General features: G+C 55.8%; 52 protein-coding genes (2 of these 52 cut by a window edge). 31 read left to right on the top strand and 21 right to left on the bottom strand.

Annotation, left to right across the window (positions count from 1 at the left end; translation table 11 throughout):
- Positions 1 to 2,267 carry the 3' portion of a hypothetical protein gene (locus LA756_RS18380; protein ID WP_224436186.1) on the top strand. Its footprint begins 232 nt before the window's first position, so the window shows 2,267 of its 2,499 coding nt (coding positions 233-2,499); its start codon lies off the left edge, out of view; it ends in the stop codon at positions 2,265 to 2,267.
- A 641-nt stretch (positions 2,268 to 2,908) separates the two neighbouring features.
- Here the strand turns inward: LA756_RS18380 and LA756_RS18375 are convergent.
- Together LA756_RS18375 and LA756_RS18370 are read right to left on the bottom strand one after the other, a co-directional pair.
- The gene (locus LA756_RS18375) at positions 2,909 to 3,535 is read right to left on the bottom strand and encodes a hypothetical protein (RefSeq protein ID WP_224436185.1); all 627 of its coding nucleotides are present in this window, start codon (positions 3,533 to 3,535) and stop codon (positions 2,909 to 2,911) included.
- 56 nt (positions 3,536 to 3,591) lie between these two features.
- On the bottom strand, positions 3,592 to 3,957 hold the full coding sequence (locus tag LA756_RS18370) for a hypothetical protein (RefSeq protein ID WP_224436184.1): 366 nt from the start codon (positions 3,955 to 3,957) through the stop codon (positions 3,592 to 3,594).
- Between the two features lie 526 nt (positions 3,958 to 4,483).
- Between LA756_RS18370 and LA756_RS18365 the strand changes: the two genes are divergently transcribed.
- The 5 genes from LA756_RS18365 (at position 4,484) to LA756_RS18345 (ending at position 10,135) form a co-directional block, all read left to right on the top strand.
- Positions 4,484 to 6,532, top strand: coding sequence for an ATP-binding protein (locus tag LA756_RS18365; RefSeq protein ID WP_224436183.1), 2,049 nt, complete (start codon positions 4,484 to 4,486; stop codon positions 6,530 to 6,532).
- Between the two features lie 375 nt (positions 6,533 to 6,907).
- On the top strand, positions 6,908 to 7,906 hold the full coding sequence (locus tag LA756_RS18360) for a DUF1559 domain-containing protein (protein WP_224436182.1): 999 nt from the start codon (positions 6,908 to 6,910) through the stop codon (positions 7,904 to 7,906).
- Between the two features lie 18 nt (positions 7,907 to 7,924).
- Entirely contained in the window at positions 7,925 to 8,368 is a 444-nt protein-coding gene (locus LA756_RS18355; RefSeq protein ID WP_224436181.1) for an Ig-like domain-containing protein, read from the top strand.
- A gap of 357 nt (positions 8,369 to 8,725) precedes the next feature.
- The gene (locus LA756_RS18350; protein WP_224436180.1) at positions 8,726 to 9,649 is read left to right on the top strand and encodes a DUF1559 domain-containing protein; all 924 of its coding nucleotides are present in this window, start codon (positions 8,726 to 8,728) and stop codon (positions 9,647 to 9,649) included.
- Between the two features lie 81 nt (positions 9,650 to 9,730).
- Entirely contained in the window at positions 9,731 to 10,135 is a 405-nt protein-coding gene (locus LA756_RS18345) for a hypothetical protein (protein WP_224436179.1), read from the top strand.
- A gap of 127 nt (positions 10,136 to 10,262) precedes the next feature.
- Here LA756_RS18345 and LA756_RS18340 read toward each other — a convergent pair whose 3' ends face one another.
- The 6 genes from LA756_RS18340 to LA756_RS18315 all read right to left on the bottom strand — a co-directional run bounded on the left by LA756_RS18340 (position 10,263) and on the right by LA756_RS18315 (position 16,503).
- On the bottom strand, positions 10,263 to 11,621 hold the full coding sequence (locus LA756_RS18340; RefSeq protein WP_224436178.1) for a Gfo/Idh/MocA family protein: 1,359 nt from the start codon (positions 11,619 to 11,621) through the stop codon (positions 10,263 to 10,265).
- 101 nt (positions 11,622 to 11,722) lie between these two features.
- A complete protein-coding gene (locus tag LA756_RS18335) occupies positions 11,723 to 12,883 on the bottom strand; it encodes a WG repeat-containing protein (protein ID WP_224436177.1) in 1,161 nt (386 codons plus the stop codon).
- Between the two features lie 166 nt (positions 12,884 to 13,049).
- A complete protein-coding gene (locus LA756_RS18330; RefSeq protein WP_224436176.1) occupies positions 13,050 to 13,865 on the bottom strand; it encodes a hypothetical protein in 816 nt (271 codons plus the stop codon).
- Entirely contained in the window at positions 13,862 to 14,386 is a 525-nt protein-coding gene (locus LA756_RS18325; protein ID WP_224436175.1) for a hypothetical protein, read from the bottom strand. The genes LA756_RS18330 and LA756_RS18325 overlap by 4 nt, the downstream gene beginning before the upstream one ends.
- A gap of 376 nt (positions 14,387 to 14,762) precedes the next feature.
- Entirely contained in the window at positions 14,763 to 15,386 is a 624-nt protein-coding gene (locus LA756_RS18320; RefSeq protein ID WP_224436174.1) for a hypothetical protein, read from the bottom strand.
- Positions 15,387 to 16,182: 796 nt separating this feature from the next.
- Positions 16,183 to 16,503, bottom strand: a complete 321-nt coding sequence (locus tag LA756_RS18315; RefSeq protein WP_224436173.1) for a hypothetical protein — start codon at positions 16,501 to 16,503, stop codon at positions 16,183 to 16,185.
- A 406-nt stretch (positions 16,504 to 16,909) separates the two neighbouring features.
- Here LA756_RS18315 and LA756_RS18310 point away from each other — a divergent pair, with 406 nt between their 5' ends.
- Positions 16,910 to 17,671 (top strand): hypothetical protein, encoded by a 762-nt coding sequence (locus LA756_RS18310; RefSeq protein ID WP_224436172.1) that lies wholly within the window; start codon positions 16,910 to 16,912, stop codon positions 17,669 to 17,671.
- A gap of 479 nt (positions 17,672 to 18,150) precedes the next feature.
- Here LA756_RS18310 and LA756_RS18305 read toward each other — a convergent pair whose 3' ends face one another.
- Positions 18,151 to 19,116, bottom strand: a complete 966-nt coding sequence (locus tag LA756_RS18305) for a C-terminal binding protein (RefSeq protein WP_224436171.1) — start codon at positions 19,114 to 19,116, stop codon at positions 18,151 to 18,153.
- A gap of 265 nt (positions 19,117 to 19,381) precedes the next feature.
- Between LA756_RS18305 and uvrA the strand changes: the two genes are divergently transcribed.
- The gene (gene uvrA / locus LA756_RS18300) at positions 19,382 to 26,401 is read left to right on the top strand and encodes an excinuclease ABC subunit UvrA (protein ID WP_224436170.1); all 7,020 of its coding nucleotides are present in this window, start codon (positions 19,382 to 19,384) and stop codon (positions 26,399 to 26,401) included.
- Positions 26,402 to 26,738: 337 nt separating this feature from the next.
- A complete protein-coding gene (locus LA756_RS18295; RefSeq protein ID WP_224436169.1) occupies positions 26,739 to 27,122 on the top strand; it encodes a CoA-binding protein in 384 nt (127 codons plus the stop codon).
- Positions 27,123 to 27,191: 69 nt separating this feature from the next.
- Here the strand turns inward: LA756_RS18295 and LA756_RS18290 are convergent, their stop codons facing one another.
- Positions 27,192 to 28,691 carry a hypothetical protein gene (locus LA756_RS18290; protein WP_224436168.1) on the bottom strand — a complete coding sequence of 500 codons (1,500 nt, stop codon included), beginning with the start codon at positions 28,689 to 28,691 and terminating at the stop codon, positions 27,192 to 27,194.
- A 485-nt stretch (positions 28,692 to 29,176) separates the two neighbouring features.
- On the opposite strand from LA756_RS18290, the gene LA756_RS18285 reads away from it, so the two are divergent.
- The 4 genes from LA756_RS18285 to LA756_RS18270 all read left to right on the top strand — a co-directional run bounded on the left by LA756_RS18285 (position 29,177) and on the right by LA756_RS18270 (position 32,252).
- Positions 29,177 to 29,731 (top strand): hypothetical protein, encoded by a 555-nt coding sequence (locus LA756_RS18285; RefSeq protein WP_224436167.1) that lies wholly within the window; start codon positions 29,177 to 29,179, stop codon positions 29,729 to 29,731.
- Positions 29,732 to 29,954: 223 nt separating this feature from the next.
- A complete protein-coding gene (gene thiS / locus LA756_RS18280; protein WP_224436166.1) occupies positions 29,955 to 30,155 on the top strand; it encodes a sulfur carrier protein ThiS in 201 nt (66 codons plus the stop codon).
- The gene (locus LA756_RS18275; protein ID WP_224436165.1) at positions 30,155 to 30,997 is read left to right on the top strand and encodes a thiazole synthase; all 843 of its coding nucleotides are present in this window, start codon (positions 30,155 to 30,157) and stop codon (positions 30,995 to 30,997) included. The genes thiS and LA756_RS18275 overlap by 1 nt, the downstream gene beginning before the upstream one ends.
- A gap of 55 nt (positions 30,998 to 31,052) precedes the next feature.
- Positions 31,053 to 32,252, top strand: coding sequence for an FIST N-terminal domain-containing protein (locus tag LA756_RS18270; RefSeq protein WP_224436164.1), 1,200 nt, complete (start codon positions 31,053 to 31,055; stop codon positions 32,250 to 32,252).
- Here LA756_RS18270 and LA756_RS18265 read toward each other — a convergent pair.
- On the bottom strand, positions 32,249 to 32,686 hold the full coding sequence (locus LA756_RS18265) for a hypothetical protein (RefSeq protein ID WP_224436163.1): 438 nt from the start codon (positions 32,684 to 32,686) through the stop codon (positions 32,249 to 32,251). The two genes, LA756_RS18270 and LA756_RS18265, sit on opposite strands and share 4 nt — an antisense overlap.
- Before the next feature lie 171 nt (positions 32,687 to 32,857).
- Here LA756_RS18265 and LA756_RS18260 point away from each other — a divergent pair, with 171 nt between their 5' ends.
- The 3 genes from LA756_RS18260 (at position 32,858) to LA756_RS18250 (ending at position 35,986) form a co-directional block, all read left to right on the top strand.
- Entirely contained in the window at positions 32,858 to 33,292 is a 435-nt protein-coding gene (locus LA756_RS18260; protein ID WP_224436162.1) for a response regulator, read from the top strand.
- Between the two features lie 286 nt (positions 33,293 to 33,578).
- Entirely contained in the window at positions 33,579 to 35,534 is a 1,956-nt protein-coding gene (locus LA756_RS18255; protein WP_224436161.1) for a lipopolysaccharide assembly protein LapB, read from the top strand.
- Positions 35,531 to 35,986 carry a DUF2752 domain-containing protein gene (locus LA756_RS18250; RefSeq protein ID WP_224436160.1) on the top strand — a complete coding sequence of 152 codons (456 nt, stop codon included), beginning with the start codon at positions 35,531 to 35,533 and terminating at the stop codon, positions 35,984 to 35,986. Before LA756_RS18255 ends, LA756_RS18250 begins: the two co-directional genes overlap by 4 nt.
- A gap of 63 nt (positions 35,987 to 36,049) precedes the next feature.
- Here the strand turns inward: LA756_RS18250 and LA756_RS18245 are convergent, their stop codons facing one another.
- Positions 36,050 to 36,667 (bottom strand): hypothetical protein, encoded by a 618-nt coding sequence (locus LA756_RS18245; RefSeq protein WP_224436159.1) that lies wholly within the window; start codon positions 36,665 to 36,667, stop codon positions 36,050 to 36,052.
- A gap of 299 nt (positions 36,668 to 36,966) precedes the next feature.
- Here LA756_RS18245 and LA756_RS18240 point away from each other — a divergent pair, with 299 nt between their 5' ends.
- Entirely contained in the window at positions 36,967 to 37,767 is an 801-nt protein-coding gene (locus LA756_RS18240; protein WP_224436158.1) for an alpha/beta fold hydrolase, read from the top strand.
- Between the two features lie 81 nt (positions 37,768 to 37,848).
- On the opposite strand, the gene glnE is transcribed toward LA756_RS18240, so the two are convergent.
- On the bottom strand, positions 37,849 to 41,061 hold the full coding sequence (gene glnE, locus LA756_RS18235) for a bifunctional [glutamate--ammonia ligase]-adenylyl-L-tyrosine phosphorylase/[glutamate--ammonia-ligase] adenylyltransferase (protein ID WP_224436157.1): 3,213 nt from the start codon (positions 41,059 to 41,061) through the stop codon (positions 37,849 to 37,851).
- 741 nt (positions 41,062 to 41,802) lie between these two features.
- On the opposite strand from glnE, the gene LA756_RS18230 reads away from it, so the two are divergent.
- The gene (locus LA756_RS18230) at positions 41,803 to 42,222 is read left to right on the top strand and encodes a DUF2617 family protein (protein WP_261362047.1); all 420 of its coding nucleotides are present in this window, start codon (positions 41,803 to 41,805) and stop codon (positions 42,220 to 42,222) included.
- A 42-nt stretch (positions 42,223 to 42,264) separates the two neighbouring features.
- Here LA756_RS18230 and LA756_RS18225 read toward each other — a convergent pair whose 3' ends face one another.
- Both LA756_RS18225 and LA756_RS18220 read right to left on the bottom strand, forming a co-directional pair.
- Entirely contained in the window at positions 42,265 to 42,774 is a 510-nt protein-coding gene (locus LA756_RS18225) for a hypothetical protein (RefSeq protein ID WP_224436155.1), read from the bottom strand.
- Between the two features lie 119 nt (positions 42,775 to 42,893).
- Positions 42,894 to 43,319, bottom strand: coding sequence for a P-II family nitrogen regulator (locus LA756_RS18220; RefSeq protein ID WP_224436154.1), 426 nt, complete (start codon positions 43,317 to 43,319; stop codon positions 42,894 to 42,896).
- A gap of 215 nt (positions 43,320 to 43,534) precedes the next feature.
- On the opposite strand from LA756_RS18220, the gene LA756_RS18215 reads away from it, so the two are divergent.
- The 4 genes from LA756_RS18215 (at position 43,535) to LA756_RS18200 (ending at position 47,243) form a co-directional block, all read left to right on the top strand.
- The gene (locus LA756_RS18215) at positions 43,535 to 44,179 is read left to right on the top strand and encodes a hypothetical protein (RefSeq protein ID WP_224436153.1); all 645 of its coding nucleotides are present in this window, start codon (positions 43,535 to 43,537) and stop codon (positions 44,177 to 44,179) included.
- A 192-nt stretch (positions 44,180 to 44,371) separates the two neighbouring features.
- A complete protein-coding gene (locus tag LA756_RS18210; protein ID WP_224436152.1) occupies positions 44,372 to 45,325 on the top strand; it encodes a DUF1559 domain-containing protein in 954 nt (317 codons plus the stop codon).
- Between the two features lie 80 nt (positions 45,326 to 45,405).
- The gene (locus LA756_RS18205; RefSeq protein ID WP_224436151.1) at positions 45,406 to 46,410 is read left to right on the top strand and encodes a DUF1559 domain-containing protein; all 1,005 of its coding nucleotides are present in this window, start codon (positions 45,406 to 45,408) and stop codon (positions 46,408 to 46,410) included.
- Between the two features lie 35 nt (positions 46,411 to 46,445).
- Positions 46,446 to 47,243, top strand: coding sequence for a DUF4198 domain-containing protein (locus LA756_RS18200; RefSeq protein WP_224436150.1), 798 nt, complete (start codon positions 46,446 to 46,448; stop codon positions 47,241 to 47,243).
- Positions 47,244 to 47,400: 157 nt separating this feature from the next.
- On the opposite strand, the gene LA756_RS18195 is transcribed toward LA756_RS18200, so the two are convergent.
- A complete protein-coding gene (locus tag LA756_RS18195; RefSeq protein ID WP_224436149.1) occupies positions 47,401 to 48,042 on the bottom strand; it encodes a tetratricopeptide repeat protein in 642 nt (213 codons plus the stop codon).
- 258 nt (positions 48,043 to 48,300) lie between these two features.
- Between LA756_RS18195 and LA756_RS18190 the strand changes: the two genes are divergently transcribed.
- The 5 genes from LA756_RS18190 to LA756_RS18170 all read left to right on the top strand — a co-directional run bounded on the left by LA756_RS18190 (position 48,301) and on the right by LA756_RS18170 (position 52,327).
- Positions 48,301 to 48,567: a hypothetical protein gene (locus tag LA756_RS18190; protein ID WP_224436148.1), complete on the top strand. Its 267-nt coding sequence runs from the start codon at positions 48,301 to 48,303 to the stop codon at positions 48,565 to 48,567.
- A 113-nt stretch (positions 48,568 to 48,680) separates the two neighbouring features.
- The gene (locus tag LA756_RS18185) at positions 48,681 to 49,886 is read left to right on the top strand and encodes an iron-containing alcohol dehydrogenase (protein WP_224436147.1); all 1,206 of its coding nucleotides are present in this window, start codon (positions 48,681 to 48,683) and stop codon (positions 49,884 to 49,886) included.
- A gap of 151 nt (positions 49,887 to 50,037) precedes the next feature.
- The gene (locus tag LA756_RS18180; RefSeq protein WP_224436146.1) at positions 50,038 to 50,868 is read left to right on the top strand and encodes a sugar phosphate isomerase/epimerase; all 831 of its coding nucleotides are present in this window, start codon (positions 50,038 to 50,040) and stop codon (positions 50,866 to 50,868) included.
- A gap of 170 nt (positions 50,869 to 51,038) precedes the next feature.
- Positions 51,039 to 51,833 carry a thymidylate synthase gene (locus LA756_RS18175; RefSeq protein WP_224436145.1) on the top strand — a complete coding sequence of 265 codons (795 nt, stop codon included), beginning with the start codon at positions 51,039 to 51,041 and terminating at the stop codon, positions 51,831 to 51,833.
- Positions 51,834 to 51,841: 8 nt separating this feature from the next.
- A complete protein-coding gene (locus tag LA756_RS18170) occupies positions 51,842 to 52,327 on the top strand; it encodes a dihydrofolate reductase (RefSeq protein ID WP_261362046.1) in 486 nt (161 codons plus the stop codon).
- Between the two features lie 60 nt (positions 52,328 to 52,387).
- Here the strand turns inward: LA756_RS18170 and LA756_RS18165 are convergent, their stop codons facing one another.
- The gene (locus LA756_RS18165) at positions 52,388 to 53,278 is read right to left on the bottom strand and encodes a site-specific DNA-methyltransferase (protein WP_224436143.1); all 891 of its coding nucleotides are present in this window, start codon (positions 53,276 to 53,278) and stop codon (positions 52,388 to 52,390) included.
- Between the two features lie 344 nt (positions 53,279 to 53,622).
- Here LA756_RS18165 and LA756_RS18160 point away from each other — a divergent pair, with 344 nt between their 5' ends.
- The 4 genes from LA756_RS18160 to LA756_RS18145 all read left to right on the top strand — a co-directional run bounded on the left by LA756_RS18160 (position 53,623) and on the right by LA756_RS18145 (position 55,488).
- On the top strand, positions 53,623 to 54,003 hold the full coding sequence (locus LA756_RS18160) for an STAS domain-containing protein (protein WP_224436142.1): 381 nt from the start codon (positions 53,623 to 53,625) through the stop codon (positions 54,001 to 54,003).
- Positions 54,004 to 54,105: 102 nt separating this feature from the next.
- Complete coding sequence (locus tag LA756_RS18155) at positions 54,106 to 54,498, top strand: STAS domain-containing protein (protein ID WP_224436141.1); 393 nt, start codon at positions 54,106 to 54,108, stop codon at positions 54,496 to 54,498.
- 17 nt (positions 54,499 to 54,515) lie between these two features.
- Positions 54,516 to 54,893 (top strand): VOC family protein, encoded by a 378-nt coding sequence (locus tag LA756_RS18150; RefSeq protein ID WP_224436140.1) that lies wholly within the window; start codon positions 54,516 to 54,518, stop codon positions 54,891 to 54,893.
- 52 nt (positions 54,894 to 54,945) lie between these two features.
- On the top strand, positions 54,946 to 55,488 hold the full coding sequence (locus LA756_RS18145; protein WP_224436139.1) for a YbaN family protein: 543 nt from the start codon (positions 54,946 to 54,948) through the stop codon (positions 55,486 to 55,488).
- 18 nt (positions 55,489 to 55,506) lie between these two features.
- Here LA756_RS18145 and LA756_RS18140 read toward each other — a convergent pair whose 3' ends face one another.
- The 4 genes from LA756_RS18140 to arsC all read right to left on the bottom strand — a co-directional run.
- Positions 55,507 to 55,686 (bottom strand): hypothetical protein, encoded by a 180-nt coding sequence (locus tag LA756_RS18140; RefSeq protein ID WP_224436138.1) that lies wholly within the window; start codon positions 55,684 to 55,686, stop codon positions 55,507 to 55,509.
- 24 nt (positions 55,687 to 55,710) lie between these two features.
- Positions 55,711 to 56,211 (bottom strand): Minf_1886 family protein, encoded by a 501-nt coding sequence (locus LA756_RS18135; protein ID WP_224436137.1) that lies wholly within the window; start codon positions 56,209 to 56,211, stop codon positions 55,711 to 55,713.
- Between the two features lie 5 nt (positions 56,212 to 56,216).
- Complete coding sequence (locus LA756_RS18130; RefSeq protein WP_224436136.1) at positions 56,217 to 57,137, bottom strand: regulatory iron-sulfur-containing complex subunit RicT; 921 nt, start codon at positions 57,135 to 57,137, stop codon at positions 56,217 to 56,219.
- Between the two features lie 230 nt (positions 57,138 to 57,367).
- Positions 57,368 to 57,671: the 3' portion of an arsenate reductase (glutaredoxin) gene (gene arsC / locus LA756_RS18125; RefSeq protein WP_224436135.1), read on the bottom strand. It continues 38 nt past the right edge of the window; only the last 304 of its 342 coding nucleotides appear in the window; the start codon falls outside the window, past its right edge; the stop codon is at positions 57,368 to 57,370.

Genomic DNA, 57,671 nt, shown 5'->3' with positions numbered 1-57,671 from the left:
TGAACGCGCGACCGAGCGAACGTGACCGTTGGTGGAACTCGGCTGCTTCGGTCTTGCCACAGTTTGAACGTCAATTTCCTGGCTCGCCGGAGACGATCCTGATCGAAGTCCAATCCGCCAACAGCCGATTGGCCCAGCTTCGCTTGTTGCGTCAGGAAGGAGAAGTCTTTCGCGACGATGCCAAACTCGCTCAAGCCCAAACGTTAGCAGCCGAAGTCGTTCAGCAATACGAAACGCTGCAAGAGAAAGTCGATCAGTTGCTGCGGCAATCGCACATGGCCGGCAATGCGTTGCCATTTGCCCCCGACGAACTGCTTGCCCTTTCGCGAAAGATCACCCTGCAGTCGGCGGAAGCTGCCGAAGAACAGGGACTTAGCTACCCAGCTGATTCGCTCGACCGTACCAACGGCATGGTCCAAGCAATCCAGCGTGTCGAACCACTCACAAAGCTTCGACCAGACACGCAGGTGCTGTGGCCGGCACTGCTCCTCGAAATTCGAGCACTGCGGTGGCTCGGACGATTGGACGAAGCCGATGCCAAAGTGGCGCGACTGTTAGAGCGACAGCCACCTCCGCAAGTGGCACTTGCCGCCAAAGCGGAAGCAGTTCGCGTGGCCATCGCTCGAGGCAACTTGGATGTTGCGACCAGGCTCATCAATCAAGGACGCGAGATCGACGGCCAGCTTTCCCCGGAACTCGACTACGCATGCTTCGAGACCTACCTTGCGTTGTGGAAGCAAGCCGAAGAGAAACAAAACAAAGCGGACATCAAGCTTTGGCAAAGTCGCGCCGCCACGGTCATTCGCGAGATGGACCAACTGCATGGCTCGTACTGGGCACGTCGAGCCGAACAGCGCATGACCGGCAGTGCTTCGACCGGAGGTCCTCAGAACCTCGACATCATTCGTCGCACGGCCGAGAACTATGTGCGGCAGAAAGACTGGACCGAGGCGATCAAGAATTATGACCTCGGGGCAAAGACCGCTCGCGAAGCAACTCAGCCGGCCGAGGAATACGAGTTCCGTCTTGCCGCTGCGGCGGTCGCCATCGAATCAGGCAACATGGCCGAAGGCATCAAACGCCTGCGCGAAGCGGCGTTGGCATTTCCCGCGGCTCCCGACGCCGCGCTGCGTCACTTGACGGCGGCCTATTATCAATCGCAACTGGCCCGGCAAACCAACCCGCCGGAGTTGGAACCGTATATCGCGCTGCTGCAGGAAAACCTGAGTCGCTGGGACGATGGCGAACCTGCCGCCCAGGCCGCCATGTGGCTCGGGCAGATCGAGTTCTCTCGCGGCAATTGGCGGGAAGCGACCGAGGCGTACCTCTTAATACCGATGCAATCGACTCACTTCGCTTCTGCCGTCGAAGGGGTTCGCCAGGCGTCGCTCAAGTGGTTTCAGTCGGCGGAAGGAAAGGAAGAACTCGTTCCGCAAGATGTCCGCAAAGTGATCGACTACTTCGAGAAAGTCATCCTGCAGGGGCAATCACAAGGGGGCGAATGGACGGCGACAATGCGGCTTGCAGCCGAGTCGGCAGCCCAGCTTTGGCTGAACTATGTCGACAACGGATACGATAGTGCTCGCGCGGTGCTGGAAGTCGCACTACGGTCCAACCCCGATGCCCCGGCCGGCTGGCGAAGTCGCTTAGAGTCGCTGCAGGTCATCGCCCTTGCCGGGCTGGGCAAGCTCGATCAAGCGAAAGCGAAACTTCAACAAGCTGGCGATGATAGCCCCAACCAACTTGTTGAAATCTTGCAAGCACTGGGACAGATGGCCGGGTCGGCTTCTCCGATGGTTCGCCAGCAGATCGCTGAAATCGAACTAGCCACCATCGGCATGCTGCGGCCTAACTTGATGCAGCTCGACGAAGCGGCCCAGCTGATGATCGCGATGCGGGAAGCGGAAGCTCTCGCCGCGACCGACAACCTCAACAAAGCCTTGGTGCTGTATGATTCACTCGCGACGAAGTATCCCAACGATCCGGAAGTACAAGTCGGTCTCGCTCGAATGCTATCGCGCGGCACGACGCCGGTTCAGCAAGAGCTCGCGCTTTCGCAGTGGCGACAGATCAGCCGCAAAAGCCGGACAGAGTCGCCGACATGGTATGAATCGAAATTGGAAATCGCCCGGTGCCATGTGAAGCTCGGGAAGCCGGAAGAAGCGAAGCAAGTGGTTCGCTACCTGCAAACACTTTATCCCGACATGGGCGGACCTGAAATGAAGGCCCGATTCGTCCAATTGATGCAACAAGTGTCGCGTCCTTAAAGCTGTAGAAAAGATTTCCCCAACGACTGATCGGATCGATTAGGGGTGGTTCCGGTTTTCAAACCGGGATAGCCGCCGGCCATATGAAGCCACTAAATACGGCTTAAATTCTGTGGCGAAAATGTCTACGAGACCAACCGCTTGCCAGGGCTCGAATTAGCTACCAAATGGGTTCGACGCTTTCACGGGGCGAGAAACGTGCACGCCCAGCACGATAGCGATCGAGGCACCGAAGAAGATCAACATGGTTTGGAATTCGAGCATTGCTTGGTTCTCTGTCTGAAAGATTTCCTAAGGGGGTGATTGGCTGTCGAGAGACTTAAATTCACTTGCCGTGCCAAAGCGCAGTTCGGGGGCCATGAATTTCGAAAGGGGCCGCTTTTGCCCGGAGAAACCGGCATATTCGGCAGACTCGGAAAGAAACACCGGGAGGAGGTGAGGTTGTTGGTTATCGAGTCGACAACATCATTCGCGGACTGAGATTGTCCGGCAAGTGGCTAGCAGAAATTTTGTGGCCGGCTGCGGAAAACCGATAGCACTGCATTGCCGGCATCGCGAGAAAGTCTTCAGCAAGAACCTAAAAAAAGCTGAGCCCTCGAAAGGAGGGCTCAGCTTCGATGAATTCAACTATACCGGTCCGATTAGGTTTCCGGTGTGGCTGGCGTTGGAGCTGCGTCGACAGGGCCGACTGGCTGTTCGCTGTAGCTGCCTGGCACGTAGCCGTCTTCGGTGATAACCGACTGGCCACCTTCGGTGTAAGCGCCGCCACCGTAGACAGGAGCACCACCACAGTTGCCGTTCGGGCAGCTACCGGTTTTGTTGTTCCAGTGTGGGCGGTGGTGGAAACCGAGGTGCCATCCGTAGTTCAGATCGGCAGCGTTCCAAGTCCAAGGACCACGTACGTTGTACACGCCGAACTGCTGCGTGTCGCTTGGCCAGTAAGGCGTCACGCCCAAGCTGCTGGGGTGACCGGTAATGCCGCCGGCGTTGGCTCGGCCAAACTGGTGATAGACCGGAGTCATGCGGCTGCTCGGCACGCCCCACGAGTAGTTGGTCTGCATGTTCGCGTTGGGTGGAACGACCATCGCCACAGGCGTTTGGTAGTTCTGGTACGCGTAGCCATCGTGCCAAGGCAAGTTGGACGCGTGGTAGGCGTTGGAAGCATTGCTGTAGCCACGTCCCCATAGCCAGCCAGCTTCAGCCGTTTGCACACTGCCGCCCAGCGTCAGGCCGGCGAGGAGAGCGAGAATCAGTCGTGTCTGGGTCATCGTCTTTATTTCCTACGTGAAGCAAGCGAGCGCGGACCGGCTCGAGCAAGTTGCCATTAAAAGAACGGGTTATAAGAATTCAGCCAAGTGCGGCCGCCGTACCAATGCACCTTCGTGCGGTTCAAGCCCTGACCACCGTTGTAGTAGTGGTAATAAGTGCGATGGTGCTTGTACAAAAACTCGTGCGGATCGAGTGGTGGATAGGTGATGTACGTCTGCGGAACGTAGGGAGGCGTTGTAATCGGAGAAGTGTACATCTCGGCCGGATATCCGTAGTACGGATCGGCGACGTAGTACTGATTCATCATGTCCGGGTAAACCGGCGGACTAGGGTACTCGTTGGCTTGGGCCTCTGATCCCACAGTCATCCAGCCTGCGGTCAGGACCAGGGCGAACAAACAAGTTGTTGCAATGCGTTTCATCCGATTGATAGCTCCTGCCAATGCGGCAATTGGGCAACCACGAGAAAGGCCGTGGAAGGGTTTTTAGCTTCACCTATACATATTTCGGGAAACCGGTCCAAACCGCCGCCAATGGGTACTTCGGCAATCTGCGCGGTACAGATAAGTCCAGACCTTCCGTCGTAGGTTAAATCGGCTATTCGGATGGGTCGTCTGAGTCTTTCTGGGGCCATCATGCCAAAAGCCCCTATTCTTCCGAGTATAACAGTCGCCCCCAACTTCCAGATCCTGCCGCTATCCCCGTAATCGGCAAACTTTACTACAATCGGCGATTCGGTCTCGCTCTTGTCCTTGTAGGGTCCGCTATGCGGACTGACCCAAGATTTGACGCAGAACTTGCCGATATGCCCCATTTCGGTCCGCACAGCGGACCCTACGAAGAATTGAACTGTCCCGAGGAGTTCCCACGTTGTCGGAAGGCGCCACTACTACTGCGAACGGATCCGCAAAGAAGAAGTCAGCACCGCGTCGCGCAACGGCCGAATCGATGGCCAAGAAGCAACGCGAGATCTCGGTCAGCGAGTTCTTCGCCAAGAACCGCCACATGCTGGGCTTCGACAATCCTCGAAAGGCTTTGCTGACGACCATCAAGGAAGCGGTCGATAACTCGCTCGATGCGTGTGAAGAAGCCGGTATCCTTCCCGAGATCTGGGTCCATGTCGAACAGACCGGCGAAAGCCGCTATAAAGCGGCCGTTCAAGACAACGGCCCCGGCATTCTTAAAAAGCAAATCCCGCTGATCTTCGGCAAGCTGCTTTACGGCTCGAAGTTCCATCGCCTTCGCATGAGCCGTGGTCAGCAGGGGATCGGGATCAGTGCGGCCGGCATGTACGCCATTCTGACGACCGGCAAGCCGATCAAAATTGTCAGTAAGACCGGCAAGTCGAAGCCGGCCCACTATTACGAACTTCGCATCGACACCAAAGTCAACAAACCCGAAATCCTCAACGGTAAAGGGAACGGCGAAGATATCCCCCCTGGCGAGAAAGGGGAGAAGTACATCGAAGACCACGGCATCGAATGGGTCACTCATCACGATCCGGAAACCCCCGATGCCAAACCCAAGCCCATCGCCCACGGCACGCGCGTCACCCTCGACTTGGAAGCCAAGTATCAGCGAGGGAAGGGGAGCGTTGACGAATACCTCGAGCAAACGGCGATCGCCAATCCGCACGTCACGCTGCATTACATCGACCCTGCCGGCGTGCAAAAGACCTATCGACGTTCGTCCGAAGTGCTGCCTCCCGAAGCGGCCGAGATCAAGCCGCATCCGTACGGGGTAGAGCTGGGGCGGCTCGTTTCGATGTGCAAAGAAACGAGCGAAACCAGCTTGTCCGGTTTCTTGACCAATTCGTTCTCGCGCGTCAGCCCCGGGATCGCCAAGCAGATTTGCGATAAAGCAAAGCTCAGCACGCGGATGCGTGTTAAACGAATCGATCGCGATCATGCCGAGCATCTGTACGCCGCGATCCAAGACACCAAAATCAGCAACCCGACGACCGACTGTATCGTTCCGATCGGGGAAGAACAGCTTTTGAAGGGCCTGCATAGCGTTGTTCCGGCCGAGTTTTACGCGGCGGCCACACGTCCGCCGGCCGTTTATCGAGGCAATCCGTTTCAGATCGAAGTCGCCCTGGCCTACGGGGGCAACGTCGAAACCCAGAAGATCACCAAGGATCTGCTGAAAGAACTGCTTTACGAAACCGACGCCCGAACGGTCCGCCAGTTCCTGATTCTGACGTTCAACGGACTTGGCCCCGACGCCGCCGACAAGATTATCAAGCAGTCGAAAGTCGGTACCCGCAAGAGCCCCAATAAGCTCAAGCCGAAAGAGATCGACCATCTCTTTGAGGCCATGCAAAACATCAACGTCAACGAAGGCCAGTCGATGCAGGTCTATCGTTACGCCAACCGAGTGCCGCTGCAGTTCCAGCATGGCGACTGTGCGATCACCAAAACGATTGCTGGAACCAACTGGCGTTCGTATGGGCTTTCGCAGTCGCGCGGCAATCTGCCGAGTGGTCCTGTGACCATCATGGTTCACATTGCCAGCGTTTGGGTACCCTTCACCAACCAGGCGAAGGAAGCCGTGGCCAGCTATGACGAGATCCAGAAAGAGATGCGTCTCGCGCTGCAAACGGCCGGACGCAAGCTAGGCATGTTCCTGCGTCGCCGCATGAAAGTGAAGCAGCAAGCCGATCGCCGGACGATCTTCCGTCGTTACCTGGGTGAAGTGGCCCAAGCGGTCAGCGACATCAACGGCACCGACAAAGAAGACATCTACGAAAAGCTGTTGGCTGTCGCTAAAAAGAAGACTGCCGAAGCTGACATGGTGCTCGATGAAAGCGGCAAAGCAGTCGACCCGAACGAAGCCAATTATGGCGGCGGGGTATTGATCGTCGAGAAAGACGAGGAAGAGATGCTGGCCGACATGCTCAATCGCCCGACAGAAACCGACAACGGTTCCTCTGTGGAAGCGGCCGACGCCAAGCAATCGGAACTGTTCGACGAAGAGGAAGAAGACGAGGACGCCTAACGACCGCGTAACGTCTCACCTCCTGATCCATTTATCCCCGCTTCTTTTTTGGCAGCGGGGATTTTTCATGCGCGAGCATCCCCTCATTCTGGGCTATCGCAACGATTCTCAAGAACCGCGAATCCGGAGCATACATGGCCATTCTTTCGTGGGGGTTTAGCTCCTAAAACACCCCACTCTCTCATAGTCCGCACGATAGCTGGCATGGGGCCGCCCAACATCGATCCATCGTCGTGAATCTGTACAGATGGCAATATTTATCTTTTTGCCTTTAAATCCATTGACACCGACTGCCGACTTTAATATCACGGGATAGTCTTCTATTGCTTTTCCTTCTTCCCCAAATTCTCGCGTTCTCGTTGTTAGGAGCTTCTTATGAAAAAGCGCGGCTTTACGCTCGTCGAGCTCTTGGTGGTCATCGCCATTATTGGTGTCTTGATCGCACTATTGTTGCCTGCGGTTCAACAAGCCCGTGAAGCGGCTCGTCGGATGCAGTGCAACAACAATCTCAAGCAAATCGGCCTCGGCTTGCACAACTTTCACGATACCTATGGCGAATTCCCGGCCAGCTACGGCTTCAACGATCAAGCCAACGCCGCCAGCTGGCGAAAAGCCTGGGGCTGGGGCGCTCGTATTTTGCCATTCCTTGAACAGTCGGCACTGCACGACCAGCTTGGCGTCTCGACGCAAGAGTTCGACGACTTGTTGCCAGGTAATACGTCGACGAGTTGGCCGGCCGCTGGTGTCGCGCTGATGCGTACGCCGCTGGATGCATTTATCTGCCCCAGCGATCCTGGCGAAGAGATCAACACGTCGGTCGACTTCTGCCACACCGGTGGACCTGATTCGACCAAGCCAGCCAAGAGCAACTACGCCGGCGTCATGGGTCACTACACCACCAACTGGTACGCTTCCCCCACGGCCAGCATTCCGAACCAGCATGGTTTGATGAATGCCCAAAAGGGAACGCGCATGGCCGACATCACCGACGGCACGAGTAATACGTTTGCTGTTGGCGAACGTGACTCGATTCACCACGCCGCTTATTGGGTCGGCACCGGCAACGTCAACTCCGAGTCGTCCTGGTCTTCTCCGAAGGCAATCGGGCGAACGTTTGGCCAGAAAGTCAATCAACCGCTCGTGGGTCGTTTCTACCTGGCATTTTCCAGTCTGCATCCTGGCGGAGCCAACTTCCTTTACGGCGACGGTAGCGTTCACTTCATCAGCGAAACGATCGACTCGCGCGAAGGCTTGAAGCATGATGGCGGCGCCGCTGCATGGTACACGTCGTACAGCGAGCTCGACACGTCTACGGTCGGTGTCTATCAGCGACTCGGCTTGCGTGACGATGGCCAACCACTCGGCTCGTACTAAACAGGAGAGGTTCGCCCCATGAAACGTCCCATTCACTACGGTTTCTTCGCGGCAATGCTAATCGGGCTTGCCGCGTCGGTTGGCTGCGGCAGCGGAGCGTTGCCTTCGCTGTCAGGCACCGTCACCATCGACGGCAATCCAGCTCCTGCTGGCGTTGCGTTGCAGTTTTCGCCGACAAGCGAAGGAGGTTCCCCTTCGTACGCTCAGACCGATGCCAACGGAAACTACGAGGCTCAGTTCTCGTTCAACAAAACCGGCATCCAGCCAGGCGAGCATTCGGTCAAGCTGATCCCAGGCTCCGTCGAAACGCCCATGCCCGAGATCGGCCCCAACGGTCGCCCCGTCGGCCCAGCCCCGAAGAACCCACTGTCAGGCCTTCCCAAAACCTACTGGGAAGAAATCGAAGTCATCACCGTCCAACCCGGCCCCAACGCCCACGACATTGTGCTGAAGTCGGAGTAAGCCGACGGCGAAACACGTCAACGATCGCTCCGCATACCGATTGCGGAGCCTTATTCTCTGCGGAAGGATCTGGTGATAAATCGGCACTGATGCTCAGCCACCCAAAGAGGGTGCCAGAGATAACCACATAAAGTGGCAATGCGAAAAAGTGCCCCCTCCCTGCGATGGGATGATCCCCTTCGAAGTGAGTCTAAAATGCCCGGATATTTTGGGCATTGATTCAGTTAACCGCAATTCAACGAATTATTACCAGGAATCCATTGACAGTCTTCACAACCTTTAATATCACGGGATAGTAACTCCGTCATGCATTTTTTGACGCCCCCATATTCCGCGTCCTCATTCCAGGAGTTTCCTATGAAAAAGCGTGGCTTCACGCTCGTCGAGCTGCTCGTTGTTATCGCCATCATTGGTGTTTTAATTGCCCTTCTCCTTCCTGCTGTGCAACAGGCCCGAGAAGCAGCTCGCAAGATCCAGTGTCGTAACAATCTCAAACAAGTCGTGCTGGCGCTGCATAACCATCACGATACCTTTGGAAAGCTGCCTTCCTATCGAACCGACAATACGTTCTGGTGTTGGGCCGCGCAAATCTTGCCTTTTATGGAACAAGACAATTTGCACGAAGTGATGGGCGTCACGGATTACACTTTCCCTGAAGCCGTCAACGGTACCGTCAGTGTACAAGCTACCGACGCCCTGAAGACCGTCATCCCAGGCCTCCGTTGCCCATCGACGACGGGACCGGAAACGTTCACGCACGATTCGGTCGAGTATGGTGCGATCAGTTACGCTGCCAGCCGAGGGTACGGTCAAGCCGGATGGGACCAGGACAAAGCTGCTAATACCGGTGCCATCAACGTTGTGGGTTTGGAATTTTCGGCGATCACCGATGGTCTTTCCAACACGTTTGCCATTGGTGAAGTTTCCGCACATGCCAACAAGTGGGAAAGTGGTCCTCGCGGTTGGGCCTTCTGGGCCGGCACGCCAGGCAACAGCTACCTGGAACGCCAGAACACGCTGTCGCGTTGCGTTTCGTTCCCCATGAACAGCCCACACCACTGGGGCTTTACCAGTCAACACACCGGTGGCGCGTTCTTCTCCTTCTGCGACGGTTCGGTTCAGTTCATCTCGGAAGACATCGAATTCGAGAAGAACGGCACACCTAACGGCTGGTTCGGTGGCGATGGCGTTCGCGATCAGATCTACCAGAATGCAAGTGGTATGGGCGTCTATCAGTTGCTCGGCATTCGTGACGATGGCCAGACGGTTAGTCTGCCGTAGTTCTTATTCCAACTTGCTTCGCCAAGAATTCCCGGCGCCGGTAATGGCGCCGGGTCGTACAAGACTTTAGGAAACATCGTCATGTCATTTCCACGAACGCCAACACTCTTGCTGCTCTTACCACTGCTACTTGCGGCGGGCTGCTTCAACTCGAACCAGTCGAGCTTGGGAACCGTTTCCGGTACCGTGCTCGTCGATGGCAAGCCAGCTTCGGGAGTTCGACTCGAGTTCGATCCCCTTGAAAAAGGCGTGCGAGGCAGTACGGCTGTTACCAATTCGTCCGGCAACTACGAAGCCATCTATTCGCTTTCCCGCGACGGAGTCCGACTGGGGCCGTGCATTGTCAAACTGGAAGCACCCCTGACGATGCCTGGCGATAAGAGCAAACTTCCTTACCCGGAAGAGTACTACGAAGAAATCCGCCAGGTCGAAATCACCTCTGGCCACAACACCGTTGACCTCGATATCTCGAAGTCGAAGTCGTAAGGGACAGCTCAGGCGCCGTGCCTACGGGCCTCGTAGGCATGACCGCCTGATGCTTTTCTGAGAAATTTCCATCGGCCCATCGACGCCATACCGAACCGTACATCGGCATGGCATCCTTGCTGGTTGGTTAGACATTCTCCGGCGTTGGATGCACCCAATCGCCGCGGTACTTTCTCGCCAGCAGGTGGTTGGCTTGGTCGTCTCCTTCGACTTGGCCGGTTTCGGCGTTCCATGTCAGGCTGCGGCCGAGCTTTTGGGACATGTTGGCCAAGATGCAGCTGGCCGTTGAGATGTGGCCTTGTTCGATGTCGGCCACGGGGCGGCTGCGGTTCTCAATCGCTTTCAGGAAGTCACGCTGGTGGGCGCGATTCGCGGCGGCCACATGTTGCTCGAGATCTTTCTCGTGCTCATCTTCCGGGTACTTGTCCCACTCGGTCTTCGGCGATCCAGTCAGCGTCGGCTCTTTCTTTCCTTTCGGGAAGAACTCGTACTTGTTCACGCTTGCCTTCAACGTTCCCTTATCGCCATACAAAAAGAACGCCCACGGGTAATCGCGATCCGGCGCATCGCCATAGGTGCGGTGTGTCCACACGACATCGAGTTCGCCGAAGTCAAACGTGGCGACCTGGGTGTCAGGCACATTCCCTGTGGCATCGGTATGAACATACGTGCCGCCGCGGCTATTCACACTTTTCGGCCAGCCGAGGTCCAGCATCCAACGCACCGAATCGAGCATGTGAATGCACATGTCGCCCATGATGCCGTTGCCGAACTGCTCGAACATCCGCCAACTGCGTGGGTGCATGACCGGATTGAACGGAAGCTTCGGGGCAGGGCCGGTCCACATCTCGAAGTCGAGATACTCCGGCGGCGGGCAATTATCCGCTTTGCGGTTGCGGCCCATCCCGTAATAACAGCACACCTCGGCATGACCGATCGTACCGAGCAACCCTTCGTTCACCACTTTGTCGCGTGCTTCGATTAAGTGAGCCGTACTCCGCCGCTGCGTACCGACTTGCACTACGCGGTCGTACTTCCGAGCCGCGGCGAGCATTGCCTGACCTTCAACGACATCGACGCTGATCGGCTTCTGTACGTAGACATCGGCCCCCGACTTACACGCTTCGATCATTGCCAACGCATGCCAATGGTCTGGCGTCCCGACTAAACAGATATCGAGATCGTGCTCGGCCAACATCTTGCGATAGTCGCCAAACTGCCGCGGCTGCTTGCCATTGGACTGCCGCGCAGCAATCAGCTCGGCCGCCCCACTCCGCATCTGCGAATCGACATCACAGATCGAAACCACCTCGACAGGAGCCACTTGAATCAACCGCAGCAAGTCGCACTTGCCATACCAGCCGCAGCCAATGAGCCCGACCCGCTTCGGCTTGATGTCGAGCAAATCTTGAGCCCACGTCGCACGGGGCAAAGACGAAATAGCGGTAACAGCCGCAGCAGTCGAAAGAAACTGACGACGATCCATGATGAGGCTCCGTGGGGTAAGAGTGCGTCGAACGGAACCGCTATTCTAACCAGACGACGGACCGATTGCCTACGATTTGCGAGCGGCGTTTGCTTGTTCAATTAATCGGCCGAAGTCACTTGCCAGACCCATTCGCCGTTGCGATTGACATAGCCGACCGTATCATCGTCGAGCGTTACCCAGGCCAGCCCTGATTGAAAGTAGGTTGCATCAACAAGGCCTGGCAAGCTTAGGACAAGGTTTCCTTCCGTATCGATGAAACCAGATTCCTCTCGGTTTTCGCTCACGACAAATGCTCCCGATTCGTGAAAATCGCTGGCGGTGATATAGGCTGGCTCGATCGCCCAATCGCCGTCGATGTCGACAAAACCCACCTGGCCATCACTTAACCGGGACATATCATGGTGATAGGGCAGGGGAAGCTGTCTCGGTGTGAACGGCAACTTCTCTCCTTCTGCATCGAGGAAGAAGTACGTATGCTGCTTGGCGTCCGGTTCGTCCTGATGCACCAATGCTTTGCCGTCGTCAAACGCATAGACCGACGAGAACTGCGGCTCGACAACCGTTTCTCCCTGGGTGTTGATGTATCCCCACAGGCCATCAACCATGACGGCCGCTCGACCTTCGTAAAACATCCGGCCGGCTTGAAACATTGGCGGAATCTGGATTTCGCCATATCGATCGGCGTAGCCGTACTTACCATCCTGAGCGACGAGGATAAGCCCTTCCGAAAAGTAGCTGTGCGGCGTAACACCTTCCGCGGGATCCCACATGCCGTAAGGGTCGTAAACAAGATGGCAGTCGAGCGGCGCGTGGATCGACCAATGAATGTCCGAGATGGAACGGTCGCGCGGGTGCTCTCTACGGGTCACGCCAAACAGCGACTCACCAAAATTCACGACATGAACTACGTCGCTCGTCAGCGGTTTCGTGGTCAGCGATTCGCTCTTGTTGAAGTACTGCCATTCGCCCGACGAAATCAACAGTACGCCTGGCTGGCCGACCGTCGCGGCTTGTCGTTGCAAAGGATACTCGTTCTTCAAATATGACGACGCCAACGTATGCTTCGGCGGACATTGCTCCTGACCATCAGCCGAAATGCATCCCCATTTCACGTCACGCTGATCGATCTTTGCGTTGCTGGGTATTGGGAACAAAGGATCGAAACGCTTTTCCGGATCGGCAAGCGTTTTTGCCGGCGGCGGCTCGGCAGTCTGCGTTGGCGACAAGTCTCGCTGACAGCCAGTTTCCAACATCAACATAAAACATCCGCACAAGGACATTACCGCTGTGCGGATCACTCGAATCGCCTCTTTAACTTTGATAGAGCACCTCTTCGGCTCGCGTCGCATTTTTGACAAGACTACGTACAGATGATCCTATCCCATAGATCAAGCCCAGGTGCACATTCTCGGTGCACTCTCAGAATCATGGAGCCGCTGCTGTCGCTACGTTTCTGTTGCGGAGTTCTTCCAGCAGGATCATGTACGCGAAGAAATTGGGCGTCGAGGCGTTCAGCTTACCGACGGTTGTCCTGGTCTTTCGATCCTTGATGGTGATGCGATTGCCCATCAGACCCTTGGTTTGCTTGACTTCCAAGTCTTCGTACCGGGCAACCTGGGTGACATTGCTGCGGTTCTCATATTGCAGCCCTTCGTCGACGAACGAGATCCCATTGGCCCACGCCAGCTTGCCGTCGTTATTCAGCTGCTCAGATTGCCGCGCGGCCATATACTGAGAAATGCAATCCAGAAATCGTTCGACCCCAGTACGCGATTTGAAAAACGCCCCCCAGATCACCTTCAGCTTCGGTTTGTCCGAGCTTTCTTTGGGAATGAACTTCAGCGTTGTCGTCGAATAGGTATAGATATGATTCACATACTCTTCGACCGAGAAGTACGTGAAGTGATCGATCTCGTCGAACAACAACGAGTGGCTGCCGACTTTCACACCGCGCTCGAAAAGACGTTGCCGTTTCGTCGCCATCCAAGCATAGTACAGCCCAAAAACGATTGGCACCGGACAGGCAATCAGCACCACCACGGCGACATACACTTTCCCCAAGCTCAAGCCGAACAGCATGCCGCCAAGCGACACCAACGCGAATAAAATGCCCCAGCACAGGAAGACCCACTGAGGTCCATTGCTGCCGATTTGTTTTCCGAACTGCGGATCGCCCAACACGAAGCTCTTGCCGTCCTGATCACGAGGAAACGAAAGCTGACGCAGGCCATACCGTATCAATACTTCTGCATCGATTCAATCATCTTCGGCACTTCCTGAAGGCACGCCTTCACGGCTGGGTCGGACTTTTGTTTTTTGTCGATCTCAGCCGACATGACCACCAGCGAATCTCCGAAGGCGACTTGCCAGAACTTCATGTCGTAGTCGTGACCACCTTCGCTATGCGTGCCACTTTCCGAGAAGGTCGACTTGTCTCCGACCTGCGTCACCTTCAGCCCTTTCTCTTCGGCTTGAGCTTTCAGAAACTCAACCGCCATCGCTTCCGGCAACGCATGCAGATTAAATCGCAGCGTTATTCCCGCATCGCTGGCAGGCTTAATCATCACGGTATCTTCTGGCTCTAATCGCTGTACGTATTCTTCCGGCACCGAAAACTGCACCGCCGCGTTGGGAAACGTTACCGTCTTCTGCCCGGCCGGACTTGGCTTCGGAGGTCCCGCCGCCGGACCGCATCCCTCCACAACCATCAGTCCACAAAGAACCACCAACGAAAGAAACGAAAATCGATGCGAACCATTCATATAAAATCTCAACGTGCAAGTTCCGAGGCCCAAACCGTTCCCGCCTATCATCAACTGCCAGAGACGTGCTGCCAATACCGTAGATACGGACGCGATCATTCGTTCCCGCGAGGCGCGCACCTTTCGTGACATATGGGATAACTCAGGTTAATCTTACCGTGAGCAACGCATTGCCTGCCAATCAAACACACGAATCAAGTCGACTCCCGTAGGGTCCGCTGTGCGGACGCGGCTTGCGTGGTCACGACCGGAAACCGTGGCGTGCGGGACTCGGCCGGAATCTTTTTGGTTGCCGGGGAATAAACTTCTCACCGTAACCGACATGCCGACGAAGAAGACGGCATGGCACCCAGTGGGGACAGAGCCAGATCCGTGATCAGCTCGACTGAAGTAATTGGCTTGCAAGTTCTTCTTGGAGACGCTGTTGTTCACGCTGAGGGTCTAACGACGCTCGACAATGAAAGCGTGCTATCCAACCAATTATCTCAGGGAGTTTAAACGTCTCATCACTCTGGGTCACGACATGGATAGCAAGCACAAAATGTCCGATACTATCCGCAGCATGCATGGCCCGGCATCGTTCAGGGTCTACGTCCTCCGTAAGCTCGGGGTAATCTAACTCATGCGAAATGTCCGAAGCGAGTGTAGACAGTGACCGAAAATCAACCGGTTCTCGATCGTTCATCCACTTCGCACCAGCATCAAATACTTGCCCGATTCGCTCATCACCGGGACAAATTTCGCGCCAAATCTTCAGCGTGCGGCTTGCCATATTATGAGCAACTTGAAGACATTGCTGATCCGTAAGTAACTCAGACACTCGCTCAATTCGCGTACGAAAGTGAGAATCGAGAATCATTGGCTCTATTCCAGTCGAAAGTGCAGCGGCATGGCCAAGCGAAGCCGCGGCAGAAACATGGATTCGCCCTAATTCTCCTGAATTGACTTTGTCCAATATTGTCTTTTCTGAATTCATAACGTTTCTGATGGTCAGAACCATTCCCGTAGGGTCCGCTATGCGGACGCAGCCTGCGTGGTCACTACCGGAAACCGCGGCATTGCTGGACTTGGCCGGAATCGTCTTGGTTGCCGGGAAATAAACTTCCCACCGTAACCGATATGCCGACGAAGACGACGGCATGGCACCCTGAGCACACGGTTCATCTTCTAGGTTCAAACAGTTCGACGGCAACCATCCAGTCGGAATTTTTCTTCGGTCGAGAGCGATATAGGCAATCAGGATGCTTATTCTTGAGAGAACTTTGTTGCTTCTCGTGATGGACATGGCCCAGGCGAAGAATGACGGTTTTGGGAACGGCATCGCGACGGTGCTGAAAGTTCCATTCCGTCTCGAATGGAGCTAATTGGTGGGGAAAGAAGCCAACGCCAGAAATGGAAAAAGTGAGGCGATTCGTCTCACGGACATGCAGAAGCGGAATCCCGTCGCACCAAGTTCCCAGCCGGCGAGTTAACTCAATTTCAGAGAACGGAAACCAGAATTCGATTTGCGTGGCGAGATCGGAGCTCGAAATGATTGCATCCCTTTCTCCTAAGTCGGCAAATTTCCATTTCCAAAGTATCGCGGCGATACTCCGTTCAATGTTTTCAGAACACGACTGGTTTGAGTTAGCGAATGTCGCCTCCCTATCTTAAAAGTCCGTAGGGTCCGCTGTGCGGACGCGCCTTGCGTGATCACGACCGACAACCGTGGCGTGCGGGACTCGGCTCGAATCGTTTTGGTTGCCGGGGAATAAAGTTCCCACCGTAACCGACATGCCGACGGCTTGGCACCCTAGCTAACCCGTTACGTGAAATCGGCCTCCCATTGCAGTTGCCCACTCCTCCACAACTTCCAGGTTAGATGCCTCGATACTGAAATTAATTAATGGCACATCAGACATCGACCAATAGACTTTTCCGACCACAATGCCGTCAAATACTACTTCTGCGACGTCTTCAGGTGGCAACACCGTCATTGCTTCGCCGGTAAACGGATTTGTCGTTTCTTTGGGCGTTGGACGTTTGAATTCTGCTCGTGAAGTGATCAGTTTACACCATCTTTCGCGAGTGAATATGGCTGTATCTGCGGCTGGGAGGATCTCGCCGTTGATCTGCATATTTGCGTCTAACCTATTAATTAGTCAGAGCCCCGTCGGGTCCGCTGTGCGGACGCTGCTTGCGTGATCACGACCGAGAACTGTCACGTTGCTGGACTCGGCCGGAATCGTTTTGATTGCCGGGGAATAAACTTCTCACCGTAGCCCGGCGTCCGCACAGCGGACCCTACTTGTTTTCTTTCAGCGTTGCATGGAGGTCGGTTTTTGGGGATTGCGGTTTATTCTAGTGGCTGGGCGTGGAAAATTCCTGCTTCCGGCTCCGTTGGCATTAGGGTTGCAGCAGTTGGGATTGGTTCGCGACTGCCTGGCACGGTACGATAGAGGCAGGCGGCACGCGAATCGGCATGGTTTGCATCTTTTGACGAGACCTCTTCCCGGACTGCCGGGCAAGTTACGGAGCATTGGTATGGCCAAGGTGGTGGACGCCATCGATCGGTTTAACAACTCAGTTCGAACGCTGTTGATCTTGTTGCTTTTGATCGCGTTCTCGACCGTGTCGTACTATGCGTGGTCGGTTTACAACGAGAAAGAGTTGCAGATTGCCGCGAAGAACAAAGAGATCGAGCAGCATGTCGCCAAGATCGGCGAGCTGGAAAACGAGATCGACTTGCTCGCGCTACGGCTGAAGCTGTTGAAAGTCGATCGCCGCGTGGCTCGGCTTTCGGTCCTCAACCAAGAGCAGCCGGAAGATGCCGAGCGGGTTCAATCGATTATCGAGTTCGTCGAGCTCGATCAACAAGGTCGCGAACTAACCGACCCGCAGCAGTTCAAGATTGACGGCGACATGGTTTACGTCAACGGCAAAGTGGTCAAGTTCGAAGATGAACTGGTCGAAACAAACGACCCTCTGCGTTCCGCTTCCATCTTCATTCTGCAGAAGATCTACGGCGAGCACCAAAAACCGATCGACGGTTTCACGATCGACAAGGAAGGGGAGCGGCCGGAAGCGTATGGCCTACGCGACAAGCCAAACGCATTCGAGCAAAAGATCTGGGATAACTTCTGGGACATCGCCAACGACCCACAAAAAGCGGCCGAGTATGGCGTGCGTGCCGCCAACGAAGAATCCGAAGGGATGCGCGTCCGCCCAGGTAAGAAGTACGAAGTCGAAATCCGCAGCAGCGGCGGCCTCTCGATTAAACCGTTGCCCGAAGAAAAAGCGACCTAGTCGACCACCCCAAAAATTCGTTGGGTTCGACTTCTTCATCCGATCCCCTCGCCCCTTTGGGGAGAGGGTTAGGGTGAGGGGCCTACTGGGTACCCGCTTCATCAACCCTCACCCTAGCCCTCTCTCTTGGGAAGGGCGAGGGGACCGGATGAGAGACCAACGCCGAAACGGTTACCCTTATTTTTACCCTACCCGCTTAAGCGCCGCGCTGCGCGATACTTTAACGAAGTATTGTCCAAGTATCCAATAAGTTTGCGCGTTTCAAAGGCGTTTGAGTCGGTTTTCATCGATAGTTTGGTTCTTCTTTGCGCGTCCGAATGACCGAAAATAAGGGAACCATTTCCGACATGCCAAGTCCGCGCAAAGTAAGAAGTGCGTAACCCTCGGGAATTACGCACTTCTAAGCACTTTTTGACATCTTGCTTGAACAGTCTGTTAGAATGGATGTTGCGTCTCTCTCAAAGGACGCAAACCCCCATTTAACCAGCCGTCAGCCCATTGCGGACGTTCTCTGGCGTCTTCCCTTGAAGGCAGTCGACTACCTGGCGGGAGACGCGGCTACGCATGTTTTCGAGCGACTCGACACTGACGAAAGCGGCATGCGGCGTGACGATCACGCGGGGATCGTTGTACGGGGCGATGGTCAGGTCGCAAGGCTCCGGATCTTGCACATCCAGCGCCGCCCCCGCAAGTTCGCCAGCTTCAATCGCCGCGGCCAAGGCGTCGTGATCGACGATGGCTCCGCGGGCCGTGTTGATCAGATAGGCGGTTGGTTTCATTTGCTGGAACTCCTTGGCACCAAACGACTTTCTGGTTTCAGGAGTTGCCGGAATGAGGAGCGATACGTAATCCGATTCGGCCAAGAGGCGGTCCATTTCGACCGTTTCGACGCCCTCCATCGTTTTACCGCTGCGGCTGGTCGCTAAGACGTTAAGTCCAAGGCACTTCGCCTTTTGCGCCAGCAGCATGCCGATATTACCGAGCCCGACAATCCCGAGCGTTTGGCCTTCCATCCGCCGCATGATGGGCCCGGCGGTGAGATCGTATTTGCCGCTCATGGTGTCGTGATGATACATGGCGACTTTTCGGGAGCACGCAAAAATAAGCGCCAACGTGTGTTCGGCGACCTCGGTCAGGCAGTAGTCCGGCGTGTTGGTGACCAGGATTCCGTGCGAGGTGCAGTAGTCCATATCGATATTGTCCAACCCGATCCCCAGCCGGGCGACAATTTTCACATTGGGAGAGGCCGCAATGACTTTTTCCGTAACCTGAGCCCAATTCGTCATGATGGCGTCGACTTGGTTTTCCTGGGCCAAAGCGACGAGCGAGTCTTCATCTTTGGCGGTCGCGACGATCAATTCGACGTCGTTGTCGGCAAGAACTTGCTTTTCAATTTCCAGTTCTTCCCAGGCATAGTCGGTCAACAGAACGCGGTACTTGGCCATGATGATTCTCGTGAGTCTGAAAGAGGGGGTGAAAGTCTGAGGGCGAAAAGCCCCATAATAATGGTCTCAAACCAGCGGGTGAACCCTTGCCCGGACGCCGCCGCAAGGTGGTCAGGCATGGGGCAGACCCCAAAATGTCGAGTTGCGAAACAGGCGATTCCTGCGGATGACGTTACCGTATACCCTTCTCCACGCTTGGCAGGTCCCCTAAAATCGATGGATTCGGTCGATTTTAGCTGCGAAGTGAACCCACGGACGAGCATCTATGCCGGTTTCGGATATCGAAGTCAAAGGGGCCCGCGAACACAACTTGCGCGAGGTCACGCTGACGCTTCCTCGCAACAAACTGATTTGCCTGACCGGCGTAAGCGGTAGCGGCAAAAGTTCGCTGGCGTTCGATACGATTTACGCGGAAGGCCAACGGCGTTACGTCGAGAGCCTGTCCAGCTATGCGCGCCAATTTATGGGGCAAATGCCCAAGCCCGATGTCGATTACATCGGCGGCTTGACCCCCAGTATCTCGATTTCGCAGAAGACAACGAGCAACAATCCCCGCAGTACCGTCGGTACGATTACGGAGATTTACGACTACCTGCGGGTGATCTTCTCGAGGGTTGGGCAAGGTTTCTGCAGCGAATGCGGCAAGAAGCTGACGGCCCAGACGCGGGAACAAATCCTCGAACGAATCCTCGGGCAGGAAGAAGGAACCGCCTTTTCGGTTCTCGCTCCGCTCGTTCGAGGGCAAAAGGGTGAATTCAAAGATCTGTTCATCGACCTCTTGAAGCAAGGGTTCGTGCGTGCTCGTGTCGATGGCGAGATCATCCAGCTGAACGATGAATTGCAACTCGATCGCCAGATGCGACACAACATCGAGTTGGTCGTCGATCGAATCACGATTAAAGAAGGCATCCGCGGCCGCTTGGCGGAAGCAGTCGAACTGGCCCTGAAGATGGGCGAAGGTAGCCTGATCATCGCGCCGCGGGAAGAGGAAACCCCCGAAGGCGAGGAAGCTGCTCCGAAGAAGAAGCGTGCCAAAAGCAAACGCAGTAAAACAGCCGTCGCCGGCGACATGATGTTCTCGGTCGACTACGCATGTGTCGACTGTGGCATTTCGTATAGCCCGCCGACGCCGCAGTTGTTTAGCTTTAACTCGCCACAAGGGATGTGCCCGACGTGCGACGGCTTGGGCAAAGTGTACACGTTCGATCCGGAACTGTTGGTTCCCGACGTAACGCTTTCGTTCAAGCAAGGAGCGATCGAACTTCTGGGCAAGTGGAAAGAGTTGGGCCGATGGAAGCGTCATATCTACCAAGGTATGGCCGACACCATGGAGCGCAAGTACGACTTGGGCAAAGGGGCCATCCTGGAAACGGCCTGGCGAGACATGCCCAAAGATCACCACGACTATTTGTTGTGGGGCACCGGGGACGAGCACATCACGTTCACCTGGCGGGGCGGCAACAGCCCGCAGATGTACGGCGGAACCTACGGCGGGATTGTTCCCGACTTGTTGGAAAAGTACCGCAACACAAACTCAAAGCCGCAGCAGCGACAACTCGAAAAATACATGGCCACGGTCATTTGCCCGCAGTGCCATGGAGACCGATTGAACCCGCAAGCTCGCAGCGTAAAAGTGACCACGTCGAGCAAGTCGTTCGGCAAAGATGGCTCGCGGACGTTGCCACAGATTTGCCAACTTTCGATCCAGGAAGCCGCCGATTTCTTCCTCGATCTGGAACTTGACAACCTGTCGAAAAAGATCGCCGAAGAAGCGATCAAAGAAGTGCGTGGGCGACTCGGCTTTTTGCAGAACGTTGGGCTGGAATACCTTACGCTCGACCGGACCGCTCCGACATTAAGTGGTGGTGAATCGCAGCGAATTCGTCTGGCCGGGCAAATCGGTTGCGGGCTCGTCGGTGTGACCTACATCCTCGACGAACCTTCGATCGGTCTTCATCCGCGGGACAACGACCGGCTGCTGGCTACGCTGAACGATCTGCGTGACCTCGGAAACACGGTGCTCGTTGTCGAGCATGACGAAGATACGATGCGCGTCGCCGACCACATCATCGACTTCGGTCCTGGGGCTGGCGTTCGCGGCGGATATGTCGTCGCCCAAGGTTCGGCCAAGCAGTTGGAAGCAGCCGAAGAAAGCATCACCGGGAAATTCCTTTCCGGCAAAGAGAAGATCGACATTCCTGAAACGCGCCGTCCTATCGGCGAGAAAAAACTCCGCATCGTCGGTGCTGCTCAGAACAACTTGAAGAACATTACCGCCGAGATTCCGCTGGGTGGTTTCGTCTGTATTACCGGGGCGAGTGGTAGCGGCAAGAGCTCGTTGATCAACGGGATTCTTGTCGAGGCCCTGCGTCGCGACTTGAATGGTGGGCTCGGCGAACCGGGCGAGCACGAACGCATCGAAGGGATCGAACATCTCGACAAGATGATCGCGATCGATCAAAGCCCGATCGGTCGTACGCCTCGAAGTAATCCGGCGACCTATATTAAAGTGTTCGACGAAATCCGCGACTTGTTCGCTCAGCTTCCCGAATCTCGCAAGCGTGGTTACAAGCCAGGGCGTTTCAGCTTCAACGTCGATGGCGGACGCTGCAGTGCCTGCGAAGGGAACGGGGCCAACAAGCTGGAGATGGACTTCCTGGCCGACATTTGGGTCACTTGCCCGGTTTGTGAAGGACATCGTTTCAATCGCGAAACACTGGAGATTTTGTTCAAGGACAAGTCGATTGCCGACATCCTCGAGATGGACGTGCAAGAGGCGCTCAAGACGTTCGAGAACGTTCCGAAGATCGCCACGAAGCTGCAAACGCTGCATGACGTCGGGCTCGATTACATCAAGCTCGGGCAGCCGTCGCCGACACTTTCCGGGGGTGAAGCACAGCGTATCAAGCTGGCCAAAGAGCTTTCCAAGCGAAGCACCGGCAAAACGTTGTACTTGCTGGACGAACCAACGACCGGGCTGCACTTCGCCGACACGAAGATGCTGCTGAAGGTGCTGCACAACTTCGCCGATGCCGGCAATACGGTGCTTGTCGTCGAGCATAACTTGGACGTGATCAAGACGGCTGACTGGGTCGTCGATCTTGGCCCCGACGGCGGTATCAACGGTGGAACCATCGTGGCGGAAGGAACGCCTGAGGATGTCGCCGCGGTGAAAGAATCGCACACCGGGCAGGCCCTCGAACCGCTCCTGCAAGGCAAGACAAGCCGCGCCGTGGCCGAGATCAAACGTGCCGCCAAACAGTCGCAGCAAACGGCCAAAGCACTGGCCAAGAGAATCGACGTTCGCGGTGCCAAGATGCACAACTTGAAGGACGTCAGTGTTGGCATCGATCGTGACAAGATGACTGTCTTCTGTGGTCCGAGCGGTAGCGGTAAAAGCTCGCTCGCGATGGATACGATCTATGCCGAAGGGCAGCGCCGTTACGTCGAAAGCCTGAGCGCCTATGCACGGCAATTCGTCGGGCAGATGCAGAAACCGAAGGTCGATCATATCGAAGGTTTGTCGCCGGCGATCGCAATCGAGCAGAAAAACCTCGGCAAGTCGCCACGTTCGACGGTTGGTACCGTTACTGAAATTTACGATTACCTTCGCGTGCTGATGAGCCGACTCGGCGTGCCGCATTGCCCTGACTGCGACATCCCGATCAAGACTCAAACGTCGACGCAGATCACCGACAAAGTCTTGCAGGAAGAGGAGGGGACGAAGCTGTTCCTGCTTGCCCCGCGTCACCTCGACACAGGGCAGCAATATTCCGACTTGTGGGAAGAGCTGAAAGCGGCTGGCTATCAGCGTATTCGTGTCGACGGCGTGGTGCACACAATCGATCGCATGCCGAAGATCGACCGTCGCCGTAAGCACGACGTCGAAGTGGTCGTCGACCGTATCGTTGTTCGCCAGGATGCTCGTCCTCGAATTGCCGACAGCGTGGAAATCGCGTTGAGCCAGTCCGGCGGCGTACTTGTCCTCGCGTACGCGGAAGAAGATGTTCCGGAAGCGCATTGGCGGACCAAACGTTTGAGCCAAAAGCTTTCGTGCGAATCGTGCGACCGGAGCTTCGATCCGCTTTCGCCGCACAACTTTTCGTTCAACAGTTACTTGGGCTGGTGTCCTGACTGCGAAGGCTTAGGCACACAAACCGGCGCCGACCCGACCGCTTTGCTGAGCGATCCGAAACGTAGCCTGGCCGAAGGGGCCCTGCGTTTGTGGCCCGATCTGAAATCGCCGACCGCGATGAAGATGCTCGAGGCGATCTGCCATAAGAACAAGATCCCGATCGACGTTCCGTTTGAACAGCTCGGAGCCCGACAGCGACGAATTATCCTGCATGGTACTGGCGACACGGCGTACGACATCTACGCGGACGAGAAGAAGACAAACCTCGAATTCCGTTTTCAGTTCAAAGGTTTGTACCCAGCGTTGGAAGATGCTTCGCGGTTGAGTCCTTCGTTCCGCGGCCAGCTCGAATCGTTAGTGGCGGAAGTGGAATGCACCACGTGCGACGGTTCACGTCTGCGTGACGATGCTTCCGCCGTTCGCTTCCGTAAGAAGTCGATGCGTGATTTGACCAGCATGCCGTTGGCAGAACTGCTGGAGTTCCTTCGTGCAACGAAGCTCAAGAAGCGGGAAACTAAGATCGCCGGTGAGTTGCTTCGCGAGATCGATAGCCGTGTGCAGTTCCTGCTTGATGTCGGTCTCGATTACTTGACCCTTCGCCGCACGGCTCCGACACTTTCGGCCGGGGAAGCCCAACGTATTCGTTTGGCCAGCCAGCTTGGCAGCGGACTGTGCGGGGTGCTGTATGTGCTCGACGAACCGACGATTGGTCTTCACCCACGCGACAACCGTCGGCTTCTGAAGGCACTGCATCGCCTCCGCGATCTCGGCAATACGCTGCTGGTCGTGGAACATGATCAAGAGGTGATCGAAGGGAGCGATCGCTTGATCGACTTCGGACCTCAGGCTGGTCGCCATGGCGGAACGATTGTCGCCGAAGGCACCCCAAAGCAGATCGCCAAAGCCGTGGGATCGGTGACCGGTCCTTACGTCTCCGGGAAGCAGGCCATTTATGCACCGACCAATCGTCGCATGATGTCGATCGCCCAGAATTCGGACGAAGATGTCATCGCCGATTTCACCAGTCCTTCCGGCGAATGGCTGGAGATTGTCGGAGCGAACCATCGCAACTTACGAAATGTGAACGTCTCGATTCCACTGGGGGCATTCGTTGCCATCGGCGGGCCGAGCGGTAGCGGTAAGAGTACGTTGGTTCAGGACATTCTGTACAACACGCTGGCTCGTCGGCTGCACCGCGCGTCGACAATTCCTGGGGCTCACGATGCCCTGCGCGGCATTGAGAATATCAACAAGGTGATTCGCGTCGATCAACAGCCAATCGGCAACAGCCCTAGCTCGAACCCGGCCACGTACACCGGCGTGTTCGATTTGATTCGCGAACTGTTCGCCCAATTGCCTGATGCCAAAGTACGTGGGTACACAGCTCGCCGATTCAGCTTCAATGTTGAAGGGGGCCGCTGTGAGGATTGCCAAGGGATGGGGCAAAAGTGTATCGAGATGCACTTCCTGCCGGACGTTTGGGTGACGTGTGAAACGTGCGAAGGTCGTCGCTACAACGAAGAAACCCTGGCGGTTAAATTCCACGGCAAGACGATCTCGGAAGTGCTCGAGATGTCGTGCGGTCAGGCCCTGCAGTTATTCGAGAACATCCCCAAGATTCGCCGGACCCTGCAAACGCTGTGCGATGTGGGTCTCGACTATGTCACCCTCGGTCAGTCCGCTCCGACACTTTCCGGCGGGGAAGCCCAGCGTGTGAAATTGGCTTCGGAACTTGCTCGCCCTGATACTGGACGGACGTTGTACCTTTTGGACGAACCGTCGACGGGGCTGCACTTCGAAGACTTGAAGAAGCTGCTGGATGTGTTCAATCGCCTGGTCGATCTTGGCAACACGGTGATTGTGATCGAGCACAACCTCGACATCTTGAAGCAAGCCGACTGGCTTATCGAGATGGGTCCAGAAGCTGGTCAAGCTGGCGGTCAAGTCGTTACCGTCGGTACCCCGGAAGATGTCGTGGCGTACTCGCGGTCGTTCACCAAGCTGGCCAAAAAGCAGAAGAGCGACGAGTCGACGCTGACCGACGAAGGGGGCATGACATGGCTGCGAAGTCATACCGGCGAAGCCCTTGGCCCCGTACTGGATGCCGCGCCCCGCGAAGAGCGACCGCTGTATGATCCCCATGCCGCGGAAGCTGAGAAAGAAGGGGACCTCGACATCGACGATGTCGGTGCCCAGATTCAAATGCCGTGGGAACTGGACGGACGACGTTGGCACACCAAAGAACGTGTCGGCCGTGACGGACAGCCATGCAACTGGGACGGCAAGATCCTCGCTGAAGTGGTCGATCGAATCCAATCGACCGAATCGTTCAGCGATCCGAACTGGAATTCCCGAACAATCGTCGAAATTGCCGCGAACAAAAAATCGGACGGCTGGTTCTTCCATGGCATCACCGGCGAAAGCTGGCTGCTGAAAATGAAGTTCCGCGTGATGAAGGGAACGTTCAACAAGTACGAACTTCCTCAGGAGCTTGATCTGCCGACGCTGAACCAGATGGACGACTTGCCGATCTACAGCAACGATCCTCGCGTGAAGGTAAAGAACCTGCGAGGGCCGTTCCAGGAAGTCGAGATCCGTGCTCATAGCTGGCAAGAGATCAACAAGCCAGAGTTCTGGAAGTTTGTCGACGACGCGATTGTCGGCTTCCAGAAGTACGAAGCGACGATCAACCAAGATGTTGAAAGCCACATGCCATGGAAGAAGCTCGGCGAGAAATGGCATCTCTCGCGCAAGGGCTTCCCGCCAGGCAAGAAGGTCGCGTGGGAGCAGTCGCTTCTGGAAGAAGTGATCGAACTGCTGAAGGATGTCGCCCCACAAGGCGAGATCCTTTGGAACAACCAGGTCCTGATCAACATGATGGTCCCTGGTAAACGTACCGCTTGGGCCGTGGTGACGACGAAAAAGCCGGAACATATCCGCTTGGAATTGAAGTCTCCCCAAGCGTCCACTACGCAGGGAAAAATTGCGGAATTTGGTCACGAGCCAAGTGTGGAGCAGTCACGAACCGGCGAAGAAATCGTGCGACTTCATTTCCGTAGCGATGCCGACCTTGGCAAAGGCAATTTGAAAGCGTTTTTGGAAGAGCACCTCAAAGGTGTAGATTCCTCTGGTCAGCAATCGCTCCTCTAAAGTCGACATTAAGACCACCCTCTTCCCCTTGCGCAAAAACGATCTTTTGCAGGGGAAGAAGGACGCGAAAATCCCGCCCGATCGCTACGAATTTCGGGCGGTGATCACTTTGAATAAATTGCAATTTCTTTTAATCATGGCCAGAGATTGATCGATGCGCGCAAGTTATTGCGTGGCCTTAATGTCCGTCAATTCAGGGTGGCGGACCTAAGGAATTTCGACGTTTGACGCCATGTGGATTCCCGTTATTAATGAAGGTCTAGGGCGGTCGCTGGCCAGGCGCATCTGGTCACTATTTTCTTCATGTCCCCCCCAATCTTCTTCGAGGAGAGCACTAATGATGTCGAAGCCAACTGTGGCCATTTTGGGTGCAAGTTCCGAGCGTTCCAAATACGGGAACAAGTCCGTCCGGGCTCATCTCGAGCGTGGGTACGACGTTTACCCTGTGAACCCCAAGGGTGGCCAGATCGAAGGTTTGAAGGTCTACACTTCGGTGAAAGATATCCCTGTCGAGCAGTTGGACCGCATCAGCGTTTACGTTCCACCGTCGGTCGGCATGAAGATGGTCAGCGACATCGCCTCGAAGCCTGTGAAAGAAGTCTTCTTCAATCCTGGCAGCGAAAGTGCTGAACTGCTGGAAGCGGCTCGCCAGCGCGGCATCGACCCGATCCAAGCCTGCAGCATTGTCAACGTCGGCGTCGTACCAAACACGATGGACTAGTCGACCGAATCGACTTCGCCCTGATTCAAATAGAAGAAAGCCGCGTTGTAGAACGCGGCTTTTTTTGTGCTATGCGGCTTGCTTTTCCGAGTCGCTTGGAGAGGTCCCTTGCCGATTTCTTTTCAGCCACCCCTCGCCGATCACGCGTAACGCCACGCGGTCTTCCAAGTTCGGCCGGAAGATCGTCAACAACATCAGCGGCATATACCACGCGATGTAGGTCGTGCCGTCGTTGGCATGCCAGAACTGGGCGGCCAACATCAGGCCTGCGGTACAGCTCAAAAGCGTGCCCAAGTTCTTCTGGGCCGGCCAGATAGCGAACGCAATCGATATCACGGCAAACGCGGCAAGTACCGGAATTCGGTAGGCATTCGAGTTGAAGTAATAGTTCCAGAACCCGGTGTATCCTTCGTCTCGCGGAAGCCATAGGCCAAACATCGCGCGGAACTGATTCAGGAACATATCGAAATCGGATGACGTAAACGCGAGCGACAGCGTTAGCACCAGCAACGTCGAGAGCACACCGATCAAGAACCTGGCCCGGCCACGTTCCCAGTAATAGCTGAACCAAAGCGGCAACAGGAACAATGGATAATACAGCGTTCCGATCGCAAACCCCATGAAAACGCCAGAGACCAGCGGAGTGCGGTAGAAGAAAATCGCCCACACCAACAGCGCCGCCGGCAAGACATGGTCAATCCGCCCGGTATAGACCGCCGCATAGGGGAGCAGGAAATAGAACATCGCTGCTCCGATCCCCATCTTTATGTTATCGAAGTGCCGATACCCGACGAGAATAATCCCTGCGATCAGGGCCATGTTCGCCAAGATAGCCATCGACTTGGTAACGATGACGGTGATCTTCTCGGTAGTCTCTAAGTCGGTCGGTTCCCCTTGCTGAGCCAATTGATACGTTGGAATCCGCGGCACGAGCAAAAGCATGCGATAGCCAGGACCAAAGTGCCGCAGCGACTCCTCGACTTCGTCAGGGCTACTCTTGGATGCCTCGCGAACGCCTCGTAAGTCGGCGTCGGACGGGCGGCCAACAATGACGTTAGTCATCAAGAAGATAAAAAGCGCGCACGTGATGAATGTCATCCCGCCGATGGTCAGGTTTGGTTCGAGCATCGGCCGGCGAACCATGGTGGGATCGACAAACAGTCGGATCACGATCAAGCCGCTCAGACAAAACAGCCAGATATAGCCTGCTTTCTCGAGTGTCTTTCCAATTTGAAGCAGTTCCTGCCGCGAAGGCCCTTCGGCGGCTTCTTCCCCTAGAGCGGCTACCGCTTGAACCGGAGGCGGTTTGTCGGCTTCGGCGTCTAACGGAGGTATCAACGGAGCCGTTTCCGCAGGCAAAGCAGGAATGCTTGTCGCACGGTTGATGCTTTGCTGGCCGAAATAAACCATGAGCAATCCGGGCGACAACGCAAGAATCAGCAAGATATCCAGATTGCGCACGCTCCAGACGCGATTGAACTTAAAGTACAGTCCAATCACCAACAGCGACGACAGGTAGGCCCATGTCGTCGGGTTGACACTTTCGTATTGAAAGAGGATTTCGCGCATCAGCCGGTTGGGTCAGGATCCGACGGGGGTGTGCATTTCGCGTCGTGCGGCCGAACATGGAAGGACACGGCCGGATTGGCATCCGCCAGGTGCTATTATCATCGATTCGAATACCTGATTCCAAGCCCAACCCACGTCCGACTTGAAAGGAATCGCAAGAAGTTTGGCATCCATATGGGGTGTTCGTAACTTCAAGAAGAATACGTATTTCCGTTAAAAACGCAAGGACCAAACAAGATCGCCACGACGCCCCATCACGTCTCGCGCCGCTGAGGGCAAGCAGTCGTATTCTGGCCAAAACTTATCTCTGGCACATTAGGGAGAAACCTCGTACGATGTCGGTTGGTTAGGGCATTGACGCCAACGTTAGGTAATTCTTGGTCGAGCGATATCACGCAGGCTCTTGCCGCAAATCGCACTGCCAGGCCAACTTCGGGCCATCCTATTCGTCCCCCTTTTGATGGAACCCTTTGAGGAATCATTTCATGAAGCTCGATTCGACAACTCGTTTCTGGCTGGCTAGTTTCGCAGTGGGAAGTGCCATGACGGCGTTCGCCATCGTCGGCATGACGGTCGGCTTGCAATTTCGCTCGGACAACGCCGTCGAAATTCCAGTGAACGCCACGGCTAGTACGTGGAGCGAAACGATGTGCGCCGCTACCGGCCGCGTCGATGAAGAAATGGAAGGCCTATTCACGCTCGACGCATTGACCGGCGACTTGCAGTGTTCCGTCCTGAATGGCCGCACAACGAAGTTTGGTGGTCTTTTCCGTACGAATGTGCTTCAAGACATCGGTGCCGATGCCTCGAAGAAGCCCTCGTTCATGATCCTCACCGGTTTCGCTTCGTTCCCCGGCCAAGGGGGCAACACTCGTCCTGGCGACTGTGTCGTCTATGTTATCGACTCGACCACGGGACGATTTGCCGTCTACGGAGTGCCATGGCAGCGTTCGGTCGCCGCTCGTGGAGCACCGCAGCAAGGGGCGTTGATCTTGCTCGACACCGGAACCGCTCGAAACGTGATGATTCGCGATTCCTAATCGCCATGCCCACACATGATGCTATCAAAGGGCCTGTTTCCTGAAGGAGATGGGCCTTTTTCTTTTCCCTTGGCCTGCCTATTCCCTGCGAAAACAAGCAATCGCCAGGATCAGCCGGTTGTCGGAAGAAACCCTCTCGTCGTAAACTTGATCATGGTTTGCCGCTGGCCCAATTGGGTAGTTTTCTTTCGGTAAACCGGCCGATTGCCTGTTCGAGTGCTCCATGAAAATCCGCATCAATGAAGAGGAACGAGACATCGCCGACGGAGCTTCCGTGGCGGATGTGATCGCAACTCTTTCGCTCAACCCCAAATTCATCGCCGTCGAAGTCAACTTGGAACTTATTCCTCGGGACGAACACGCAACCCATACACTGACCGAAGGCGATCAGTTAGAAGTCGTAACCCTTGTTGGAGGTGGCTAATGAGTCTCGCCGAAACGAGCACCAGCGATGCCCCTCTCGTTTTGGGCACGCACACGCTGCAAAGTCGTTTGATTGTTGGCACTGGGAAGTACGACACCCTGGAACTGATGCAGCAATCGTTGGAAGCCTCTGGCAGCCAATGCGTGACGGTCGCTGTGCGGCGCGAGAAGCTGTACGATCCGACCGGTCGCAATCTGCTCGATTACATCGACTTCCACCGCTACACTCTGCTTCCCAACACGGCCGGGTGCTACAACGCTCGCGACGCCGTTCGAACGGCGAAGCTCGGACGCGAAATCTTGCTCGGCTTGGAAAACCCCGGCGCCGACTGGGTCAAACTGGAAGTCTTAGCCGATACGAAGACGTTGCTGCCCGATCCTGTCGAGACCGTTCTGGCTTGCGAACAACTGGTGGAACTTGGCTTTCAGGTTCTTTGCTATACGACTGACGACCCTGTCATCGCGAAACGATTGAAGGAAGTCGGTGCGACCGCGGTGATGCCAGCCGGCAGCCCAATCGGTTCCGGACAAGGCATCCTGAACCCGAACAACATTAGGATCTGCATGGAGTATCTCAAAGGGGAAGATCCTGACTATCCAGTGATCGTGGATGCCGGTGTCGGGACGGCCAGCGATGTTGCGTTTGCGATGGAACTGGGGGTCGATGGCGTGCTGCTGAACACTGCCATTGCCCATGCCAAGGATCCTGTGCGTATGGCCCATGCAATGCGGAATGCCACCGAAGCAGGTCGACTCGCGTTTCAATCAGGCCGAATCCCTCGCCGTTTATATGCTTCGGCAAGCAGCCCGGAAGAAGGCGTCATCGGTCGCACGCGACGATAGTTTCCGCTCTCCCGTTTTCTCGCGCCGAGAACCCTTTATCCCATAGGCAAGCACCATGACGAAGCCGCAACCTAAATTCGCCGCGGCACTTTCCGTTCACGATAAAACGGAAGAGGCCCTTGCCGAAGTCATTCGCGAAGCACTCGATGCGTTAGCTGCGCCAGTTGACCTGGCGATGGTTTTCGTTTCCCAGCATCATGCGCCACATGTCGAAACAGTCGCTAAAGAGCTGACTCGATTACTTGGCACCAGCAACGTTCTCGGCTGCACCGGTGAGTCGATCATCGGCGAGTCACGAGAAGCGGAAGATACGCCTGCGATCAGTTTGTGGTTGGCCCACCTACCACAAACGACGATCGTTCCGATGCACCTCGAATTTCAGCGAACGGCCGATGGCGGTTCGATCGTCGGCTGGTCTGACGAGCTTCCAACGCAATGGCCGAAAGACTCGTGCGCCATCCTGCTTGGCGAACCGTTTAGTTTTCCCGCAGACTTGATGCTGGAACGCATCAACGAAGATCAGCCAGGCATTCCGGTAATCGGCGGCATGGCCAGCGGAAGTTATCAACCTGGTGAGAACCGTTTGATCCTAGGCGACCGCGTATTGGAATCGGGCGGCGTGGTGATTTACCTGCATGGGAACGTACGCGTTCGTACGATCGTATCGCAAGGCTGCCGCCCCATCGGCGATCCGTTCATCATCACCAAAGCAGAACGCAATGTCATCCATGAACTGGGCGGCCACCCGGCGCTGAAACAGCTTGAGAACATCTACAAGACATTGCCGGTCACCGATCAACAGTTGGTCAGTCGCGGACTGCATATCGGACGTGTTGTCGACGAATATCAATCGGAACGCAGCCAAGGCGACTTCATCGTCCGCAATGTTGTTGGTATCGAAAAAGAAACCGGAGCGTTAATGATCGGCGATTACGTCAAGCCGGGACAGACGGTCCAGTTCCACGTGCGGGACGAGTTTTCTGCGTCGGCTGAACTCAAGCAGTTAGCCGCCGAGATGAAGAAGAATGGTTCGTCACCTACATCCGTGCTGACGTTTACCTGCAACGGTCGCGGATCGAAATTGTTTAGCGAACCGCATCACGACGCGACTTGCTTGAGCAAAGCCTTCGGTAAGATCCCGAACGCGGGCTTCTTTGCCGCAGGAGAAATCGGCCCAGTCGCCGGTCGGAATTTCCTACATGGATTCACCGCCAGCGTTGCTGTGCTGGAACCGTGTGAAGAAAACGAATCTTAGCGAGCCGCTTGTTCGAGAATTTTCAGTTCCAGTTCCAACAGTCGCCGTTGGTCTTGATGGAAACGCTCGAGCAGCGACTTCTCTTCGATCAAGTTTTTAAGATGCTCTTCCGCTTCGACCTGAGCGACTTTGACATGTTCTAACTGTCCGAACAGCGGAGCCGAGTACTTAAACTTGGTAAACTGTTGGTATTCGGCGTGCTGCCGTTGGAGCGATTCGACGCGGGCTTTGGCGATGTTGATTTTTGAATTCAGGAGCCGGCGCTTCAACGGATACTCTTGCCCTTCGTACAATTTGATCCGCAGTCGGGCCGCTTCGATTTCGGGCGAAAGACCTGCCGGAGAGGCCGCCTGAGCGAGGATGCAGAGGACGAACAGCATCTTCGTTACGACGATCAGTACAGTCGGAATGCGAACCAGAAGGCGGTAATTCACAGCAATAGGTCCTGTAAGCAGGGGCGAAAGGTCTTCATTCCAGCCTAATTACGGCCCGGAAAACCTCAAGCGATTTCCCTAACTGCTGTGCGATCCACCGTTTCCGCAATGCGTTCGGGGTTCTATAATCACGGGATTGAGTTGCCCATCCGGGATATGTTGAGGAGTGCCATGTCGGACAGCTACAAGATATTGATTGCCGACGACAATCAAGCCAATGTTGAACTGCTAGAGGCCTACCTGGCCAGCGTCGATTGCGAGACGGAAATCGCGGTCAACGGCCAAGATACGCTCGATAAAGTTGCCAGCTTCAAGCCTGATTTGATCCTGCTGGATGTCATGATGCCGAAGCTGAGCGGCTTCGAGGTTTGCAAGCAGCTGAAAGCCGATCCGTCGACCAAAGGTATTATGATACTTATGGTTACGGCGCTGAACGAACTGGGGGATATCGAACGGGCCGTCTCCGCAGGGACCGACGATTTCCTCTCCAAGCCGGTCAATCGCATCGAGCTTACCAAGCGAGTCGAGAACATGCTCCGGCTCAAAAATGTCGAGAACGAGAACGAACGGCTTCGCCAGTACATCGAGCAAATGGAAAACAGCTAAACCCCTCACCAGGGGCATTTTTCAGTGCAAACTGGGGCAACCTTTCGCCGTACTTGGCGTATAACTCGCGAACTTTTGTTGTACGCTTGTGCAATACTTCGTTACAATTAAGTAATAACCGGGAAAATGAGCGATCGGCGGCTCGTTTTCCCTTGCCAAATTGCCTCGCTCGTCACGGCTTTGTATTTCCCCCCGTCCTGGCCTGACTTCCTACTCTTGCCTTGTTTCGAGCTTGCCCCGACAGGTATCCTTAAGGGGTACCTTTTATCACGGCGAGGAATGATCTATGCCTTGGAATCTACGGCTCGGCTTTGTGATGGCCGCGGTCTGTTTGTCGACGCTCGGAACGTGGGCCGTCACGCCTGCTTATTCGCAGTCGGCATCGACGCCTGATCCGACGAAAGTCGAAGCCCTCATCACGCAACTGGGCGATCGCAACTTCACCGTTCGCGAACGTGCTCAGTCGGAACTCGCGCGGATGGGGATCGCTGCGTTCGATCAGCTCTTTGGCGCCATGCGGGACCCCGACCTAGAAATCGCTCGCAGGTCTCAATATCTCATTCGCAGTGTCGAAATCGAATGGATGCGACCAGAGTTCTCGGAAGAGGTCAACGCTTACCTCAATCGTTACGGCAACTTGAACGTCGAGAACCGTCGCAGCCGTATCGGCGAGCTCTCGCGACTGCACACACTCGATGCCCTGAGCGCGCTGTGCCGCATCAGCCGGTACGACGTTTCGGAAGTTCTCTCCAAGGAAGCTGCTCTTGCCGCGGCCATTCAATTTCAAAACGCGACCGGCGAAGAGAAAGACAACATCGCCGGCGTCATCACCAGCCGCATTGGTGATAGCCCCCGCGTTGGTCCCAGTTGGCTGAAAGTGTTTCGCACCAGTCTCGACGAACCTTCGGCAGCCATCGCGCAGTGGGAAAAGCAGATCACCGACGAGATCGATCTCTTCACCACGCGGCCGTCGCTTACCAGTCAAAAGGTCGTGCTCGATCTCGTTCGCTGGCAAGTCGATCAGCTTCGCCGCGACGACAAACAGGACGAAGCCCTCGCCGCGATGCAAGATGTCATTCGCATCAGCGTCAAATTCTCGGAAAGAGAACTGCTCGATCTGACCACGTGGTTCCTCGACCGAAACGGTCCTTCGGTCGTTGGTGAATTGGCCGCGTTCCACGCCAAGAATAAGCCCGTGCTGGACAACATGCCGATCGGCGGTCCATTCGGCGAAAACGCGTTGCTGCTCTATCTGCTCGCCGAATCGGAGTTGGTCCGAGACAACGTCGATAAAGCGGAAGAGTATGCCAAAGCGGCCCTCAGCATCGAACCTGATTCGTATGACAGCCATTACAACGTTGCTGATGCACTGCAAGAGCGGGGCACGTTCCGCTGGACTCGCAACGAATACCAATACGTCATCGACCAGAACGACATCATGGATCGCAGTTCGATGCTCGCCCGAATGCAGCTGGGCGAACTCGAAAATGATCTCGGCGATCCCGAACAAGCCGCCGCCGTCATGTGGCCCTGGGTCGAAGCAATCGAGAAACGTTACGGTCCCAATAACCCGATCGACTCGGATCGAGACGAAATTGCTTCGCGGTTTTTAGCTCGCAGCTATTTGTTCCGCGCGGCGGCTGCCGAAAAGAAGGGAGACCTGGCCGCAGCGAAAAAGGACATCGACAAGGCCCTCAAATATTACGAGGACGAAGCAGACGTTCTGATCGCCGCTTATCGCATCGGCCAAAAAGACGACATGTGGAAGGCGAAAGCGAAAGAACACATCGACCACACCATCGAGTTTTACAAACCGTTCGTCGAGAAGTTCCAGAAGCAGTACGAGATCTTCAAGCAGAACAGCCGCGGCGACGACTTCATGGGCACCCAAGGTTCGCAAATGGCCAACTACTGCAACCAGTACGCCTGGCTCGTCTGCAACACCTACGGTGACTTCGATCATGCGATTGAAGCAAGCGAGCTTTCGTTGGAAATGCAGCCTGGCAACGGAGCCTACCTCGACACGCTCGCCCATTGTCATGCCGCGAAGAAAGATTGGGGCGCGGCGGTCAAATATCAGCGGATGGCCGTCATGCAGTATCCTCACTCCGGCATGATCCGTCGCAAGTATGTCGAGTTCGCCGAGAAGTGCGAAGCGAACAACATCGAGTACGAATCGATCGAACTGCAAGCGAGCCCCGACACGCACTTCCCCGGCCAGCAAGAGAAGGGCAAACTGTGAGTTCTTCGTCGGTAGCGATGCCGCTGGAAAGCGACCTCAATCGGCCGAACTGGACGTTTCAGATCCTGTTGCTGGTGGTCGCCACGGCGGTTGTTGCACTCTCGTTTCTGCTTTACGTCGATGGTCCGGTGAATGTCGTCATTCCGTGGCTGAACATTCCCTTGCCAGGCACGTGCAGCATGCGCCGCGTGGCGGGGATCGACTGCCCCGGCTGTGGCCTGACGCGTAGCTTCGTCTCGCTCGCGCACGGCCATTGGCAAGCCTCGCTCGCATTCAACCCGGCCGGGCTGCTGCTGTTCCCGATGGTTGCCTTTCAAATCCCGTATCGCATCGCCCAACTATGGCGACTCTCCCGCGGCCTTCGCCCCTGGAACCTCAGCACCGCCTCGTTCTGGCTCTGGGGCCTGATCGGAGTAATCCTGCTGATTCAGTGGATCAGCAAACTGATCTAACGCCGAGTGTTGGCAAACCTGATTCAGCGTCCAGGTGCCATGCTGTCGTCTTCGTCGGCATGCTTACGGCTCTTGCCACAGCTTGACACTGGAAAGGGGACGCCAGAAATCTTCGTCTTCTGCTTCGTAGCCTAGCGCCGCCAAATAACGGTAGATCGTTCCTCGGTTCAAGCGATCTCGCACAAGTCGTTGGTTGTACCGCTCTGGTTCCTCGAATGGCAACGGACTGCCGGTTTCGACGAAGTCCCATTTGCCTCGCTCGTTGTTGCCCAGGGCAATTTCACGACGTGTCTCCTGCAGATAATACCGAAAGCTGGCACCTTTCCAGGGTAGCGATGGGTGATCCCCAATGCTCACATGACACCACAGGTGCGAACTAAACTTGGAAACTTTCGAGACGGAGAAACTCATTCCGTCGGAACTGTTCGACATGAAGATGGTATGACCGGCTCGGTTCTGCGGCTCCCACAGAATGCAAACCAAAGGACGCCATCCCATTTCCGGGACATCGGTGTACGCTTCTACCCAATCGTATTTGCCTGACTCGACATGGTAGATCGACGGAGGCCCAAATCGAAGCGGAGAAGGACGAGAAAACCTTTCGACAATATAGTCAGCCACTTCGGCCGGCGGCGCGCTGACGACGTTGAATACAAGTTTTCGAAACTGCAATGGATGCATTCGTCAGGTTTCCACGCACGGTTGTTCAGGGTGCCATGCCGTTGTCTTCGTCGGCATGTCTTTTTGGTTGTAACACGAACACAACCGTCTTTTCTATTCGATACACAAACGTTTATGTTCGCCGTTCACGTATCTCGCATGCCCACGCGGACGTGAGCATCGCACCCAGGTCGAACGTTACGTTTGGTTGTCGTGCAAACGATGCCGGACCGGAGCGACTGGGGGTTTAATCGGCGGGGGGACATCTGCGACAATGGGTAGTCGTATTTTCACCATGATCGAAGCTGGGAGCGATTCCGATGGATCAGACGTTGCAGATAGGCGACACCTCGTTTTTTGTTCGCATGCAAGGGGAGGGGAGTCCGCTGTTGCTGGTGCATGGCTTTCCGCTGGACCATCGCATGTGGAACGAGGTGATCGAACCGCTTGCGGAAGAGCACTTGGTGATCGTGCCTGACTTGCGGGGGTTCGGGCAAAGCGACGGGTACCGCGAGTTGGTCTCGATGGAGATGTTTGCCGATGACCTGGCGGCGATGCTGGATGAACTGAACATCACCGAGCAGATCACCTTCGCCGGGCTGAGCATGGGTGGCTATATCGGCTGGCAAATGTGGCAGCGGCATCGCGATCGGCTGGCTCGGCTGGTGCTGCTTGATACCAGAGCGGTGGCCGACGACGAAGTCCAAGCTCGAGCGCGACGCGTGGCCGCGGAAAGCGTTTTAGCCAACGGCATGCAGGACGTGCCCAGCAACATGCTGCCGAAGCTGCTTGCCGAAAGCGCACGGAACGAAAAGCCTGCTGTGGTGAAGGCGCTGACCGAAATGATCTTGCAGCAAGATCCTCGCGCGGTCGCGGCGGCGCAGCGTGGCATGGCTCAGCGGCCAAGCGTGGAAAGCTGGTTGCCGCTGATCGAGTTGCCGGCGCTCGTCATCTGCGGCGAATCGGACGGAATCAGTCCACCGAGCGAAATGAAAAGCTTCGCCGAAAAGATACCAGGGGCGCAGTTCGTGGAAGTCCCAAACGCCGGGCACATGGTTCCCATGGAAAACCCAGCGGCCATGTGCGAAGCGATCTTACCGTTCTGTCGCGACTTGGGTTAGAGAGCTCAGCTCTGCGAATGGGCATGGCACCCATTTTTTGAATTGGGGGCGTTCCAATAGGGGCTTCGATGGCTGCCCCAGCTATCGGGATGCTTTGTCGAAGATTTGATCGAAGCGGCGGCGGGTTTCTCGGGTCAGTTGGCGGCATTCTTTCAACAGTGTCGCGGGGTCTTCGCAGTCGAGCAGGTAAGCCAGCTTGGCGACTTCGAGCCGTTCTTCCGGGAGGTCGTGCCGAGCCGAGGTGTTCATCAACCGCAAACGTGCTTCGACCATGCGGAGGAACTCGTACGCTTTGTGGAAATGATCGTGGTCTTCCTGGCCGAGGTAGTTCTTTTCGTGCAGCAGCTTTAACGCGTCGAGCGTGTTGGGGACCAGGATTTCCGGGCTTTGAGCGAGGTACTTCATCTGCAGCATCTGGACGACGAACTCGATGTCGACCGTGCCGCCGGGGCCCCGCTTGATGTTGTTGGCTGACGCGGTCTCTTCCATGCGGAACCGCATCTGGCGGATCTCTTCGGCATCGGAAGGTTGCCACGGCCGGCAAGCGATTGCCTCGTGAATGGTTTTCTGAGCCGCTTCACAGCCAGAAGCAGAACCGAAGATCGGGCGAGCCTTGGTCAGCGCCTGACGTTCCCATAGTTCGCCTTGCCCTTTTTCGTGGTACGAGAGCAGGTCTTCCAGGGTGACCGCCATCGGGCCGCTTTTGCCGGTGGGACGCAGTCGTGGATCGAGTTCGTACAGCCGACCATAAGGACCGAGCTCGTTAACGCTTTTGATAATGCGTTGGCCGAGCTGACCGAAGAAGTGCTGATTGGTCGTGCTGCTCGCGCCGCGATGCCGCGCGTCGACGACCGTGTTGCCGTCGCCTTCGTAGACGAAAATGATATCGAGATCGCTGTGGTAGTTCGGTTCGGCACCGCCAATTTTGCCGAGACCCAGGATGATCAAATCGCACGGGGTACCGTCGGGCAAACGAGGTTCGCCAAACCGCGCGACCAGCTGTCGGTACTCACGAAACACAATCTGGTGCAGGCAAACTTCCGCCACGTCGGAAAGGGTTTGCAGCCGCGCGTTGAGATCTTTCTGCCCTAGAATATCGAGCACGCCCACGCGTAAGTGCATCAGGTTTTTGAAACTGTGCAGGATCGGCATGATGTCTTCCGCCCCGCGACAAAGTTCCAGCAGCATCTCTTCCAGGACGCCTCGGCTGGGAAGTCGCGACAGCATGAGCGAATCCATCAGCTCGTCGATCATGCCAGGGTTGCTGATCAGCACGTTCGACAGGTACGGACTCCCGGCACACATTCGCACGTACAAGTGCAGCGTGGCCGGGTTGGCGCTGAACAGCTCCCACAACACTTCCTTGCCCCCCAACGAATCGCTCACCTGGGAAAGGTTTCGCAGCGTCGAGTCAGGATCTGGCGTCTGCGAAATGGCCTCGAGCAGTTGTGGCGCGATCGCCGCGAGAAAGTGCCGGCAACGACGCGTCGACAGGAAGCGTACCCGTTCACGCGTCAACGCCATTAGGTTTTCGTACGCTCCTTTCGGATCGTGAAAGCCATAGTCAGCCAACGTTTCGTCGATGGCGTCGGCGGTGGGTTCGGGATCGAGTACCAAGTCGACGACTGGGGCGGTTACTTCTTCATCCGGAAACGCATCGTGCAGCAGGTGATCGAGGATCTTGCGGTTGATCTCGGTTCGTTCCTGAAATTCGTCCTGGAATTTATCGAGCGCCTTCCCTTCGTGATCGTCGGCGTAGCCCATCCGCATGGCCAGCTTGTTGCGCTCGCGCGATTCGCTTGGCAGGGAATGGGTTTGCAGGTCGAACATGATCTGCAAACGGTGCTCGACTTTGCGCAGAAAGCTGTAGTTGTCTTTCAGGATGGTCCGTTCCTGCAGCGTCAGACAGCCCACTTGCTCGAGCGTGTGAATGCCTTCCAGGGTGTTGGGCGTGCGAATCTGTGGCAAGTCGCCGCCGTTCAAAAGCTGCAAAAACTGAATGACGAATTCGATGTCGCGAATGCCGCCATGTCCGGTCTTTACGTTCGCGTCCGGGGCACCGGCCTGAGTGGCGCGTTTCTCGATGCGTCGTTTGAGCGCTTTAATCCCGGTAATGTCGGCGCGGCTCAGATAGCGACGATAGATCCATGGTTCCTGCTTTTGCAGAAACTCTTCGCCAAGGGTCATGTCCGCGGCACATGCTCGCGCTTTGACAAACGCCTGACGCTCCCACGTACGGCCCATGATGTCATAATAGTGCAGCGCCCCTTCCAGGCTGTTCAGCAGTGGCCCGCGACTTCCTTCCGGTCGCAGTCGCATATCAATGCGGTACGGCGTGCCGAGCTCGGTCGGTTCGGTGAGCAGCTTCATCAGACGCTGCCCAACGCGCTCGAAGTATTCCTTGTTGGTGATCGACTTCTCGCCGTCGGTGTTGCCGTCGCCGTCGTAAAGGAACATCAAATCGATGTCGCTCGAATAGTTCAGCTCCGACCCGCCAAGCTTACCAAGGGCGATCACACTGAAGCGCGGATCGACCGCGCGGCCATTGCGACTGCTTCGCGGCTTTGGCGAACCAAACCGCTGCGAGACCAACTTGGACGCCGCTTGATAGGCCGCTTCGACCAACGCGTCGGCCAGGAAGGAAATCTGCCGCGTGACGGTCTCGATATTTTGATTGCAGATCAAGTCGCCGTAAGCGATGCGTAACGTCTCGCGCCGCTTGTAACGACGCAGCGCCTTCATGATCGCTTTCTCTTCATGCAGCTGTTTCACTTCGGCGACAATCTCGTCGACAAGATATTGACGCGCCGCCGGTTGACCGTCGGTGATACGGACAAGCTCGAAACTTTCCGGATCGGTGATGATCTGATCGCTGAGATTTTGGCTGGAACTAAAAATGCGAATCAGTGTCGTCAGCGAACTGGCATCGCGTTCGAAAAGCGCTGCAAGACTGAGCGGACTGCGCGCACGGCTGAACAAACGCTCTAAGTTGTTCAAAGCCATGTCGGGATCGCTGCATACCGGAAGCGACTCGGCCAACTGCTGGCAAAGGAACGTTTGCAGATCGATTGGCAAATTCAACCGCACGAAGCTGTTCAAGTTTTCGCGGCCGCGCGCCGCGTCGACAATTTTCAGCTGGGAAAGCCACTTGCTTGCATCCTGAGAATTGTCCGCAAGCTTCGTGAAATCGGATACGGTCATGGTCGCTTGGAAAAGCCGCTCGTAAAAGTTCGTACGCGTGCGATCGACGATGTCTGCCGAGGTGCAAAAAGCAGCGTAAGTGCAATCAGGCACGTGGAATCGGTAAATTCTGAGAATGTCTATTCTAAGCGGAAAAAATCGATTCCGATAGGAACTAACAGGAACAGAACCAAGCAAAAAAGTTGACATTCCCGAGGATGCCGATTTTCGTCAAACTTATGGTTAGTTTTCAGTTTTCAGTGTTCAGTTTTCAGCAGGAAAGAATCAAATTCGCTTCGTAAGGCATGGTGAAAGCGAATGTCACAACCGCTTCAACAACCCTCACCCTAGCCCTCTCCCTGCCAAGGAGAGGGGACAAGAGAAAAAGCAGGTATGAGAAAGCTGTCATGGTGGCGTCTGGCTTCCCTCATGCTGAAAACTGAACACTGAAAACCGAAAACTTCCAACTGCATCGCTTCGCGATGCTCAAAGTCAAGTCCTTGCGAAAATTTTCGTGCGGTAAATAATCAAATTCGGACATGCCGGAAAACAGTATTCCTCGAGAATTTGTGGCGTGTCTATAATCAAGGACGCCGAATCGAACTAAGCTTGGTGTAGACGCACCGCAAACGTTCGCGTCGGTAAGTCATCGAGATCAGGAGGATCTCGCCGCTTTAAAAGCTTGTGCTGTCATTGTCATGGCCAAGCTGATTAACCGAGAAGGAGTTTTCATTGCTTTCTATCCGTCCTAGAGTTGCCGAGCTGGCCTTTCAACTTTACACAAGGCCACTACACCCTGAACTGTTCGAGACGTATCAAACGCGAACAGTCGAGCGGGCAGGGTACACTCTGAAGATGGATATCACCAACTGCGGCCATGTGCTTACGTGGCGGCACGAAGGTTTGACGCTGACCGAAGTTTGCACCTCGGCCCATCAAGCGCTGCCAACGAAGCGGCGAATCATGACCTATCAAATCAAAGGGCGTCAGAAAGATCAGTTCGAATGCCATGGCGGCATCCGCTATCAAACGAACTTTCAGCTGGAAGCGGTCTCGACCAAGTTGTTTCGCTTGTGCCAGCGCGAACTGTGCAACGACGAACGCAAAGTCGGCCTGGTGCACGAATTCGATTCGAGCGGTCGCATGAACATGGGCGCCGTCAGCTACATGAACGCCGAAACGAGAACTCGCAGCGTCTTTATCCAAGCCTTCCACACGTTTCCCGACGACAATGCGATCGTCAAAACCGAAACGTACTTTCGCCTGCCGGGATAAGCGAGGCGCTGCCAGGGAGTCCACTCGAAGAGCTGCTTGCTTTTAAGGACGTCCCAAGTCTCTGGCCGAAGGGGTGCTACGCTGTTGCTGGGCTCTGGGGGCGATCATGCCGGGGCGGGAAGGACCGCGGAAAAGTTGCTGCTCGGTCCGTTGACTTGGTGAGAGACGGTTTCGCATCAGGGGATCGCGCGTGGTGCGCTGCGTGCCGAGCCGCGGCCCCGTCAAATTGCGTAGTGGATCGCTCGAGGGCAACACATTGCCGGCCGCATCGCGAAGACGCGGGTCTCGTTTCTCTGGCAAGATCGGCAACTTGCCGGTGACATCGTACTCTTCGCGGATCAGTTGCTTCTCAACCGGATTGACCCGAGTTCGTCCACTGTAGAGCGTATCGAAAACCGAACGTCGCCGCGGCAAGAGTTGCGGCTGCAAGTAATAGGGAACGGCCGGAGTCGTACGAACAACAGGCTCTTCGCTGCGAAGCTTCGCCGAGGCATAGAACGTGACCGCCAAAAAGATGGCGACGGCAATCAAACCGATGAGCAGATGTCGCATGGGAAAGACTCCTTGAGTTGGATTCGGGCGGCACTGGCCAAACCAGTGGATAACGTGCAACCGTTTCACCCGTACGCACTGACCGAGCCAGTGGCACCCAAGATGGTCCTCAGCGGCGGCTAACTTTCTTTCTGCTTGGCTTCGTATTCGGCGAAGTCGATCATGTCGGCAGCGAAGGTCATCGGCATGACAAAGATCTTGCCGTCTCCCATTCGGCCGCTGCGGGCAACCGCCACAATTTTGCGAACCGTTTCTTCGACACGCGAATCGTCCAGCCACATACTGATTTCGATCTTGGGCAGAAACGTTTTGGAATATTCGCTCTCGCTGTATTCGTCGAGATAGTTTTTCTGCCGGCCGAAGCCTTTCACCTCGCGGACGTTCAACGCTTCCAGCGGGGCACGGCTGAGGGTGTCGAGCACCTTCTCGGCCAGGTAAGGCTTCACGATGGCAATGATTTGCTTCACGTTATTGAATTCTTTCGCATCGGGAACGAAATCCAAGTCGTACGACGCCTTGGCACGCAATGGCCTACGCCGCTTCATCTTATGGTAAACCGTCGATGCCCGGGAACGCTAGGCTTGATACCAAAAACGAAGCGGTTGGCTCGGGTGGTTTCAGTCCGCATCCCGCGAGCCTCAAATGTCAGCCGTTTCCGCGACGAAACTTGTTTGCCCCCTAACGGCGCATTACAATCGACGTTTCCCGCACGATCGGGCCCCACCGACGACTTCCTCCCCCGGAAAGACACTCTACCGCGATGCACGCGTGGCATCAGCTTACCGAAAAAACGCTCGGAGAACGTATCGTTACGTTTATCCTGTTGGGCGTTATGCTGTTGTGGGGAGCCGGAATCACGCTGTCGGTGCCGAGTTTTAAGGACACCAGCGTGCCGTTCATGTGCCAGGATCATGCGTGCACATGCCGCAATGCTGGCAACTGCTGGAACCATTGCTGCTGCTTCAGCCGGACCGAAAAACTGGCCTGGGCTCAGAAGAATCAGGTCGAACCGCCGGAATATTTTCTGGCTGAAGTCCGTGCTTCGATCGACACTTCGTCCGAGTTCTGCGGCAAAAAGGACCTGAAGCCAGACGTCTACGCCGCGCTATGCACGCTTCGGGGTGCCGATTCGGCGGCTGGAAACGATGCCTCTTGTGCCAGCGGATCTTGCTCTGGTTCGAGCAACATGCCGAAGGAAGTTCCCACTTCGCGGCCGATCTCGTTGACGAATTCGATGCAGTGCCATGCGTTGGCCAGCATCACGCTGATTTACTCACCGGTCCTGGAATTCGATCTGGGTGCCGGTCCCCTGGTGGCATTGGATACCGATGCGATGCCTCCTGGTTCTCTACTGCGGCCCAACTCTTTCCGCGCCGCCCCGGACCCGCCACCTCCCCGGGTCTAAACGTGTTTCTTTCCACCTGATGTTCCTGCGTGCGCTGCTGCGCGCGTGATTGCGCCAAAGCTCCGATCTTGCTCCCTCTCTATGGAGAAAGGATGCCAGATAGCGGGCCATACGGTGGAACTTCATCGCTTGGCGAGAACGAAATCTCGTCATCTCTTACCAACACGTTACATACTTTCCCAAAACATAATCATGAAACGAAACGCTTTTACTTTGGTCGAGCTGCTGGTGGTGATTGCCATCATCGGGATCTTGATCGCACTACTTTTGCCCGCGGTACAACAGGCCCGCGAGGCGGCTCGGCGGATGCAGTGCACCAACAACCTCAAGCAGTTGACGCTGGCCCTGCACAATTACGACTCGGCACTACGCAGCTTCCCGCCCGGCGGACTGGGTTATCCCATGGTTTGGTCGGCTCAGGCTCAGCTGTTGCCGTATGTCGAACAAGGAAACCTGCAAGACTTGCTCGACTTCAAATCGCCGCCGCTGGCATCGTTTGGAGGTCCAGCTCAAAACGAAACGGCCGCGCAAACGACCATCGACATGCTGCTTTGCCCGAGCGATAAGGACCAGGTTCCTGGCTCGATTTACGGCGGTATCAGCTATCCGGCCAACGCAGGAAGCGGCATCAACAACATTGGCGACAGCAGCGATGACGGTTCGGTTTCCAAGACCGATGGCGTGATCTTTTCGTTGTCGAAGATCAGCTTCCGCGACGTCACCGACGGCACCAGCAATACGGTGGTCTTCAGCGAACATCTGCTCGGCGATGGTGGTACGGCCGCACCGACGAACAACGATTTTCGCTTTCGCGTGATCGAACTGGATACGTCGACACAAACGACCGAATCGGCTTGTACGGCCAGTGGTGCTCCGGCGTGGTCGGGGCAACGTGGTGCGAAGTGGATCAACGGCCACCTCGCCGACACGATGTACAACCATTGGTACGGCCCGAACTCGAACAACCCTGATTGCCACAACGGGTATCACAACTTCGCGATCACGAGTGCCCGCAGCCAGCACCCTGGCGGCGTTCAAGTAGCGATGGTGGACGGCAGTGCTCGTTTTGTCGCAGAAACGGTTGCGATCGAAGTTTGGCGCGCCCTCGCGACACGCGGCGGCGGCGAAGTTGTGTCTGACTACTAAACCATTCGATGATTGCCGCATCGCGAGCGACCAGGCGAACGTCTGGTTTGCTGGCGGTGCGTCTTTAAGGAAGTCTAACCATGAAACGACAAGCGTTTACGCTGGTCGAGCTTCTGGTGGTGATTGCCATCATCGGAATCTTGATCGCACTTCTTTTGCCGGCCGTGCAGCAAGCTCGTGAAGCGGCGCGGCGGATGCAGTGTACCAACCAGCAAAAGCAGCTGGTTTTGGCGATGCATAACTACGAAAGCACCTATACCCGGTTTCCAGGGCTGCCGTTTGAAAGTGCCTATGGATTCAGTGTGCAAGCGAAGATCCTGCCCTTCGTCGAGCAAGGCAACCTCCAGGAGCTGATCGATTTCAGCGTCCCGCTGATGACCGGTTCTGGAGGAAGCCAACAGCTCAATCCGCTTCACGGCCCTGCCGCGGAGAAAGTCGTGGAATTGTTCCTGTGCCCTAGCGATGGGGAAGATCCGGTCTTCGACAACAGCAACACCGGCGACTACTCGTTTGCAGGCACCAACTATGTCGTCTGCACCGGTGATGGAACGGGATCGAACTACGATACCAGGGCCGCCACCAACGGCATGTTCTGGTGGGGATCGCAGGCCAAGTTCCGCGACATGACCGACGGCACTTCCAACACGGCCGTTCTTTCTGAGTCGCTGTTAGGGGACAAGACGGAAGGCAGCGGGACGGTGACAAGTCCGAAACGCCAGATGGCACGTTACGGAGGTGGTGGCATGGGCGGAGCCGGAGAAGGCTTCACCGGAGCACCGGGCCATAACCCCGACATGGTCACGGCCGCCAGCGGTGCCGGAAACATTGACGGCAAAGGGCGTGGCTCGTGGATCTGGGGACGAGAGCATATGACTACGTTCAATACGTACATGGCTCCCAACAACCAGAACCCTGACGTGCATCGCAACGGTTTCGGCTGGTTTGCTCCACGCAGCCAACATCCGGGCGGCGTTCAGCTGGGACTAGCCGATGGATCGGTTCGCTTCGTTGCGGAGACGATCAATCTAACGACCTGGCGTGCGCTAGGTACCAAAGGGGGCGGTGAAGTCCTCGGCGAATTTTAACTTCAACACAACTTCTGCATAACAAGGTAAATCAAATGAAACATTTTCTCTCTATCACTCTGCTGATCGCGGCTTTAGCGACTCCGGCGTTCGCCCACGATACCTGGGTCGAAACCAACACGAATATCATTCGCCCCGGCGATGCGATCTACACCGACTTGAAGCTGGGCAATCATGGAAACCATCACCGCGACTTCAAACTGGCCAGCAAGATCGGCCTGGAAGATCTGACGTGGGAAGTGATCTCGCCCAGTGGTGAGAAGTTCGATGCTCAGAGTGTCGCCGTCGACACCGGCTACGCCCCGAAGGAAGGCTTTTGGAACGCCAAGTATGTCGCCGACAAACCGGGCCTCTACATGGTAAGCCACACGCTGGATAAGATCGTGAACCATGGAACGCCGATTCGTGCGATGAAAAGCAGCAAGACGTTTTTCATCGTCAGCGAAAGCCTGGACAAAGTGCCTGTCGATTTGACCGGCTACGAAAAGCCGCTGGGACACGCATTGGAACTAGTACCGACGGCGAATCCTGTCGCTCCGCTGGGACCTGGTAAGCCGATCGAAGTACAGTTGCTCTTTCATGGCAAGCCCTTGCAGGACACCGTCGTTTCGTTCATTCCACGCCGCGAAACACTCAAGGAAGGATTCGACGAAACGTACGAACGAAAGACTGACGAGAACGGCATGGCCAGCTTCACCCCGAAGAGTGGCGATCAGTATCTTGTCGTCGTCCACGTGACCGATGAAGATGCCCAAGGAGAAGGCTTCGACAAGACAGCCTACAGCGCGTCGATGACGGTCATCGTCCCGGAACGTTGCCCTTGCTGCGGCTAGGGCGGTGCTTGTTCGTCCTGTGTCAGCAGTGATGCGAACGGCACAGAACGACAGGCGAAACGATGAAACAATACGGCACACGAATCGAGCATCGGTTCGTGTGCCGTTTTCCATTCTGAAGAGAAACCAACGTGGCACCAGGTAAGCTGTGCGTGAACTACTCGTCGCGAATCGTCATTTCGCCGGAGTAGATTTTGTCGAGGATATCGAGGTTCTTATAATCCAGTTTTTTGGCCGCGAGCGTCAGCTTGTCTCGATTGGCGAAGTCGTCGTTATAGTGATAGGCGATGGCCAGGTTCGCGGCGATGACAGGATCTTCCTTATCGAGCTGGTAGGCTTTCTCGCCATACTCAAGCGCCTTTTGGTCCTCGTGCTGCATCAGGGCGATGGTGACCATGCTGGAATAGGCCTGGGCATATTCGGGGTTAATGGCAACCGACTTTTCGTACGCTCGCATGGCTTCTTCGTTGTTGCCGTTCTTGCGGTGCAGCACGCCGAGTCCGGTCAACGCTTCAACACGACGCGGGTTGATTTTGACCGCTTTGTCGTACGCGCTTTGGGCTTTTTCGTAGTCGTCCAAGTCTTGATACATGTTGCCGAGGATGGTCCAGGCGAGATCATCTTTGGGGTACTTCTTTAAGTAAGCAAGCATTTTGGTGCGTGCTTCTTCGATCTCTTCGTTCTGATATTGCAACGCGATCTGGTCCAGCAGCACCGGATTGCTATCGGAGTTAAAGACGTTTTCGCTATCGCATCCCAGAAAGAGGAGGATGCTCAATAGAACTGCCAAACGGACCATGACGATACTTTCTGCGCAAGAGTGAACGGGGATGGCCCCCGGATGAGCTGGAAAAGGATTCCCCTATTGTGAGCGCAACACCCCCTCGGCGTCCACTTAGGCTTCGATAGCAGTGATACCATAGGCGAAATTTGCTGGAATTCGCCCCTGCCAAAAGCCGATCGCTTTACAGGTTTCGTTGACTCTGTCACGATGAACTTTCGGCCGCACCTGTTTGCGGTCTTCATTCGTTTCTTGCATGCGAAAAGGATGCCCCGGATGGCTAAGTCCTACACCAAACATCAGCAAAACATCATCAAGCGGTACTACGACAATAAGGACGCCATCGCGACGCAGAAGCTGCAGGAAAACATCACCGAGCTTTACCTGGCCGAAGGTAAGAAACGCGCCACGATCTGGAAACGCATCATCGGCCATCTCGAAAAGCTGGAAGTCCCCAAAAAGCAAATCGACCACCTGGTCGCCTCGGACGACGCCACCCTGGTAGCCAAGTACCTGGAACGCTTGCTGGCCAAACAGGGCTAAGCAGCTTCTGGCTGGTAAATGCGATCCCATGGATGCCATGCCGTCGCCTTTGTCGGCATGGCAATTTAATGGGGGTAGCCCAATACGAAGCGAAGGGAAGAGGAACAAATCGCATGGCACAATCCTGGAGCTTCTTCTCGGCTGGGCAGTTTGTTTTTGGCTGGGGTTCTCGGCAGGAATTAGGCAAGCATGCCGCGCGTCGTCGTTATCGCAAAGTGCTCATCATCACCGACGCCACCCTTGCGGGGCTGGGCATGGTGCAACCCTTGGTCGACGACATGTCAGAGCATGGGGTCCAAGTCGAAGTGTTCGACGGAAGCATGGCCGAGCCTGATTTAGAGATCGCCGAGAACGCGGCACTCGCAGCTCGGTTGTTCGAGCCAGATGCGATTCTCGGTCTCGGCGGCGGAAGCAACATCGACCTGGCAAAGATCACCGCGGTACTCGCCACGCATGGAGGCAAGCCGGCAGATTACTTCGGCTGGGATAACGTTCCTTCGCCGACCGTTCCCGTTATTGTCATGCCCACCACCGCAGGAACCGGGAGCGAAGTCACACAGTCTGGCGTGCTGACCGATCGCGAGGCCAGTTTAAAAGTCAGCATTCTTAGCCAGTTCATGCGACCGGCGCTGGCGATTGTCGACCCGGAACTGACGCTCAGTTGTCCGAAACAGGTCACCGCCGACAGCGGGATCGATGCGCTGACGCACGCGGTGGAAGCTTACCTGGCGAAAGACGCGTCAGACATTTCTGCCGAACCAGGGGAAGCGATTCCGTACAGCGGCAACGCGCCCATTGGCGAACTGTTTGCAGAAGAAGCGATCGCATTGGTCGGGCGATATCTTGTTGCGGCAGTGCATAACCCAGACGATCGCGAAGCGAGGGAAAAGATGGCTTTGGCGGCATCGCTGGCGGGGCTGGCGTTTTCCAACTGCGGCGTGGCGGTCGTTCATGCACTGGAGTACCCGATCGGCGGCAAAGTGCACTGTAGCCATGGCGGGGGCAACGGTTTGCTGCTTCCTTACGTGATGAAGTACAACTTGCCGGTTCGAGAAGCCAAGCTGGCTCGCATCGCGCAGCTCTTAGATCCGATTTGCGATTTCGCCAGCGACATGGAAGGGGCACTGCTGGCCATTCGCCAGGTCGAACAGTTAAAGAGCCTGATCGGTATTCCAGAAAAGCTCAGCGGCTATGGTGTGACCGAAGAAATGTTGCCTGACTTCGCCGATAAGTCGATCGCGATCACACGACTGATGAACATCAACCCACGCACGCCAACGCGGGACGATCTGCTGCAGATTTTGACCGACGCGCTATAACCGCGTGGTTGCTGCCTGGCCAGGAATCCCATAGAACGTACTTTCCATTGGGGGTAGTCCATGGTTGCAAACAACCAGGGGCACCCAACTTCAACTACGAACGAGAGCCCTCCTCTCGGCGCTTTTCCAGTTTGCGAGGAGGGAACCTGAGATGCCCATGTTCAAATACGCCATCTGCAACGAAACCTACCAAGATTGGAAGCTCGAAACGGCACTCGCCCACGCGAAAGAAGCGGGCTACGATGCGGTCGAGATCGCGCCATTCACGCTCGCTCCGACTGCCTACGACGTGACCGCTAAGCAGCGTGGCGAGATCCGCAATCAGATTGAAGACGCCGAGCTGGAAGTGGTCGGTCTGCATTGGTTGTTGGCAAAGACGGAAGGTTTCTATCTGACGACGCCCGATAATGACGTGCGTCAGAAGACGAGCGATTACTTCTGCGAACTGGCTCGACTCTGCCGAGACTTGGGTGGCAAGATCATGGTGCTCGGCAGTCCACAGCAGCGCAATTTGCTTCCTGGCGTTTCGGAAGGCGAAGCGATGAAGTTGGCCGCCGATTGCATTCGCAAAGCGATGCCGACGCTCGAGCAGTGCGACGTGACGCTCGCGCTGGAACCACTCGGCCCCGCCGAAGGGGACTTCCTGAACACGGCCGAAAAAGGCATGGAGTTGATGGACTTGATCGACTCGCCAAACTGCAAGATTCATTTGGACGTCAAAGCGATGTCGGCCGAAGAAAAGCCGATCCCACAGATCATCCGCGAAACGCACCCTCACATCGCCCACTTCCACGCCAACGATCCCAACAAACGTGGCCCTGGCATGGGAGACGTCGACTTCGTGCCGATCTTCCGCGCCCTGAAAGAAGTGAACTACAACGGCTGGGTCTCGGTGGAAGTCTTCGATTACGAACCAGGCATCGAATCGCTGGTGAAGGATAGCATCGCATACATGCATCAGTGCGAAGCGGCCGTCGGATAGGATGGCTTCCGTTTTCGGTGTTCCCTTTTTCAGCAAGAAGGCCGAAAACCAACTCTCAGCTGGGGTAGGATGCGCCCGCCGGTCGAGGCAATGACCATCGTCGCGTGACCTGATAAAATGGCCGCACGACGGATGACCATGCGTTCGTAGGAGAGGGGACGAAGTAACCGATGAAACAATATCTCAGCTTGATGCAGCGGATCCTGGATGAAGGGGTCGAGAAGCATGATCGCACAGGGACGGGGACGCTGAGCGTGTTCGGGCACCAAATGCGGTTCAATCTGGCCGAAGGCTTCCCCGCGGTGACGACCAAAAAACTGCACCTGCGGTCGATCATTCACGAGCTACTGTGGTTTCTGCAGGGCGACACCAATATCCGTTACCTTCGCGAGAACAAGGTAAGCATCTGGGACGAATGGGCCGACGAGAATGGCGATCTCGGTCCCGTTTATGGCAAGCAATGGCGCAGTTGGCAAACGCCCAGCGGGGAAACGATCGATCAGATCACGCAATTGATCCATCAGATCAAAACTAACCCTGACTCGCGACGACTGATTGTTTCGGCCTGGAACGTCGCCGACGTACCGAACATGGCACTTCCTCCGTGCCACTTGTTGTTTCAGTTTTATGTTGCCGAGGGCAAGCTCAGCTGTCAGCTTTATCAGCGAAGCGCCGACGTCTTCCTGGGCGTGCCGTTCAACATTGCTTCGTACGCACTGATGACGATGATGATCGCTCAGGTCTGCGATCTTCAGCCAGGCGATTTCGTCCATACGTTCGGCGACGCCCATCTGTACTTGAATCATCTCGATCAAACGAAGTTGCAACTTTCACGCGAGCCTCGTCCGTTGCCGACGATGAAGTTCAACCCGGACGTGAAAGATTTGTTCGCGTTCAAGTACGAAGACTTCGAACTGACCAACTACGATCCCCACCCCCACATTTCTGCTCCGGTCGCCGTATGAGAATTTCGATGATCGTTGCGGCCAGCCAAGACTGGGTCATCGGCCGCGATGGAGACATGCCGTGGCGACTTTCCAGCGACTTGAAGCGGTTCAAGAGCCTGACGATGGGGCACCCAATGATCATGGGTCGTAAGACGTACGAGTCAATCGGACGCCTCTTGCCTGGTCGCACGACGATTATCGTCACACGCGATCCGAACTATGCCGTCGAAGGTGCCGTCATTGCCCATAGCGTTGGCGAAGCTATCGCAGCGTGTCACGATGTCGACGAAGCATTCATCGTCGGTGGTGCGGAAATCTACCAGGCGTTTTTACCCTGGGCGACGCGGCTTTACCTGACGAAAGTGCACGCCATGATTCCGGATGGCGATACGCATTTCCCTTCGCTGCATTTCAACGAGTGGCACTTAGAATCGGCCGAAGAAATAGCTGCCGACGAAAAGAACCAATACGCAACACGATTCGAGATCTGGGACCGCCTTCCGGTCGAGTAGGTACGCCGTGCAGGCGCAATGCCCCGCGCGAAGCAACGAGTCCTTTGGCAAACCAGAGACCTAAGTGGTTTGTTTCAAGCGGCGGCCTTTGGCGGTGCTAGGGGCGCTGGTCAGTGGATTCTCGGCGCCGACAAGTGGATCCCCTTCGTTGACGTTGGCCAATCGCTCGCGGACTTGTTTGGCGTAGTCTTTAGAGAGCTCGAAGCCGAGAAACTTCCGGCCAAGCTTTTTGGCAGTCACCAACGTCGATCCGCTGCCGGCGAAGGGATCCATCACCACTTCACCCTCGTTGGAGCAGCACTTGATGATTCGCCCTAGCAATTGCTCCGGCATCTGACAGCCATGAAAACCGGCGCGTTCCTTGAATGTCCCAGCGACGCGAGGGAAGTACCAGGTATCTTCTTCGCTACTGAAGCTTTCCGGGGCATCCTGGGGCCGCAAGATCCAAGTATCGTCGGGAACGCGGCCCTTCGGATTGGCCCGCTTGTCGCCGTAAACCAACATGCGTGCGCTGGGGACACGGATCTCGGAATCGTTGAACGTGAACTTCTTAGCGTCTTTCGTGAAGTAAAAGATGTGGGCGTGACTGCGTGTAAATTTGCTTTTGCAGTGCACACCGAACGTGTAATACCAAACGACCCAGTTGCGGCAGTGCAGCCCGAGCGTGCGTGTGGCGAGCACTTTCAGTTCGGCTGCGAACTCGTCACCGATGGCCAGCCAAAACGCGCCGGTCGGTTTCAACACGCGCTGGACTTCCCGCATCCAGTTCTCGCTCCAGTCGAGATACTCGTCGACCGAGCGTCGATCGTCATAGACATCGTACTTATAGCCGATGTTGAATGGAGGATCGGCAAACGCGAGATCGATACTGCCGTCGGGCAGCTTCTTCATCTGGGCGATACAATCGCCGGTGGTCAAACCGGTGGCGGGTAATTCAAGCGGCGTCGCCACAGCGGCCCTCCTTGGCGAGAATCGAAACGGGATAGATTGTTCGTCGACTGAACCTTCCCAGTCTACTCGTAAATGGACGCAGGCGCAAGGGTTTCTGGATGAAACAGAAAGCCACTGACCGTACATTGAATTGCGAACGAGCTATTCGCATCGAGGCGTTATCTGCCCCGATTTCTGCCGGATGGGGGGCTGAAATGAAACTCCCGACAATCCCAGATTCTTTCCAGCTGCAATGGTTGACCTTCCCCCAAAGGTAGAGGATGCTTAATCGTTGAAAGGCGGTGCGTGGATCGAGCGTATTCTTCGATCCGCAATGCGATTTGCTTACCGAACAAAGGCCTGCCATGAACGATACGAACCCAGAACTGGTTCAGCACCATCTTGCCGATGAAATTCTTGTCCTGACGCCTCAGGTCGATCAGATGCGCGATACGGATGTTTGTTATTCGATTCGCGACAGAATGATCGACTTAGTGTCGCAAATCGACCATCGCCGGGTGGTAATCGATATGCAGCACATCAACTTCGTCAGCAGCGTGGGGATTTTGGCGTTCCTGAATCTGCGTCGCGCGGTACCCAACAGCGGCGAGCGGATCGTTTTTTGCAATCTTTCTGACTCGCTCATGGGCATGTTTCGGATTTGTAAATTAATATCTGATAACCCTGATGATCCTTCACCGTTTGTCTCCGTAGATACTCTTGAGTCGGCAGTCTCGACGGCGTAAAGTCCGCTCCGTCTGCCGATCTCCGAGAATCTCGGCACGTCGGCAGCTAGCACGTGTCTGGGATGGATCCCAGTTCTTTTAGGCACCGCGGAGCAAGGACGCATGAAAGCCAACACGGAAAAAACGCTCGTTTCGTACCAACAAATCGATGATGTCTGCGTCATCACACCGCAAGTTACTAACATGCGGGACGCCAATGTTTGCTTGGCAATTCGAGAGCAATTGCTGGAATATGCCCGGACGCATCGGCTGGAAAGAGTCTTAGTGGACCTGAACCAGGTTCGCTTTATGTCCAGTTTGGGAGTCCGCGTATTGGTAACTTTGCTGCGAGAAGTGTGCGAAGTTCAGGGCCGAATCATGCTTTGCAGCCTGCATGGAGAGTTGCGGGGAGTACTTTTCGTCTGTAGCCTAATAACAGATGATGAAAGTCAACCAGGACCGTTTGAGGTGGCCGCCAACCGTGAAGACGCCCTCGGCCGCCTACGTTCTCCCTAACAAGGCCTGCGCTCCCCATGCCCGATTTGCTACTCGAAGCCGTCAACCCAGTGCTGCCGTCGCGCGACGTCAAAGCCGCTATCCAGTTTTATGTCGAGAAACTGAATTTCAAGCTTTCGTTTCAAGACGCCGACGACCCGCGTTACGCCTCGGTGATTCGAGATCGAGTTGAAATCCACCTTCGCTGGCACGATTCGTCTAGCTGGGATCGCGTCGAGCGTCCGAACATTCGCATTGCCGTATGCGACGTCGAGCATTTATACAGTGTGTTTCAGCCACTGGGGATCTTTGCCTCCGATACCACGCTGCGTGATACGGCGTTTGGCACGCGGGAATTTGGGTTCTTCGACCCTGATGGCAACCTGCTGACGTTTTATTCCGACTTAGGAGAGTAGTCGTCGCGTTGATGACAATTCTCTCCACCCAAACGAGGACCGGCCCTACGCAATGAGTCATCCTCCGGTGCCGCCATTATCGTGGTCCAAGCGATTGCTGTACTTGGGCTGCGCCGCGTTCTTCTTTTTGCTCGCGGTGATCGGCATTGTCCTGCCCATTGTGCCGGCGACGCCCTTTCTGTTGGTAACGAGCTACTTCCTAGTGCGTTCGTTCCCGAAGCTGAATGATCTTCTGTTGGAAGCTCCTTACTTCGGTCCGATTCTGTACGACTGGGAAGTTCGCAAGGGAATCAAGACAAGCGTCAAGATTCAAGCGATCGCTACTGTCGTGCTCGGCTGGGGCATCTCGATTATGGTCTTTCCGATTCCGGCTTGGGCGATTTACGTGATGGCGGGACTGGTGATGACGGGGATTTACGTGATCTATCGCGTTCCCGAACCACGTCCGCTGCCGCCCAAAGAAAAACCTGTTGCCGGCGACAAGTCGGAGGTAGATTCACCGGAAGGATCAACGAATCATGCGGCACATCGACTTGAAATGAAACGCCGCGAATGGGACCGCAACCAACGCCAGGCTCAGCCGAAAGATCACTAGTTCAGCCGGCGGCCATTCTTAGATCGTGCCAACTTGCTGCAGTGCCAGGTAAGCCAACAGGCTGAACCAAACGACCGTGACGACGGCCATACCGATGAGCAGCCCGATATGCGGCTTGGGTGGATTGGACGTCGAAAGATAGACGGGAGCCTTTGGCGCGGCGTCCTGTTTCGGCTTGTCTTGCTTCTTTCCAGCCATGGTGGTTCCCCCGCAGTGGCTTCCTCAGGCAGAGCCTGATTCTTCCGAGAGCTCGAAGTCGAAGTTCTTCACGAACGCATCTTCGAAGTCGTATTGATCGTCGAAGTCTTCCCGGCGATCTGACTTCGACTTCCGCATCATGCCGATGCCGATCAAGTTGTACACGATCTCGCCAAAGTCACTTGTCGTATGGATGCCCCACGAGTTGAGCACGACTTTGGCCAGCAAACCATACTGCTGCTGGGCGTAGTGCCGGATGGCCTGGCAAAGAACTTGGCCGGTGAGGTGGCGTTCGACTTCTTCCTCTTCGTCCCAGCCTTCCATTTCTTCGTCGAGATCGTCCTCGTCATGCTCGAAGCATTCCAGATCGAGATCTTCCTCTTCTTCCTCGAGTTCGTCGTGCTGCTCGTCCTGAAAGCGTTGACCGAAGGAGAGGGCCTCGCGAACGAACTGGTACGCTTCCATACGGTAGCGTGGATCGTCTTTCAACAGTTGCATGAACGCGGAATAGGTATCTTCGGACATCCCGATTATTCCTTGGTCTTGTCGTTTTGGGATTGTGCGTTGTCGCCGCTCTCGTCTGCGGCATCTTTCTTATCGCGACGTTTGCCCCGGCGCGAACTGCCGCCGGTGCTGCCGTTGCCCCGCTTTAGAACAGTCAACACTTCGCTGGCATCGATCATGATGTTGCGATTGTCTTCCATTCGCACAAGCAGTTGCCCGGCAAGGATCTCGTGATTCAGCACGCGTCCGCGACCGTTACTCGTCACGATATCGCTGCCAATCGGTGGCAGGTCGCGCTGAAGCTCTTCGTAGGTGTCGTACTCGTAACGTAGGCAACACTTCAGTCGCCCACAACGGCCGGAGATCTTCGTCGGATCGAGGGTCGCTTTCTGTAACTTGGCCATCCGCATCGAAACGGGCGGCATTTCGCTGAGGTGCGTATTGCAGCAAACGGGCTTGCCGCAGTCGCCATAGTCGGCCAGCAGCTTGGCTTCGTCACGAACGCCAATCTGCCGCATCTCGATCCGCGTTTGCAATTCGGAAGCCAACGCTTTGACCAGCTCGCGGAAGTCGACACGCGATTCGGCCAGGTAGTAAACGATCACGCGTTCACCCCCGAACAAATGCTCGACATCCACCAACTGCATCGGCAGGTCCATTTCGCGGATCACGCGGCGAACCGTTTCGATCTCGCGCTGAACATCCCCATGCATATGCTGGGTTTGCTTCTCGTCCTCTTCGGACATCGGCCGCATGATGCTGCCGAACGCCGGGTCGCTTAACTGCTGAACCGCGTCATCGGTCGCTTCGCAAAGCACTTCGCCCACCTCCAAGCCGCGCTTGGTGCGGACGATCACTTTGTCGTCGCGGACATAATCATCCTTTGCTCGGGCCGAGAACACGCCCAAAAAGCGCATGGCCCCGTAGCGAATAATGTATTTCGCCATACTGGATATCTTTATTTCGCTAAGGCCCTCTGGGGAAGGCCTAAACGAGAAAGACGCACCGCTTCGCGGGGAACCCGCAGGTCAGCGACACGTCGGGAAGGTTTCGGAAACCCTTGCAGTATAACCAGATTTGCCCCCTCACTGAAATTGGGAACTTGAGGGGCGGATGCCAGCATCGGTTCCCCGCGGTAGGTCCCAACCCTTGCCAATGAAGAGGCAGCATCCAATGGCTACGGTAGAATCTCGTCGACACTTTCGGGCGGGCGACCAAGTCGGGCCTCTTTGCCAACGACGACGATCGGGCGTTCGATGATCTTCGGGTTGGCTGCCATCTGGGCAATCCAGCCCGCTTCGTCCTCAGGCTGCGCCAAGCCGAGGGCTTTGTGATCCTTCTTCCGGACAAGTTGCTCCGCTTTGAGTCCCAGCTTCTTGAGCAGTCCCTTGATCGTCTTTTCGTCCAGCGGCTCGTCTAAGTACCGCACGATCTTGGGCTCGATTCCGTGCTCTTCAAGTCGGGCCAACGTCTGTCGGCTC

The organism is Bremerella sp. TYQ1 (assembly GCF_020150455.1).
Lineage (GTDB): Bacteria > Planctomycetota > Planctomycetia > Pirellulales > Pirellulaceae > Bremerella > Bremerella volcania_A.
The sequence above is the reverse complement of the archived record's forward strand: the minus strand, read 5'-3'. Positions and strand labels throughout refer to the sequence as shown.

Bases quoted from the DNA above. Each gene is read 5' to 3' on its own strand.
- LA756_RS18375 (WP_224436185.1), bottom strand. From the start codon at position 3,535: ATGACCCAGACACGACTGATTCTCGCTCTCCTCGCCGGCCTGACGCTG.
- LA756_RS18370 (WP_224436184.1), bottom strand. From the start codon at position 3,957: ATGAAACGCATTGCAACAACTTGTTTGTTCGCCCTGGTCCTGACCGCA.
- LA756_RS18365 (WP_224436183.1), top strand. From the start codon at position 4,484: ATGGCCAAGAAGCAACGCGAGATCTCGGTCAGCGAGTTCTTCGCCAAG.
- LA756_RS18360 (WP_224436182.1), top strand. From the start codon at position 6,908: ATGAAAAAGCGCGGCTTTACGCTCGTCGAGCTCTTGGTGGTCATCGCC.
- LA756_RS18355 (WP_224436181.1), top strand. From the start codon at position 7,925: ATGAAACGTCCCATTCACTACGGTTTCTTCGCGGCAATGCTAATCGGG.
- LA756_RS18350 (WP_224436180.1), top strand. From the start codon at position 8,726: ATGAAAAAGCGTGGCTTCACGCTCGTCGAGCTGCTCGTTGTTATCGCC.
- LA756_RS18345 (WP_224436179.1), top strand. From the start codon at position 9,731: ATGTCATTTCCACGAACGCCAACACTCTTGCTGCTCTTACCACTGCTA.
- LA756_RS18340 (WP_224436178.1), bottom strand. From the start codon at position 11,621: ATGGATCGTCGTCAGTTTCTTTCGACTGCTGCGGCTGTTACCGCTATT.
- LA756_RS18335 (WP_224436177.1), bottom strand. From the start codon at position 12,883: ATGTTGATGTTGGAAACTGGCTGTCAGCGAGACTTGTCGCCAACGCAG.
- LA756_RS18325 (WP_224436175.1), bottom strand. From the start codon at position 14,386: ATGAATGGTTCGCATCGATTTTCGTTTCTTTCGTTGGTGGTTCTTTGT.
- LA756_RS18320 (WP_224436174.1), bottom strand. From the start codon at position 15,386: ATGGTTCTGACCATCAGAAACGTTATGAATTCAGAAAAGACAATATTG.
- LA756_RS18315 (WP_224436173.1), bottom strand. From the start codon at position 16,503: ATGCAGATCAACGGCGAGATCCTCCCAGCCGCAGATACAGCCATATTC.
- LA756_RS18310 (WP_224436172.1), top strand. From the start codon at position 16,910: ATGGCCAAGGTGGTGGACGCCATCGATCGGTTTAACAACTCAGTTCGA.
- LA756_RS18305 (WP_224436171.1), bottom strand. From the start codon at position 19,116: ATGGCCAAGTACCGCGTTCTGTTGACCGACTATGCCTGGGAAGAACTG.
- uvrA (WP_224436170.1), top strand. From the start codon at position 19,382: ATGCCGGTTTCGGATATCGAAGTCAAAGGGGCCCGCGAACACAACTTG.
- LA756_RS18295 (WP_224436169.1), top strand. From the start codon at position 26,739: ATGATGTCGAAGCCAACTGTGGCCATTTTGGGTGCAAGTTCCGAGCGT.
- LA756_RS18290 (WP_224436168.1), bottom strand. From the start codon at position 28,691: ATGCGCGAAATCCTCTTTCAATACGAAAGTGTCAACCCGACGACATGG.
- LA756_RS18285 (WP_224436167.1), top strand. From the start codon at position 29,177: ATGAAGCTCGATTCGACAACTCGTTTCTGGCTGGCTAGTTTCGCAGTG.
- thiS (WP_224436166.1), top strand. From the start codon at position 29,955: ATGAAAATCCGCATCAATGAAGAGGAACGAGACATCGCCGACGGAGCT.
- LA756_RS18275 (WP_224436165.1), top strand. From the start codon at position 30,155: ATGAGTCTCGCCGAAACGAGCACCAGCGATGCCCCTCTCGTTTTGGGC.
- LA756_RS18270 (WP_224436164.1), top strand. From the start codon at position 31,053: ATGACGAAGCCGCAACCTAAATTCGCCGCGGCACTTTCCGTTCACGAT.
- LA756_RS18260 (WP_224436162.1), top strand. From the start codon at position 32,858: ATGTCGGACAGCTACAAGATATTGATTGCCGACGACAATCAAGCCAAT.
- LA756_RS18255 (WP_224436161.1), top strand. From the start codon at position 33,579: ATGCCTTGGAATCTACGGCTCGGCTTTGTGATGGCCGCGGTCTGTTTG.
- LA756_RS18245 (WP_224436159.1), bottom strand. From the start codon at position 36,667: ATGCATCCATTGCAGTTTCGAAAACTTGTATTCAACGTCGTCAGCGCG.
- LA756_RS18240 (WP_224436158.1), top strand. From the start codon at position 36,967: ATGGATCAGACGTTGCAGATAGGCGACACCTCGTTTTTTGTTCGCATG.
- LA756_RS18230 (WP_261362047.1), top strand. From the start codon at position 41,803: ATGGATATCACCAACTGCGGCCATGTGCTTACGTGGCGGCACGAAGGT.
- LA756_RS18225 (WP_224436155.1), bottom strand. From the start codon at position 42,774: ATGCGACATCTGCTCATCGGTTTGATTGCCGTCGCCATCTTTTTGGCG.
- LA756_RS18220 (WP_224436154.1), bottom strand. From the start codon at position 43,319: ATGAAGCGGCGTAGGCCATTGCGTGCCAAGGCGTCGTACGACTTGGAT.
- LA756_RS18215 (WP_224436153.1), top strand. From the start codon at position 43,535: ATGCACGCGTGGCATCAGCTTACCGAAAAAACGCTCGGAGAACGTATC.
- LA756_RS18210 (WP_224436152.1), top strand. From the start codon at position 44,372: ATGAAACGAAACGCTTTTACTTTGGTCGAGCTGCTGGTGGTGATTGCC.
- LA756_RS18205 (WP_224436151.1), top strand. From the start codon at position 45,406: ATGAAACGACAAGCGTTTACGCTGGTCGAGCTTCTGGTGGTGATTGCC.
- LA756_RS18200 (WP_224436150.1), top strand. From the start codon at position 46,446: ATGAAACATTTTCTCTCTATCACTCTGCTGATCGCGGCTTTAGCGACT.
- LA756_RS18195 (WP_224436149.1), bottom strand. From the start codon at position 48,042: ATGGTCCGTTTGGCAGTTCTATTGAGCATCCTCCTCTTTCTGGGATGC.
- LA756_RS18190 (WP_224436148.1), top strand. From the start codon at position 48,301: ATGGCTAAGTCCTACACCAAACATCAGCAAAACATCATCAAGCGGTAC.
- LA756_RS18185 (WP_224436147.1), top strand. From the start codon at position 48,681: ATGGCACAATCCTGGAGCTTCTTCTCGGCTGGGCAGTTTGTTTTTGGC.
- LA756_RS18180 (WP_224436146.1), top strand. From the start codon at position 50,038: ATGCCCATGTTCAAATACGCCATCTGCAACGAAACCTACCAAGATTGG.
- LA756_RS18175 (WP_224436145.1), top strand. From the start codon at position 51,039: ATGAAACAATATCTCAGCTTGATGCAGCGGATCCTGGATGAAGGGGTC.
- LA756_RS18170 (WP_261362046.1), top strand. From the start codon at position 51,842: ATGATCGTTGCGGCCAGCCAAGACTGGGTCATCGGCCGCGATGGAGAC.
- LA756_RS18160 (WP_224436142.1), top strand. From the start codon at position 53,623: ATGAACGATACGAACCCAGAACTGGTTCAGCACCATCTTGCCGATGAA.
- LA756_RS18155 (WP_224436141.1), top strand. From the start codon at position 54,106: ATGAAAGCCAACACGGAAAAAACGCTCGTTTCGTACCAACAAATCGAT.
- LA756_RS18150 (WP_224436140.1), top strand. From the start codon at position 54,516: ATGCCCGATTTGCTACTCGAAGCCGTCAACCCAGTGCTGCCGTCGCGC.
- LA756_RS18145 (WP_224436139.1), top strand. From the start codon at position 54,946: ATGAGTCATCCTCCGGTGCCGCCATTATCGTGGTCCAAGCGATTGCTG.
- LA756_RS18140 (WP_224436138.1), bottom strand. From the start codon at position 55,686: ATGGCTGGAAAGAAGCAAGACAAGCCGAAACAGGACGCCGCGCCAAAG.
- LA756_RS18135 (WP_224436137.1), bottom strand. From the start codon at position 56,211: ATGTCCGAAGATACCTATTCCGCGTTCATGCAACTGTTGAAAGACGAT.
- LA756_RS18130 (WP_224436136.1), bottom strand. From the start codon at position 57,137: ATGGCGAAATACATTATTCGCTACGGGGCCATGCGCTTTTTGGGCGTG.